The following is a 57,045-nucleotide window of genomic DNA, read 5'->3' as shown; positions in this document are numbered from 1 at the left end:
TGCAGGCCGTGCATCAACAGCTGCTCCCCGCGATTGCAACCCTCTCCGGCGGGCTGGCGGAGCAGGCGGCCAAGCATATGAAGCTGGTGAAAACCGGGCGCACCCACATGATGGATGCCACGCCGATCACCTTTGGCCAGGAACTCTCGGCCTTTATCGCCCAACTCGATTACGCTGAACGCGCCGTACGCGCAGCCCTGCCCGCCGTGTGCGAGCTGGCCCAGGGCGGCACCGCCGTAGGTACCGGGCTCAACGCGCCCCACGGATTTGGCGAAGCGATTGCTGCCGAACTGGCGGCGCTGTCGGGCTTGCCGTTCGTCACCGCACCGAACAAATTCGCCGCCCTCTCCGGCCACGAGCCGCTGGTGACGCTGCACGGCGCGCTGAAAACCCTGGCCGTGGCCTTGATGAAAATCGCCAACGACCTGCGCCTGCTCGGCTCCGGTCCGCGCGCCGGCTTGGCGGAAGTAAAGTTACCAGCCAACGAACCGGGCAGTTCGATCATGCCGGGCAAGGTCAACCCCACCCAGTGCGAAGCCCTGTCGATGCTGGCCTGCCAGGTCCTGGGCAATGACGTGACCATCGGTATTGCCGCCAGCCAGGGGCACTTGCAGTTGAACGTGTACAAGCCGGTGATCATCCACAACCTGCTGGAATCGATCCGCCTGCTCGCCGACGGCTGCAACAACTTCCAGGAACACTGCGTGGCCGGCCTTGAACCCGACGCCCAGCAGATGGCCGCGCATCTGGAGCGGGGGTTGATGCTGGTGACGGCACTCAATCCGCACATCGGCTACGACAAGTCCGCAGAGATCGCCAAGAAGGCCTACGCGCAAGGGTTGACCCTGCGGGAGGCGGCGCTTGACCTGGGGTACCTCACCGAGGCGGAATTCGACCAGTGGGTACGCCCGGAAGACATGCTGGGCGCCTAGGGCGCCATGCGTAACCGCCGGGCCTTCAGCCCGGCGAGCAACGACGGCGCCAGCGCCACGGTCGCCGAGCCCAGCACCACCACCAACGCCCCGGCATACCCCAGGGCGTTGATCTCTTCGGCCTGCACATACGCCGGCCATAGCCACGCCGCCAAAGCCACCGCCACAAAAGTCACCAGAGGCGTGAGCGACAGCGTCGCACTGACCCGCGAGGCTTCCCAGTGGGCGAGCGCTTCGGCAAAGGCGCCGTAGGCCACCAGCGTATTCATGCAGCACGCCAGCAACAGCCAGCCTTGCAGCGGGCTCAGGTCCAGTGCTTCCAGGGGATGTGCCCAGGGCGTAAGCAGCGCGGCGCACGACAGGTAGATCACCATCATCACTTGCAGCGAATTCCACACCGTCAGCAATTGCTTCTGGCCTAGCGCGTAGAACACCCAAATAGTGGTGGCGAGCAGGATGGTCAGCACGCCTGCGGTGTAGGCGCCGAGCGAGGTGAGCATTTCGTCCAGGCGCTGGTTGAAGAACAGGCCAAACCCGATGATCAATACCACCAGGCCCAAGCCCTGGCCCAGGCTGAAGCGCTCCTTGAACACGAACACACTGGCGATCATCAAGAAGATCGGCCCCATCTGCACCACCAACTGCGCAGTGCCGGGGCTGAGCATTTTCAGGCCCACCAGGTACAACACGTAATTGCCCACCAGGCCGCACACCGCCATCCCCACCAGCCACCCACCCTTGGGGCCCAGCACTTTGCGGCTGGGCAAGCGCCTGGTGAGCGCCAAGTAGATGAACAGGCAACCGCCGGCCACCGTCAGGCGAAACCAGGTGACGGTGATCGGGTCCATCACCTGCAGCACCTGCTTGAGTTTGATCGGCAGAATACCCCAGAGAAACGCGGTCAGCAGGGTCAGGAGAAAGCCGTAGACCCAGCGGCCGGAAGAGATGTGCATGAGTGCCCCAGAAGCCAGAGGAAGTGGAACCGGCATTCTAGGGGCAAGCGAATGGATTGGGCTATGACGCGGTTCAAATGTGGGAGCGGGCTTGCTCGCGAATGCGGCGTGTCAGTATCGGATGTGCTGACTGATACACCGTATTCGCGAGCAAGCCCGCTCCCACACTTTCTGATCCGGTTTCTTCAGTGAGATTTACCGCACAGCTTCGAAAAGCCCCGTGGCGCCCATGCCGCCGCCCACGCACATGGTGACGATGCCATAGCGCAGATTGCGCCGCTGCAACTCACGCACCAGGTGCCCCACCTGCCTCGAACCGGTCATGCCAAAGGGATGCCCAATGGAGATCGAACCGCCGTTGACGTTGTATTTGGCATTGTCGATTTCCAAGCGATTGCGCGCATACAGGCACTGGGAGGCGAACGCCTCGTTGAGCTCCCACAGGTCAATGTCTGCCACCTGCAAGCCCTTGGCCTTGAGCAGCTTGGGCACCGAAAATACCGGGCCAATGCCCATCTCGTCGGGCTCGCAGCCGGCCACGGTAAACCCGCGGAAAAACGCCTTGGGCTTGAGGCCCAGTGCCAGGGCTTTTTCCAGGCTCATCACCAGGGTCATCGAGGCACCGTCGGAGAGCTGTGAGGAGTTACCTGCCGTCACCGAACCGTGTTCGGCGAACACGGGTTTCAAGCCTTGCAGACTGGCCAGGGTGGTGTCCGGGCGATTGCAGTCATCACGGTCGACCACGCCTTCGAGCACCTGCACCTCACCCGTGTGCTTGTCCTCGACCTTGTACGTGACGCTCATCGGCACGATTTCATCGTTGAACAAACCGTCGGCCTGGGCCTGGGCGGTGCGCTGCTGGCTTTGCAGGGCATACAGGTCCTGCTCTTGGCGGCTGACGTTGTAGCGACGCGCAACGATCTCGGCGGTCTGGCCCATGGGGAAGTAGATGCCCGGCACCTGCTCTCTGAGCAACGGGTTGATCAGGTTGTCGGTGTTGACGCTTTTGAGGGTCAGGCTGATGGATTCGACGCCGCCGGCGACGATGATGTCGCTGCACCCCGAGGCAATCTGGTTGGCGGCGATGGCAATCGCCTGCAAGCCCGAAGAGCAGAAACGGTTGAGGGTCATACCCGCGGTGCCAGTGCCCAATTGGGAGAGCACCGCCACGTTGCGGCCGATGTTGTAGCCCTGGGCACCTTCGTTGGAGCCGGCGCCGACGATGCAATCTTCCACCGTGGCCGGGTCAATGCCATTGCGGGTGAGCAGCGCATTGACGCAATGAGCGGCCATGTCATCCGGACGGGTCTGGTTGAACTTGCCGCGAAAGGATTTGGCCAGGCCGGTTCGCACGCTGTCGACGATCACTACTTCACGCATGGGCTACCTCGATCTTGTGGTTGTTGGATCGAGCATAGATCCAGCCCTGCGCAACCGCGACGATCATTCACCCGGCGTATACAAAAGCATGGCCAGCGTGCTCTGCCTGCGGTGAGCAGGCTTGCTCACCAGAACAAGCCAGGCGCTATTTCTTTTTCTTTTTGTCGTGCTTGTCGGACTTGGCGAACGCCTCTTCCAGCGCCAGGTTGATGGTGCGCAACACCTTGACCCGCGCCCAGCGCTTGTCGTTGGCTTCCACCAGGGTCCAGGGTGCGACTTCGGTGCTGGTGCGGTCGACCATATCGCCCACGGCAGCCCGGTAGTCGTCCCATTTTTCGCGGTTGCGCCAGTCGTCTTCGGTGATCTTGAAGCGCTTGAACGGAATCTCTTCGCGGGCCTGGAAGCGTTCCAACTGGGTCTGTTTGTCGATGGCCAGCCAGAACTTGACCACGATCACGCCCGCGTCGCGCAGTTGCTCTTCGAAGTCATTGATCTCGCCATAGGCACGCATCCAGTCCGCCGTGGTGCAGAAGCCCTCGATGCGCTCCACCAGCACGCGGCCATACCAGGAGCGATCAAACACGGTGAATTTGCCGCGCGCCGGGATTTTCTGCCAGAAGCGCCAGAGGTAAGGCTGCGCACGCTCGTCTTCGGTGGGCGCCGCGATCGGCACGATATGGTACTGACGCGGGTCAAGGGCCGCAGCCAACCGCCGGATAGCACCGCCTTTGCCCGCCGCATCGTTGCCTTCAAATACCGTCACCAGGGCGTGCTTGCGCATGCGTTTGTCGCGCATCAAGCCGGAAAACCGCGCCTGCTCGGTGATCAGTTGTTCTTCGTAATCGTCCTTGTCCAGGCGCAGCGTCATGTCGAGGCTGTTGAGCAGGCTCATCTGGTCGACCGCAGAGGGCAACGGCGCCGGGTTCATGCCACTGGCCTTGCCCTTGCGCAGTTCCAGGGCATTTTGCAGGCCTTCGAGCAGGATCTTGCCCACGGTGAGGCTGCGATAGTTGCTGTCGACGCCCTCGATCACATGCCACGGTGCGTAGTCACGGCTGGTGCGCCGCAGCACGCGTTCGCCAAAGTGCACGAACTTGTCGTAGGTCTGGGACTGCTGCCAGTCCAGCGGGCTGATGCGCCAGCTATGCAGCGGGTCATCGGCCAATGCCTTGAGCCGCGCTTTCATCTGCTTCTTGGACAGGTGGAACCAGAACTTGAAGATCAGTGCGCCTTCGTCGCAAAGCATTTTTTCCAGGCGTTCGGCGCCAGCGATGGCCTGGTCCAGACGGGCGTCCTTGATCTGCCCATGCACGCGGCCTTGCAGCATCTGGCTGTACCAGTTACCGAAAAAGATGCCCATGCGCCCTTTGGCCGGCAGTTGGCGCCAGTAGCGCCAGGCCGGTGGTCGCGCCAGTTCTTCGTCGGTCTGCTGGTCGAAGGTGCGCACTTCGATCAGGCGCGGGTCCATCCATTCATTCAGCAGCTTGACGGTCTCGCCCTTGCCGGCGCCTTCGATGCCGTTGATGAGGATGATCACCGGGAAGCGCTTTTGCTGTTGCAGTTCGTACTGCACTTCCAGCAGGGCTTCACGCAGGGCGGGCACTTCGGCTTCGAAGGTGTCTTTGTCGATGGCGTGACCGATTTCGGCGGATTCGAACATGGGCAGCTCCGTTTCAAGATGGATCAAGACTAGCGGATTGGGCAACGCCGTGCGGGAGGAAATTCCACCGCCGCTTGCCATGGGTCAATTCAAAGCCTGTTGATCGGCTAGAATGGCGGCCTTGTCTTTACCGAGCCGCCCATGAACCCCGTAATCCACGCCCAGCTCGACTGGGATGACCAAGGTCGCCCGCATTCGCGGGTGTTCGACGATGTGTACTTTTCCGACCAGTCGGGCCTTGAAGAAACCCGCTATGTGTTCCTGGAACAGAACCGTTTGCAGGAACGCTTTGCCGCCCTGCCGGTGGGCGGCAGGCTGGTGATTGGCGAGACCGGCTTCGGCACTGGCTTGAATTTTCTCTGCGCCTGGCAGCTCTTCGAGCAACACGCGGTGGCCGGTGCGCGGCTGCATTTTGTCAGTGTGGAAAAGTACCCGCTGAGCCATGCCGACCTGCAACGCGCCCTCGCCCTCTGGCCCGAACTGGCGCCCTTCGCCGAGCAACTGCTGGCGCAGTACATCGCCATCCACCAAGGCTTCCAACGCCTGGTGCTGGACAACGGCCGCGTGACGCTGACCCTGTTGATCGGCGACGCCCTCGACCAATTACCGCAACTGGACGCGCAGGTCGATGCGTGGTTTCTCGACGGCTTCGCCCCGGCGAAAAACCCCGACATGTGGACCGCCGAGCTGTTCGCCCAACTGGCACGCCTGGCGGCACCCGGCTCGACCATCAGTACCTTTACCAGCACCGGCTGGGTACGCCGGCTGATCAACGCCGCCGGGTTCAAGATGAAACGTACCCCGGGCATCGGCCACAAATGGGAGATCCTGCGTGGCGAGTTTCTCGGTTGGCCGGTCGAAACGCCGCCACCGGCCCAAGGCAAACCGTGGTTCGCCCGCCCAGCGCCCCTGCAGGGTGAGCGCAGCGCGCTGGTGATCGGCGGCGGCCTCGCCGGCTGCGCCACGGCGGCCAGCCTCGCGGCACGCGGCTGGAACGTCAAACTGCTGGAGCGCCATGGCGCCCTGGCCCAGGAAGCCTCGGGCAACCCGCAGGGCGTGCTGTACCTCAAGCTGTCCGCTCATGGCACGGCGCTTTCCCAGCTGATTCTCAGCGGCTTCGGCCACACTCGGCGCCTGCTGGAGCACCTGCACCGGGGCGTCGACTGGGACGGTTGCGGCGTGCTGCAACTGGCGTTCAATGCCAAGGAGGCCGAACGTCAGGCGCAGTTGGCCGAAGCGTTCGCGCCAGGCCTGCTGCACCCGTTGGATACCGCTCAGGCCCAGGCGCGCGCGGGCGTGGCATTGGCCCATGGCGGGCTGTTTTACCCCGAGGGCGGCTGGGTGCATCCGCCAGCCCTGTGCGAATGGCAGGCGCGGCACCCATTGATCGAGGTCCTGCCCCATCACGAAGCCCTTGAGTTGCGACGCGTTGACGGTCAATGGCAAGCCCTGGCCGGCGATCACCTGCTGGCCAGCGCCCGTGTAGTGGTGCTGGCCGGTGCCGCCGAGGTCAAGCGCTTTGCGTTCAGTGCCGACCTGCCGCTCAAGCGTATCCGCGGGCAAATCACCCGGTTGGCGCAAACCCCGGCCAGCCAGGCGCTGGCTACCGTGGTGTGTGCCGAGGGCTACGTTGCCCCGGCGCGCCTGGGAGAGCACACCCTGGGCGCCAGCTTCGACTTCAAGAACGATGACCTCACGCCTACCGCCACCGAACATGCCGGCAACCTGGACATGCTGCGGGAAATCTCCGCCGACCTAGCCCTGCGCCTGGGTGCCGACACATTGGCCCCCGGAGACCTCGAAGGCCGCGCGGCATTCCGCTGCACCAGCCCCGACTACCTGCCGATTGTCGGGCCGCTGGCCGAGCGTGATGCGTTCGACGAGGCCTATGCGATTCTGCGCAAGGACGCCCGCCACGTGCCAACGGCCCCCTGCCCCTGGCTCGATGGCGTCTACATCAACAGCGGCCATGGCTCACGGGGCCTGGTGACCGCGCCGCTGTGTGCCGAACTGCTGGCAGCCTGGCTGGAAGCCGAACCCTTGCCCTTGCCCAGCAGCGTGGCCGAGGCTTGCCACCCCAATCGCTTTGCCGTGCGCGCGCTGATTCGCAGCAACGCCGGCAAGCCCTAGACCAGGCTGTATCACGGGATCACACAGGGTGACAGATCTCCGAGCTTCAGCGCCTCCTTGGTCAGGCGCTCGGATTCGCCCTTATGCGCCGCTTGCTGCTCGCGCAGGATCTGGTTCATCTGGTCAAGGTAGTCGACGTCGTTCAGCGCGGTGCTTTTTTCAAAGACAGCCTGCAGGCGTTGGTCAAAGGGCTCGTTCAACGCCTCGAACGATCGGCTGAATGTGAGTTTCAAGTGACTGTCCCATAACGGCAGCTCCACCAGGTAGTTCAAGAGCTTGGGTGAGCGCTCCGCCGCCCGGAGTTGTTCTTCGGCACTGTTCAGCGCTTCCAGCGTGACGCCTCCCAGGCGCGCAAAACGCATATGCCGGGGCTGACCCGGCAAATGAAACTTGCTGGCCAGCCCTGTCCGGTACGCCAGGCTGACTTCCAGCGGATCGGCCTCCGGGTGCTGCTGACTGTGCGTGCGGGCGTAGCTGTCCAACTGGTCCAGACGAAACAGGCCCTTGGCCAACTTCAGCAGTGGCTTGGCGGTCAGCTTGCCACCTTCGACCCCTTTGGCAGCCTCTTGGATCTCCACCAGCACCTCAAGGTTGCTGAAATTCAGTGCCGCACTGTCATCGCAATTGAGGGGAGTGGCCGCCCGGTCAAAGATCTCATGGCGTAGCTGCGTGTCATGCCCGGCGGCCTCCAGCACCCGCCAGACACGCCGCTCCAGGTCCTCACGCACCAGTTGAGCATCGCCAGTGCCGCCCAGTTCGGCCAATAACCCGAACAGGCTCTCGGACTCTGGCTCATGCTTGAGCCCTGTCCAAACGGTCTCCTTTTGCGAGTACCGCGCAACCCCGCTATCGGCCAACCATAGTTCCCGGGCCTTCTGCTCGTTGAGGCGAGCGATGTCATCTTCCAGGAAGCCCATGCCTACGCCGGTCCGGCTCCGGTAGTCGGCCAGTGTCTTTCGGCTGGCTTCATCCAGCGGGTTGTGCCGCAGGTTGATGGCTTCAGCCACCGGACGTGGCGCGGTGGACAACCAGCCGGGCAAGGCCAGGATATCGTTGTCGCGCAGGTCGAGGTACTGCAGGTAGGGCAGGCGCGACACCCCACCGGGAAACGCGCGCAGACGACAATGACGCACCATCAGCTCACGCAACTCGAACAGGTGACCGATGGCAGGCGGGTCGGTCAACGGGTTGTTGCTCAGGCTCAATACCTGCAGGCCTCGCAGGTCAGCCAGCTTGGCGCGGGTGTGTTCGGTGAGTTGCAGGTGGTTGTCGTTGAGGTACAGGCGTTTGAGCGCGGGCATCTGTGACAGTACCTCCGGCAGGCGTGTCACCTCGTTACTGCGCAGTTCCAAAGCCTCAAGCTGCTTGAAGTGCTTGAGAAAATAGGCCACGTCATCGTCGAGCCCCATTCTGTTCAACGACAACTGCCGGACATGGGCAAAGTTGACCTGCGCCGGTAATGTGGGCAGTCGACCCACGACCAGGCCATCGAGTACCAGGCTTGGGACCTTTACCCCGTCGGCATCGGGCAACAGCAGCATCTGTTTCCAGCCCTCCTCGATGGCCTGCATCGCCTGGTGACGGCCCAAGCGGTAATCTGCCTGGGGCTGAGGGAGACCGCCGAAGGACGTCTTGTCACTGCGCCACACCTTGAGCGCCCGATGCAGGGCCTCGAACTGTCGCTCCAACGCCTCCACGGACTGGGCGCGCGTCAGGTGATCGGAGCCTTGCCGGTCCAGGAACGTCGCCACCTGGCGCTCGTCAAAACCGGGATACAGCCGGTGGACCTTGCGCACCAGCGCCGCCGGGTGCCGCGTCGAGCGCACCATGGCCTGGACGCACGGCACCGGCGCCGGCTCAGGGAGTGCACGTTCGGGCCACAGATAGCGTGACAGCACGTGGCGTTCTTCCTCGGCGCACGCCTGGATCGCGTCGCGTAACCGACTGGCGTGCTCTGCCCCCGATAGGTTCAGTGCTGCCAATTGCGCAGGCGACAAAGTGGCGAGCAGCGCCTGGTAAAACCCTTCTGGGCCTGACGCCTTTTCGCCCAGTGGCGCACCTTTATCGTCGAACGCCTGGACCCCATCGCCGGTCTCGACCAGTGTGCGCCGCCACCGTGCATGCTGGCTGCCAGAGGTGCCGATCAGGTTGCCGATCACACTGTCCCGGCGTACCTGCACTTGCATATCCCGCGGCCACCCGGCGACTTTCGCCAGCAGGTTGACGGCCAGCCGTCGCGAGGGGGCGGCCGCCAGCTCCGGCAGGTACAGGCCGATCAACGCCTGATCTTCTTCCTGCATGACCAACGCTTCGCGTACCCGTTGTGCGAGCGGCAGCGGCACGCGTCGGGTGCTGCGCAGTTGCCGGCGATGCACGGTTGACGTCTTGGACAGTAATTCCCAGGCGATGCGATTGGGCAAGTGCGGGAAATGCGCCTTGAGCAACCCGTGGTCTGAATGGGTAATGTCATCCGCTGCTTCGTACAGCTGCTGGAACACCTCTCGGTGGGTACGCTTGAGCGAGGCCAGCAACTGGCGCGCCAGCACCGCGCCCTGCTCATCGGGTGGTACCGAGCTCCCCAGCAGGGTGTAGGTCTCGTCCGGCGGCAGGACGTCGAGCAGGGTCGCCATGACTTCGCCGTCTTTGAGCGCCTGTTCAGTGATGTGGATGCTCAAGTGTCCAGGGTCGAACGGTACGGTGCCCGGGTAACGTTCGAGCAGCGCCCCTTGGCTGTCCAGTACCTCGAAAAACCGTCCCTGCGGCCATCCCGGCATCAGCGGCAACGCCAGCAACTGGACGCGCGCTGTGCTTGCATCCGGCCGTGGCTGATGTTCCAGCTGCCACGTCAGATCGCGGACTTGCTGGTTCAGGGCGAAACGCGCCACGCAGTCGTTGAAGCGCTCCGGCAGCGGCCTGTTTTGCAGGGCCAGGGCATGCAGCCGGGAGGGGCGCATGTCGACAATGCTCGACACGTGTTTCAATTGCTCGGGGGCCAGCGCGGCCAGGCGCGGGTTGAGCCGAGTGAGGATGTAGGACGGGCTGCCCCACTCCTGGGTGTGTTCGAACGCAAACCGCCAGCCGCCCTGGCGGTTGTGCAGCAGGCGTGGACAATAGGCCGTGGAACGCGTCGGATGAAGGACGTGCCAGTAACCCGACCGCTCATCGTAGGCCACCGAATACACCACCCCCTTGATCCTGACATATGAATGACCGCCGGCCTGGTAGATCCCACGGCTATTGGCAACCGTCAGGGCGTCGACATCCAGCGTCCGGCCGTATGGCTTCAGCCGCCGACGCCACAAGCGAGGCGCCGCATCAGGCATCTGCACGGCTTCGACCGCCTCGAAGAACTCCGCGGGATTGGACTTGTAGGCCCTGAACACCTTGCCCGCCACCTTCACACCGTCCGCGAACAGGGCCATGGCCGCCAGGTTTTCGGCCACATTGACCAAATGTTCGAGGCCCTCGGCCTGGTCGCTATGGGTCCATTCATCCACCCCCTCGAAGACCTCGGCGAGCATCTCGCCGACGGCGACGCCGATCATCAATTGCCCAAGCACCGGCACCACCAGGCCGGCGATGTTCAACATATTCAGGCCCGCCTCCAGATAGCCTTGTAGGCGTTTCTGGCGCACCTCGTCATCCACTTGCGCCGTCGGTACGGCCAATGCAACGGCGTCCAGTTGGATCTTGCGGGTCAGGGCGCCGAAGAAGAACTGCTCCAGGCTGGCGTCCACCACCACGGGCTCGACGCGTTCCAGTGTCCTGTGTTTGTCAAAACGTTGGAAAAAACCGAACCGCTCGGCCTCATCCAGGTAGCGAGTGAAAAAGGTGCGATAGGCCGGCACCTGAAGCTTGAGCGTCAGTTAGGCGGTCAGATCGCCTAGCGTGGGGTATTCATACCACGGGCGCCCGGGCTCGCCTGGCATGTACACCAGCAAGGGCCCATCAGCAAAGCCGTGCGTGGAGACATGGCCGAACACCAGCACGCTCCACAGGCATGCCCCGTGCACATTCATCCCTTGCCAGGCCAGCGGCTTTTCATGGAACACCACATGCTGCAGGTTTCGGGCGGGCAAGCGGGCATTGAGCAGGAGGGCTTGCAACGCGGTATGGCCGGACTCACTGATATCCCCCTTGCCATGGGCGATCTGCAAGTCGATGTGCATGTCCTTGATCTTGCACTGGCCGACCTCGCCGACCACCGGATTGTAGGCCCGTTCAGCGCCGCCCTCGTCGTCACTCGCCGTGAGGTTAAACACCTCACGCAGGTGCCGTTGATAAGCCTCGCCCAGGTCCAGTTCGCGGCAGTACCGCGCAAAGGCTCCAGCGCTCAGCGTTGACACGTCCTGGCCTGCCTCACCCGTTCGAATCACCGCGCCTGCGGGCAGCCCCCCCGCCTCGGCCTGGTCCAGGGTGAAATTCTGCATGGCCGCCTGCAGCAGGTTGTGCTTGTCCAAGGACATCGTCCGCAGCCGTAAGCCGCTGCCGACGGTCAACCCGGCGAACTGCCGCTTGGGCAACTCCAGCCAGTCACGTTCGACGTCCAGGTCAGCATGCCCCTTCGCCGCCAGGAGTGCGTTGAGTCGCCCGGCACAAAATGACCTGAGGGGTGTTACACGGCGCAACAGGCTCGCGGCCCGCTCGCGGGGTTGAAGGCTGCTGGCATGCGCCGCTTCGAGCGCCTGACGCGTTTGAGCAGTGGCACTGACCAGCCATGGGGGCAGCGTGTGCTGCAGCACCTTGGCCTTGTCCAGGTCGCCGGTGATTTCCAGCAGTGCAGCGGTTATTTGCGCCTGAGTGACAGGCGCAGCGGCCTGGCTTACAGCCGGGTTTAGGGTCATCGGCAACAGTCCTTATTGCGTTGGATAATGACCCGGACAATAACGCCCACGCCGGCGATGAAGGGTTCAAATAGGCGGTCGATAACACGGCGCATCCCCCCACTTTTTGCATCCTTTATTGACCTATCTACCGACCGTAGACGGGCGCCCCCGTCGCACGCGACGTGGCTTGCGGCCACTCAAGGCCCTTTGCCTTATAACGTATTGTTCTAAAACTCCCACAATCAGCCCGGGTCAGTCTCTGGGTACCCGCCATTTTGGCGAGGTCCCTTTTTTGTCCCTCCCCAACGGAAAAACCGGTAAGGAATCTATGTGCGGATTAGCTGGCGAGTTACGTTTCGATCATCAACCTGCCGACCTGGCAGCGGTGGAACGAATCACCCATCATTTGGCACCACGCGGTCCTGACGCGTGGGGCTTCCATGCCCAAGGGCCGATTGCCCTGGGCCATCGACGCTTGAAAATCATGGACCTGTCCGACGGTTCGGCCCAACCGATGGTCGACGCCCAACTGGGGCTGTCCCTGGCGTTCAACGGCGCGATCTACAATTTCCCGGAGTTGCGTGAAGAGCTGGAAGCCCTGGGCTACGCCTTCTATTCCGGTGGCGACACCGAAGTGCTGCTCAAGGGTTATCACGCCTGGGGCGAAGCGCTGCTGCCCAAGCTCAACGGCATGTTTGCCTTTGCCATCTGGGAGCGCGATGCCCAGCTCGTGTTCATCGCCCGTGACCGTCTCGGCGTGAAGCCGCTGTACCTGTCGCGCACCGGCAAGCGCCTGCGCTTTGCTTCGGCGTTACCAGCGTTGCTCAAGGGCGGCGACATCAACCCGATCCTCGACCCGGTGGCGCTCAATCATTACCTGAACTTCCATGCGGTGGTGCCTGCGCCACGCACACTGTTGGCGGGTATCGAGAAACTGCCACCGGCCACCTGGATGCGCATCGACGCTGAGGGCAATACCGAGCAGAAAACCTGGTGGACCCTGCCCTACGGCCCCCATGACGATGAAAAGAACCTGACCCTGGAAGACTGGACCGACCGCGTGCTCGACAGCACCCGCGAAGCCGTGGCGATCCGTCAACGCGCGGCCGTGGATGTAGGCGTGTTGCTGTCGGGCGGTGTGGATTCGAGCATGCTCGTCGGCCTGCTGCGCGAAGTCGGCGTGCAGGATCTGTCGACCTTCTCCATCGGCTTTGAAGACGCCGGTGGCGAGGCCGGCAACGAGTTCCAGTACTCGGACCTGATCGCCAAGCACTACGGCACGCGTCACCACCAATTGCGCATCGCCGAAAGCGAGATCATCGAGCAACTGCCGGCCGCCTTCCGCGCCATGAGCGAGCCGATGGTCAGCCACGACTGCATCGCGTTCTACCTGCTGTCGCGGGAAGTGGCCAAGCACTGCAAGGTGGTGCAGAGCGGCCAGGGCGCCGATGAACTGTTCGCCGGTTACCACTGGTACCCACAAGTCGACGGCGCCAGCGACCCGTATGCCGCCTACCGCGAGGCTTTTTTCGACCGCAGCTATGACGACTACGCCGCCACCGTTGCACCGAAATGGCTGACCGCCAACGATGCCGCCGGTGACTTCGTGCGCGAGCATTTCGCCATGCCCGGTGCCGACGCAGCGGTGGATAAAGCGCTGCGCCTGGACAGCACGGTGATGCTGGTGGATGACCCGGTCAAACGCGTCGATAACATGACCATGGCCTGGGGCCTTGAAGCGCGTACGCCGTTCCTCGACTACCGCCTGGTAGAACTGTCGGCCCGCGTACCGGGCCAGTTCAAATTGCCCGACGGCGGCAAGCAGGTGTTGAAGGAAGCCGCGCGCCGCGTGATCCCGAGCGAAGTCATTGACCGCAAGAAAGGTTACTTCCCCGTGCCGGGCCTCAAGCATTTGCAGGGCGACACATTGAACTGGGTGCGCGAACTGTTGCTGGACCCCAGCCAGGACCGCGGCCTGTTCAACCCCGCCATGCTCGACCGCTTGCTCACCGACCCGCAAGGCCAACTGACCCCGCTGCGCGGCTCCAAGCTGTGGCAACTGGCGGCGCTGAACCTGTGGCTCAGCGAACAAGGAATCTGATTGATGAAACCCCATGCAGCGGCCTACAGCCAACGCTTGCTCAAAGGCCAGGCGCCGACCTATGAGCGCCTGCAAGCCCGCCTGGCGGAAGACGGCAGCCCCTTGGCCGCCGAGCCGATTGCCGTGCATTGCGGTTGGGGCCGGTTGCTGATCGGGCATACCTTCCCCGACCCGGCGACCCTGGCCCAGGAACTGCTGAATGAACAACCCGGCGAGCGCGATATCGCGCTCTACGTCGCGGCGCCGCAACAGATCCTGGGCATCGATCCCCAGCAGCTGTTCCTTGATCCATCCGACACCCTGCGCCTGTGGTTCAGCGACTATCGCCCTGCCACCCGGGTGTTCCGCGGTTTTCGCATTCGTCGGGTGCAGTCCGAAGCCGATTGGCAGGCGGTCAACCACCTGTATCAAGGGCGCGGCATGTTGCCGGTCGACGCCGAACGCCTCACGCCTCGTCATGAAGGCGGTCCGGTGTATTGGCTGGCGGAAGATGAAGACAGCGGCGCGGTGATCGGCAGCGTGATGGGCCTCAACCACCAGAAGGCGTTTCACGACCCGGAAAATGGTTGCAGCCTGTGGTGCCTGGCGGTCGACCCGCAATGCACACGCCCCGGTGTGGGCGAGGTGCTGGTGCGCCATCTGGTTGAACACTTCATGAGCCGTGGCCTGAGTTACCTTGACCTGTCGGTGCTGCACGATAACCGCCAGGCCAAGAACCTTTACGCCAAGCTCGGTTTTCGCGCCTTGACCACGTTTGCGATCAAGCGCAAGAACGGTATCAACCAACCACTGTTCCTCGGCCCCGGCCCGCAGGCGGGGTTCAATCCGTATGCACGGATCATCGTCGAAGAGGCCCATCGACGCGGCATCGATGTGCAGGTGGATGACGCCGATGCAGGCCTGTTCACCCTCAGTCATGGCGGGCGCCGTGTGCGTTGCCGTGAGTCGTTGAGCGACCTGACCAGCGCCATCAGCATGACCTTGTGCCAGGACAAGAGCCTGACCCACAAGGTGCTCAAGGCAGCCGGTTTGAAACTGCCGGCGCAGCAACTGGCGGGCAGCGCCGATGACAACCTGGAGTTCCTCGACGAGCACCAGCGCATCGTGGTCAAGCCGCTGGATGGCGAGCAAGGCCAGGGCGTGGCGGTGGATCTGCAGAGCATTGAAGACGTGCAGCGGGCGATCGAGTCAGCGCGCCAGTTCGACAGCCGTGTACTGCTGGAGAGCTTTCACGAAGGCCTCGACCTGCGCATCCTGGTGATCGGCTTCGAGGTCGTGGCTGCCGCGATCCGCCGCCCGGCGGAGGTGACCGGTGACGGCCAGCATTCCATCGGCGCGCTGATCGAAGCCCAGAGCCGCCGTCGCCAGGCCGCTACCGACGGAGAAAGCAAAATCCCGCTGGATGGCGAGACCGAACGTACCTTGAAGGCCGCCGGCTACGACTACAGCAGCATCCTGCCCCGTGGCCAGACCCTGGCCGTGCGCCGCACCGCCAACCTGCACACCGGCGGTTGCCTGGAAGACGTTACCGCCATCCTGCACCCCACGCTGGTGGACGCCGCCGTGCGCGCCGCCCGCGCCTTGGACATCCCCATGGTAGGCCTGGACCTGATGGTGCCGGCCGCCGATCAACCCGAGTATGTGTTTATCGAAGCCAACGAACGGGCCGGCCTGGCCAATCATGAACCGCAGCCTACGGCTGAGCGGTTTGTGGATTTGTTGTTTCCTCACAGTTAACCGACCGCTCGAGCGATGGGCTGGCTGTTCCGGCCTCATCGCGGGCACGCCCGCTCCCACATTGGAATGCGCTGAACCTGGGAGCGGACGTACCCGCGATGAATCCCCGATGGCACCCCATCTTCACGCGTAATCAGGAGTCTTTATGAGCCGAACCATCCCCGAACCGGACCTGAACTACCTGCAAAAAGTGCTGCTGGAAATGCTCGCCATTCCCAGCCCCACCGGATTTACCGACACCATCGTGCGTTATGTCGCCGAGCGCCTGGAAGAACTGGGCATTCCTTTTGAAATGACCCGGCGCGGGACCATCCGCGCCACCCTCAAGGGCCAGAAAAACAGCCCCGACCGTGCGGTGTCCGCGCACCTGGACACCATCGGCGCAGCGGTTCGCGCGATCAAGGACAACGGTCGCTTGAGCCTCGCACCAGTGGGCTGCTGGTCGAGCCGCTTCGCCGAAGGCAGCCGCGTCAGCCTGTTTACCGACAACGGCGTGATCCGTGGCAGTGTGCTGCCATTGATGGCTTCCGGGCATGCGTTCAATACCGCCGTGGATGAAATGCCCGTGAGTTGGGACCATGTGGAATTGCGCCTGGATGCCTACTGCGCCACCCGTGCCGATTGTGATTCGCTGGGGATTGGTATCGGTGACTATGTGGCCTTCGACCCGCTGCCGGAATTCACCGAGAGCGGGCACATCAGCGCCCGTCATCTGGACGACAAGGCCGGCGTCGCCGCCCTGCTCGCGGCGCTCAAGGCGATTGTCGACAGCGGCGAGCCCTTGCTGATCGACTGCCACCCGCTGTTCACCATCACCGAGGAAACCGGCAGTGGCGCCGCCGCCGCCCTGCCCTGGGATGTCAGCGAGTTTGTCGGCATCGACATTGCCCCCGTCGCCCCCGGCCAGCACTCCAGTGAACACGCGGTGAGCGTGGCGATGCAGGATTCCGGCGGGCCGTATGACTATCACCTGTCGCGGCATTTGCTGCGCCTGGCGTCTGACCATGACTTGCCGGTGCGCCGCGACCTGTTCCGCTATTACTTCAGCGACGCGCACTCGGCGGTGACCGCCGGCCACGACATCCGCACCGCCTTGCTGGCGTTTGGCTGTGATGCGACCCACGGGTACGAGCGTACGCACATCGACAGCCTGGCGGCACTGAGCCGCCTGTTGGGCGCCTACATTCTCAGCCCACCGGTGTTCGCCAGTGATGCGCAGCCGGCGCAGGGTTCCCTGGATCGGTTCAGTCACCAGATCGAGCATGAGACGCAGATGGAGAGCGACACACGGGTGCCGTCGGTGGACAGCCTGGTAGGCAACAAGTCCTGAAACTGGCAACTCCGGTCCCGGCGCAGTAGGATCGCCGGGATCCATCACCCGAGGCTTGTATGCTGATTCCCCACGATGCACTTGAAGTCGACACCCTGACCCGTCTGATCGAAGACTTCGTCACCCGTGACGGCACCGACAATGGCGACGACACGCCGCTGGAAACCCGCGTACTGCGCGTGCGCCAGGCGCTGACCAAGGGCCAGGCGCTGATTGTGTTCGACCCGGAAAGCGAGCAATGCCAGTTGATGCTCAAGCACGACGTGCCCAAGCACCTGTTCGACTGACATCAGAGATTGGGCACCGTCACCGGGTGAGTGGCTGCGCCCTGGCGATCGAGGATCTTCTGGTAGACCTCGGCACGGTGTACATGCACCCCGCTTGGCGCCTCCACGCCCAACTTCACTTGGTTACCGTTCAACTCAAGAATGTGCACGGCGATGTCATCGCCGATGGAGATGACTTCGCCTACGGCACGGCTTAAGACCAGCATGGCGGTTATCCTTTTAGCAATGAAAGGACCTCGACCATGCGCGCTCGGTGGGGGTGCATCAATGGCTTGCGAAGAATTCAGGCAAGCCCTACATGCGCCGGTAAGTTGTCTGACAGACCGCTACTGGATCAGCCCTTGGCCGCCTGCGCCTTGGCACGCATCTTATCGGCCATGCTGGTCATTTCGTCATAGAGCAACTGCGGGTTCTTCTGCTTCAATGCCCAGGCCATGCGCCCCTGTTCGTGGGGCAGGATCATGAACTCGCCCTCGGCGACACGCTGGTAGATGTAGTCGGCGATATCCGCTGCCGAGATCGGTGAGCTTTCCAGCAATTTACCGACCTGTGCCTTCATGGCCGGGGTCGGCCCGCGGAACGAGTCGAGCAGGTTGGTCTGGAAGAACGATGGGCACACCACGTGCACGCCGACTTCCTGTTGCTTGAGTTCCACCAGCAAACTTTCCGACAGCGCCACCACACCGGCCTTGGCCACGTTGTAGTTGCTCATGGCGGGCCCCTGCATCAGCGCAGCCATGGACGCGATGTTGATGATGCGCCCCTTGCTCTTTTCCAGCAGCGGCAGGAACGCCTTGCAGCCCTTGACCACGCCCATCAGGTTGATCGCGATCTGCCAGTCCCAGTCTTCCAGGGACAGCTCGGCAAAGAACCCTCCCGAGGCCACGCCCGCATTGTTGACGATCACATCGACCCCGCCGAGTTTCACCTCGCAGGCCTGGGCAAACGCGGTGAGCTGGCTGTAGTCGCGCACGTCGCAACGCTGCACAAACCCATCGCCACCGGCCTCGCGCACCAGCTTGAGGGTTTCCTGCAGGCCCGGCTCGCTGACGTCCGACAAGGCCAACTGCCAACCCTCGCGAGCCCAGCGCAGCGCGATTTCGCGACCCAGGCCGGACCCGGCGCCAGTGATCATCATGCGATTTTGCATAGAAGTAGCCTTGTGGTTCACGGAAGAAGTGACCGGCAGTGTAGCGAAGGTTTTTCCTGCACCCATCCACCATTAGATTGATGAATGCCCGTGGCAAACCAGCGACCAGGTCGGAGGTCGGCCTATAGCCTAAGTTCAATATTTTTCAACTAATAAGTCATATTTGCGAACGCACTAAAAGAAATAAGCACGTTTGCTAAATGCTTTAAAAAAATACTGAATTTTCCGTGAAGGACGGCAGTCGGAGTTGTTAAGGCGTCCGTGATTAAACTGTCGGGCCTGTCGTTAAACAACCGGTCTTTGCAGGCCAATAAGGAAAACAACCATGAGCCTCATTCTGATCATTATCTTGATCCTCCTGCTGGTCGGTGGTCTGCCAGTATTCCCTCACTCGCGTAACTGGGGCTATGGCCCGTCGGGTATCCTGGGTGTAGTACTGGTCGTCCTGGTGGTGCTGCTGTTGCTCGGTCGCATATAACCGCCGCTCCTGCAGTAACACGCAAAAAAAAGAGGCCTTAGAAGGCCTCTTTTTTTATTGCCGGATACTTAATCCGGCTTGCCGTCAATCACACCGGCCGTGTTGTCCAGCAGGCTCTTGGTCGCGGTCTGCAGGAACGACTCGAGTTTTTGCTTCAACGCCGCCTCGTCCGGCGACTCAGGGATAACTTTACCGGTCGGGTTGGCGCCCAGTTCGTACTCCCACAGCTTCGGTGGCATTTCCTTGGGCAATACCAGCACACGGTCGCCCGTCAGCAATGCGACGGTCTGGTCACTGCCCGATGGCTTGATCACGCCAAAGCCCTTGTCGCCTTCTGGCAGGTTCAGCAGGTCACGGCCCCAGCACTGGTGCAAGGTGTCACCGCCGAGACGCCCCATGATGGTCGGCACGATGTCGATCTGGGTGCCCACGGTATGGTCACGCTCGCCAAATTTCTCCTGGATACCCGGCGCGATCATCAGCATCGGTACGTTGAAACGGCCCAGGTCCATCTCGGTGATCTGCTGCTCGTTGCCGAAACCGTGGTCCCCCACGACCACGAACAGGGTTTCCTTGAAGTACGGCTCCTTGCGGGCCTTTTCAAAGAACTGGCCCAGTGCCCAGTCGGAGTAGCGCATCGCCGTCAAATGCTCGTCGAGGCTGCCACGGCCCGTGACTTTATCCACCGGTAACGGGTTCGGCAGCGCGTACGGCGTGTGGTTGGACAGGGTTTGCAGCAACGCGTAGAACGGCTTGCCGCCTTCACGGGCTTTCAACTCTTCCAGGCCACGGTTGAACATGTCCTGGTCGGACACCCCCCAAGTGGGGTCAGAGAACACCGGGTTGACGAAATCATTGCGACCAATGAAGTTGGTCATGCCCTGGTTGCTGAAGAAGCCCGACTGGTTGTCCCAGGCGAAATCGCCGTTGTAGACATACACGTCGTTGAAATCACGCGCGCTGAGCAACTGCGGCAAGCCCGACAGCTTGTGGCTGCCTTCCGGGGTCTGCATCAGGTATTCGAAGCCCGGCAAGTTCGGGAAGCACGCCATGGTGGCGAACATACCCTGGTGGGTATGGGTGCCGTTGGAGAAGAAGCGGTCGAACAGCAGGCCTTCCTTGGACAACTTGTCGAAGTACGGCGTGATATTGCCAGGACGACCCAAGGCACCTACCGAGTGACCGGCAAAGCTTTCCATCAGGATCACGACCACGTTCTTGATCGGCAGGGTCTTCTCCGCCGGTGGTGTGTAGTCGCGACGCACGGCGGCGTTGTCGGTATCCACCAGCTTCTCTTGTGGCAACACCAGCATGTCACGCACCGTCTGGGTCGCCAGTGGCTGCTCCAGGGTGGCTTTCCAGATGTTGGAGCGGTCTTCGGAGAAGCGCGACTTGGCGGCAGCGATCAACGACAGAGTGCCATTGAGGCCCAACTGGTTGGCGAAGTTCGAGTCGGTGGTGTACACGTCACCCCAACGCAGCGGCGGGCCCTGGCGCAGGGTGCCACGGGCGGCAACCACGGCGATCAGCAAGCAGACCACGAACACCGCGATGCGCGAGTACCACGGCGCAACCTGCCGGGTGCCGATGCTGCCTCCGCTGAATGGTCCGCGAGGGCGCGTCGCACGGTCGGCACCTTTGAAAGCGATGCTCAGGATCAGCGTGCCCACGGCCCAGGCCAGCAGGTAGCGCACGACCGGGAAACCATACCAGAGCATGCTCATCACGGTTTTCGGGTCTTCCTTCACATACTGGAAGACCAGGCCGTTGAGGCGCTGGTGGAACTCGCGGTAGAAGTCCATTTCCATCAGGCCCAGGAACAGGGCGATGCTGGACGCGACGGTCAGCCAGAAACGGAAGAACCCGCGCGCGGCCATGGCCCGCACGCTGAACAGTGCCAGCAGCAACGGGATGAGCAGGTACACCACCAGGCGAAGGTCCAGGCGCAGGCCGTTGGCGAATGCTTCCAGGAAGGTCGAGGCCGGCGTGTCGAGGATCATCTCGCGGTTGTAGACCAGCAGCGCCAGGCGCAGCAGGGAGAACATCACCATCATGACCAGTGCGCAGAGCAGCGTGTATGCCAGATGGGATTTGACGGTCGGTTGCAGCAGGCGATTAGAAGCTCGCTGCTGACTCAGGGCGTCCGGGTTTGCCATGTCGTTTCAGGACCCATTGGAAGTTTAAGTGACGAAGTATTGCAGTGGCGCGAATGGTGCCCGATCAACGGCATCAAGGCTATTAATTACTGAACGCACACCACGGCCCCGCCGTTAGTGGCACCTGAAGTAGAGCCTTGGCGGGGAAGTAAAGCCGGCGAATTGTCTTGGATGGAATGTGAAAATTCTGTGCAGCGAATATTTCGATACACAAATCTCAGGGGTGGGCTGAAACCAATGTGGGAGCGGGCTTGCTCGCGAATGCCGTGCTTCAGTCACCGATGTTTCGACTGACACGCCGCATTCGCGAGCAAGCCCGCTCCCACATGGACGGTGCTCACGCTAGATCTGTTGGATAATCAAATCCGCACATTACCCCGCGGCCCGGCAATCGCCCAGATGATCAGGCCCAGTACCGGCAGCAGCAGGATCAACAGGATCCACAGCACCTTGGCGCCTGTACTCGCGCCGCTTTTGAAGACGTTGATGATCGCCCAGATATCCAGCGCCAGGATGATCAGGCCAATCAAGCCATTAAAAGTGGAACCCATGGTGTCGCTCCTAAAATGAGGTATGCACCTTTAGGATAGTCAGCCCCAGCCGGGGTTCCGTTTTATTTCAGACGTGAACGGCGACCTTCAAGGCTTCCAGGGAGGGCTCACCCTTGATGCCGACTTCGGCACACAGCGCCAGCACACGCGGCAGGTCGTTGCCGTAGACCAGCACGGCCTGGATTTCGTCGTCCAGCGGTTGGCTGAAGTCGAGCAGCACATAGCCGCCGTCTTCCGGGCTGAGGGCGCTCATCTGGATCTGGATGCGGTTCAGCGCAGTAAGGGCTTCGGTCTTGGCCAGTTGCTTGGCCTTGAGGTTGAACGCCACGCCCGGGCCGAACGATGCGACGATCTGCGCGAACAGGTCGCCATAGGTGTCGGCCTGGAACAGCACAGTGTCCGGCAGGCTGCCAACCACAACCCACTCACCCAACGGAATGGGGAATGTGTCGTCGTAGTTGATATCTGGGTTGGCCGCCAGGAACGCCGCCGGGTCCGCGTAGGCCTGGGCCGCTTCATCGGCGATACGTGCCACCTCGTCCTCGCCCATGACGCCGGCGCTGATTTTGCTGATAAGTTCGACGAGGGCGGTTTTCATGGGGTGATCCTGTGGCGGGCTGGTTTTTGAGGGCGCAAAGCCTACACCAGTTTTTGCAATTGCGCCGCCGTATCCACCGCGCCCATGGTCTGCGCCGCCGCCAGTGCGGTCGCGCCCTGGGCGTCGATGGCCTTGGGATTGGCACCCTGGCTGAGCAGGTAGTCGACCATGTCGACGCGATTGAACATCGCCGCCATCATCAACGCGGTGCGGCCATCGGACGAGGCCGCGTCTATCGGCGTACCGCCTTCGATCAACGCCTTGACCACCGGCAAGTTGCCCTTGAATGCCGCGCCGGCAATCGGCAACTGGTTCTTGTCGTTGGCGATCAAGGGGTCGGCCTTGAACTCCAGCAACACCTTTACTGCCTCGGCGTGCCCGTGATAGGCCGCGAGCATCAGCAAGGTGTCACCATTGTGGTTACGGAAGTTGGCTGGCAGGCCCTTGCTCAGCAACGCGGCGAGCATGGCGGCATCGCCTTTGCGGGCGACGTCGAAGACCTGCTCGGCAAATTCGGCAGCTTCGTCATCGGTCATTTGTTTGGCTTGGTCTGACATGGGGGACTCCTTTCTGGTGCTTATATGGCGCCCAGTGTCGCGATGGAGTTCCCTACTGTCATGGCTTTTTTGTCAAAAGCCCCCATAGGCAGATTCAATAGCGGAACTGCCCGCCCTGGATCTGCGCCAGCAACTGTCCGGTCACGGGCACGTAGCTGTCCGACCCGGGCAACCAGGCATACACCGGGTCATTGCCTGCCTTTTTCGGGTCGAACGCTTCCTCCTTGAGTCGTACCTTCTGGTATTTGAAAGTGCCCGTGGTTTCCATCTTCACCTTGATCCGCAGGAACAGCGGCACCGCGTAGTGGGGCAGTTGGCCGTGGGCGAATTGCAGCAATTCGCGCATGTCCAGGGCCGCGAGGGACTCGCTCGGGGTGATAGCGACCATGCCGGCGCGGCCGTTGGTGTTTTCGATTTCCACCCCATAGGCCACCACCTCGGCAATCTGCGGGTGCTGCAGCAGGACATTTTCCACTTCAGTGGTGGAAACGTTTTCGCCCTTCCAGCGATAGGTATCCCCCAGGCGGTCGACAAATTGCGCATGGCCAAAACCAATGCTGCGCACCAGGTCGCCCGTGTTGAAGTAGCGGTCACCCTTCTCGAATACATCCGTAAGGATCACCTTGCGGTTCTTTTCCGGGTCGGTGTAGCCATCATAAGGGGATTTTTCATCGATCCTGGCCAGCAGTAAGCCCTGCCCGCCTGTCTTGACTTTGTGCATGAAACCATCGCTGCCACGTAGAGGCTCACCCGAGTCATGGGCGTAGTCCACCAACGCCCAGTGCTGAAGGCAAAAGCCGACAGTGTTGTCAAAATTCAAGACGTTGGTGAAGCCGATATTACCGTCGCTGGCGGCGTACAACTCACAGACATGCTCCACGCCATAACGCGCCTTGAACTGCGCCCACACACCCGGCCGCAGCCCATTGCCAACCATTTTGGTCACGCGGTTGTCGCGGTCGTTTTCGCTGGCAGGCTGATCGAGCAGGTAACGGCACAATTCCCCGACGTAACCAAGGGTGGTCGCCTTGAATTTACGGGCGTCATCCCAGAACTGACTGGCACTGAACTTACGCCGGATCGCGAACCCCGACGCCCCGACAATCGCCGAGCCCCAGCACACACAAAGGCCGGTGGCGTGGTACAGCGGCAGGGTGCAATAAAGGACATCGTCCGGCCCCATGTCCAGCGCGATGCTGCCAAAGCTGATGGCGGTCTTGGTCCAGCGGCCGTGTTTCATGATTCCGGCCTTGGGCAGGCCGGTGGTGCCAGAGGTGTAGATATAGAAGCAGGGGTCGTTGAAGAAGATCTGTGCGGTGCTGGGCGGGTTGTCCACCGGGCAATCGGCGCTGGCAGCCATCAGGTCGACATAACCGTCGGGCATCGCGCCGGCCTGCTGGTCCGGGACAAACCAGGTACGTCCAGGGGGGATTTGCACGTCAGCCCGTACGTCCTCATAGGCAGCCACCAACTCCGCACCGACCACAATCGCCACCGGGCTCACAAGGTTCAGGCTATGCACCAACGCGGCCTGGGTCTGAGCGGTGTTGAGCATCGCGCAGATGCCGCCCAGCTTGGCCACGGCCAGCACGTTCAGCAGCAACTCGGGGCGGTTTTCGACAAACATCGCCACCACGTCGCCCTTGCTGATCCCTTGGGCTTGCAGATGATGGGCAATGCGGTTGGCGCGCTGATTGGCCTCGGTGTAACTGAGCACACGGTCGCCGTACAACAATGCGGTGCCATCCGGGTTGCGCAAGACTGCTTGTTCGAAGTGCCAGCCCAGGCCGCAAGGCTGTGCGGGGTCGGTGACGTTGGCCGCGCGCATGCCGCGTACCACGCGTGGCAAGGCGCGAACGATGGCGGGGACCTTACGCAGCATCATGCCCCAGGTGATCATGTCGTTTTGCGAATGGCTCATTGAAACGTCCTTTTTCTTATTCTTCGTATGGTCCAGAAACACGGGCATGTTCCAAGGCACGCTTCGTGGGCAGAAGGCCGCATGCCTTGCAGGAAAATACGTCAGCCGTTCTTTGGCTGTACACGCAGGATTTGAAAAGTTTTGTATCCCGAGAGGCAACCGCGGAAAAAGGGAATTTCGCCACGCTAGGGGAGTCATTAGGAGTAACGGCGCACCTGCTGAACCGTGTCGAGCAACGCAAAATGCAGGATGCATGATGGCCATTCATGCAAATTGCACGAATCCGAAATTTTTTATTTTTTATAAGCTTATGATTTATAACGATTTTTTAAAAAATCACTAGCTGGCACAATCACTGCACCTATCACTCCATGCTTGCCCACTTGAGCCAACGGAGCTGATAGACATGAGCCTGATCCAAGATAAATTCGCTTCAGTATTCTCCAACTACGACGTCACCACCCAGCCACGTCCAGACGGCGGCATCCTGTTGACCCTGCGTAACAGCGAAGGCAAGCAGGTCAAGCGTTCGATCTCTTACCAACAGCTGCACACCGCTGACCAACTGACCTGGGTGATCAGCGCCATCCGTCGCGACCTTGCCGAACAAGCCAGCGAACTGCCGCAGATTTCGATGTTGCAAAGCCAGAACCGCTTTGCCCTGCCGACCTACCACTCGGCGTAATTCCCAGAAGCAGCAAAGGGCCGCCACACCGTTGAGTGTCGCGGCCCCTTTTTATTGCCTTCAGCATAGGCCCTGGCGTGCGGCTTCATTCATCGCCTGCACCCGGTTGGTGACGTCCAGTTTGCAGTAGATATTGCGCAGGTGGAATTTCACCGCCGCCTCGGACGTGGCGCGTATCTGGCTGATCTCCCAGACCGTCTTGCCCTCTGAAGCCCACCGCAAAATTTCCAGCTCGGCCGGAGTCAGTGGCTTGCCCGACAAGCTCAGGCGTCGTCTGACAGCATTGGGCACCGAGTACGGCGGTAACAACGATTCCGGTGGGCCTCTCATTGAAGTACTCTCCTCTTTTCTTGGCTGACGCCTCACCACCCTTCGGATTTATCCTATTGACAGGTGATGTAAACGCTAATGCCGGGGAGAGTTACATAACGAATGGTATTAAGGCGCAGACCCTGCCATAAACAGCAGGGCCTTACAGAAGTTTAAGTTTCTTCCCACAGAAACTTCCAACGCGCAGGGCTTGAAGTTTCTGATTGCTCGCTATTAATCGTCAAATGCGCAAAAACGCTGGGCAATATCGTCACCCGTGAATTCAGGCACCCACCCTTTCGCACTATTAAACAGGCGCAATGCCACGAAGTGCGGGTTCTCGCCCATATCGAACCAGTGCGCCGTACCGGCCGGGATCACCAGCAGATCGTTCTTCTCACAACGAACGGCATACACATAGTCGCCAATGTGCAAGGCGAACACGCCCTGGCCTGCGATGAAAAAACGAACGTCATCTTCACTGTAGCGGCGCTCATCCAGAAACTGCGCGCGCCATTCGGCTTTCTGCGCGTGGTCGCCAGTCACGCTGAGCACCTGCGCAGAGCCGTAGCCAAGGGCATCGATCTGCGCCTGGTAGGCTGCGATCAGTTCAGCATCACTGGCGCCCTTTTCAAGCGGGACCGGCTGCCAGCGTTCAAAGCGCACCCCTTGCTCGGCCAGGGTTGCGGCGATGTCATCGAAATGCGTCAGGACCTTGTTTGGAGTGTCCGGTGAAGCGGCGGAGTAGACAGCGACGTAACTCATGGGTGGGTTCCTTGGTTCTGCTCTTGCAATCGAAGACCGATGATAATGGCGGCGGCCAGGGCCGCGACACTTGCGATGCTGAAGGTCAGGGTCGGCCCCAACAGGTTCCAACTGTAGCCTGAATACAGCGCACCCAATGCTCCGCCGGTGCCCGCCAGGGCGGCATACAACGCCTGGCCCTGGCCTTGTTGCCGGTCGCCGAAACTGCGTTGCACAAAGGCAATCGCGGCGGCATGAAAGCTGCCGAACGTCGCGGCGTGCATCACCTGCGCCAGCAGCAACACCCAGAAAAACTCGGCAAACGAACCCAGCAGCAGCCAGCGCAGCGCCGCCAGCAGGAAGCTGGCGAGCAATACCCGGCGCACCGAGAAACGCGAGAGGATGCGGCTCATGGCCAGGAACATCAGGACTTCGGCCACCACGCCCAGGGCCCACAGCAGGCCGATCACACCACGGCTGTAGCCGAGGTGTTCGAGGTGCAGGGTCAGGAACGTGTAGTAAGGGCCGTGGCTCATCTGCATCAATGCCACGCAGGCGTAGAACGCCAAGACCCCAGGGCTGCGCAATTGCTTGAGGAAGCCATCGCCCGGCAGACGATGGCCGTGGTGGGCTGGCTGCGCATTCGGCACCCAGAGGCTGGCGCCAATAATGCCCGCCATGATCACCACGACCACCACCGGGTAGATGTCCAGGCTCAGCCAGTCGAACAGGCGGCCCATGATCACCACGGTCAGAATAAACCCGATGGAGCCCCACAGGCGGACTTGGCTGTAGCGCGAGGTCTGCTTCTGCAGGTGCGCGAGGGTGATCACTTCAAACTGCGGCAGCACCGCGTGCCAGAAGAACGCGTGCAGCGCCATTACCATTGCCAGCCATGCGTAGGTGTGGCTGACGAAGATCAGTGAAAAACTCGCCAGCGTGCACACCGCGCCAAAGCGCACGATGGCCAGCCGCCGACCGCTGTAGTCGCCCAGCCAGCCCCACAGGTTGGGCGCCACACAGCGCATCAGCATGGGGATGGCAACCAGCTCGCCGATCCGCGCGCTGGAGAACCCCAAATGGTCGAAGTACAGCGCCAGGAACGGCGCCGTTGCGCCCAGGAGGGCGAAGTAGAACAGGTAGAAGCTGGAGAGGCGCCAGTATGGGAGGGATGGGGTCATGTCGATACGGGGGGCTGCTTCGCAGCCCGGCGCGAGCAAGCTCGCTCACCCCGAAAGGCCTGCTCATCCCAGCAGGCTGTCACAGCTGGCCCAGCACCGGCGTATTCACGCGTACATCGGCATTTTGCCCGCGGTTGCGCAGCAGGTGGTCCATCAACACGATAGCCATCATCGCTTCGGCAATCGGCGTGGCGCGGATGCCGACGCAGGGGTCGTGGCGGCCCTTGGTGATCACGTCCACCGGGTTGCCGTGCACATCGATCGAGCGCCCCGGCGTGGTGATGCTCGACGTGGCCTTGAGCGCCAGGTGCGCAACAATGGGCTGGCCGGAGGAAATACCGCCGAGGATGCCGCCCGCGTTGTTGCTGAGGAAACCTTCCGGGGTCAGCTCATCGCGGTGCTCGGTGCCACGCTGGGACACGCAGGCAAAGCCAGCGCCGATTTCAACGCCTTTTACCGCGTTGATGCTCATCAGTGCGTGGGCCAGTTCCGCATCGAGGCGGTCGAAGATCGGCTCGCCCAGGCCAGGCTTGACGCCTTCGGCCACCACGGTGATCTTGGCACCGACGGAATCCTGGTCGCGGCGCAGCTGGTCCATGTAGGCCTCCAGCTCCGGCACTTTGTCCGGGTCGGGGCTGAAGAAAGCGTTGTCTTCCACACTGTCCCAGGTCTTGAACGGAATTTCGATCGGACCCAGTTGGCTCATGTAGCCGCGAATAATGATGCCCTGGGTGGCCAGGTACTTCTTGGCAATGGCACCGGCGGCCACACGCATGGCAGTTTCGCGGGCCGAGCTACGGCCGCCGCCACGGTAGTCGCGTTCGCCGTATTTGTGGTGGTAGGTGTAGTCGGCATGGGCCGGGCGGAACAGTTCCTTGATCGCCGAGTAGTCCTTGGACTTCTGGTCGGTATTGCGGATCAGCAAGCCAATGGCGCAACCGGTGGTGCGGCCCTCGAACACGCCGGAGAGGATCTCGACTTCGTCGGGTTCCTGGCGCTGGGTGGTGTGGCGGCTGGTGCCGGGCTTGCGGCGGTCGAGCTCACGCTGCAGGTCTTCCAGGGACAGCTCGAGGCCTGGCGGGCAGCCGTCGACAATGGCGACCAACGCCGGGCCATGGCTTTCGCCCGCGGTGGTGACAGTGAACAGTTTGCCGAAGGTATTGCCGGACATGCAGGGCGCTCCGTGAAATCAGTTGAATCAAGTCAACCGTAATAACTTAAGGCGGCCAGTATACGCAGGCTAACCGAGTAGTTCATCCTCGAAACCTTACCGGTAGACCTTGGTCCAACCGGCACCTTCCTCATGATGGCGCGATGATGCTGCGAGTTCTCCTGTTCACCTTGACTCTGTTTACCGCCGTGGCCCAGGCCGCCTCCCCTGTTGTGCTGCAACGCCCCATCAGCCTGGACACCGGCAGCGGCGAGCTGTTCGGCTCGTTGCTGCTGCCCCAGTCTGACAAACCCGTGCCGGTGGTGCTGATCATCGCCGGTTCCGGCCCCACCGACCGCAATGGCAACAGTGCCGACGGCGCCCGCAACGACAGCCTCAAGCGCCTGGCCTGGGTGCTCGCGCGGCATAACATTGCCAGCGTTCGCTACGACAAGCGCGGCGTGGCCGCCAGCCTGGCCGCTACACCGGATGAACGTAACCTGACCCTCGATGCCTATGTGGCCGACGCCGTGGCCTGGGGCAAACTGCTCAAGGCCGATAAGCGCATGGGCCCGCTGATCGTGCTGGGCCATAGCGAAGGCGCCCTGGTCGCAGCCCTCGCCGCGCCTCAACTGGACCCGGCCGGGGTGATCTCCCTGTCCGGCAGCGCGCGCCCGGTAGACCAGGTGATCCGCCAGCAGCTGGCCGACCACCTGCCGCCTGCCCTACTGCTGCGTAGCAACGAGATCCTCGACCACCTCAAGGCCGGCCAGGTAGATGCCGATGTCCCTGGCCCTTTGGAGGGTATTTTCCGACCCAGCGTGCAGCCTTATCTGATCAGCCTGTTCCGCGCCGATCCCTCGGCCGCCTTCGCCAAGCTGCGGATGCCGGCATTGATCATCCAGGGTACCAACGACATCCAGGTGGGTGTGGGCGACGCCCAGCAACTGAAAAAGGCCAAGCCTGACGCGCAATTGGCGGTGATCGAAGGCATGAACCACGTGATGCGCATCGTGCCCAACGACGTGCAGCAACAATTGGCCTCCTACAACGACCCGCAACTGCCTCTCGCCGCCGAGCTGGGCAGCCGCCTGGTACGCTTTATCGACGGACTTCAACCCCGTTAAGCGACAATTTGCCTCCAGTCCTGAGAGAAACGGCCGATAAGCCCAGAGTCGACAGTAAAAAGACTGTCGGCTTGCTGGGCTTGGACAGGATCGCGCCGCATGACAACCACTGAAGCAACACCGGAATCCACCGCCGAAACCCCGGCTGAAAAAACCGAGGCCGTCGACGCGGCGCCCCTGCCGTGGGCGGATGTCCAGGCCGAGCATTTCAAGATGCTGCGCCTGGCGCCACTGGCCACCGACCGCGCCACCGGCGTGCGGCCGTTGCGCTTCGTGCAGTTCGGCTATGCCGAGCGCAATGACAAACATCACAGCCTGTTGCGCATGGTCATCCAACTGCCAGGACAGCGGGTTCGCCGCGAACAGAATCATCTGGATATCTGGGTCGACCACGACAAGCACCGCGTGCACTTCGGCCCCGGCAACAGCCTGGAAATCGAACCGGCCAACCGCGGTATCGGGCGCTTCCTGGTAGCCCAAGGCGCCGCGTGGGCGAAGAAGAAGTGGTCACACTACCGGGTCGACGGCGTCGACCTGGCCAACAAAGATGCGTTGAACGAGGCCACCCGCCTGCGCCGCGATCATTTCCTGCGTATCCAGGGTTTTGATGTGGCCTATGCCGACGTGCAGCACCTGAAGGGCAACGTGCAGCCGGGCAAGGTCAGCGATGTGCTGGACAGCTGGAACACCGAGAAAGTGCAGTTCGTGGAGATTCTCGAAGCGGCGCAGATGCTGCAACAAGCCGAACAGAACCTGGCGGAGCAGGAAGTGAAGCTGCGCAAGGAAGAGGAAAAGGTCACCAAGTTCAAGCGTGAAGACAGCGGGTTGCGTTTTACCATCACGTGCCTGGTGGCGTTCACGGTGTTTCAGGCGGGGTTGCTGATCTGGATTGCCACCCACCGGTAACTCAACTGTAGGCGCCCGGCTCGCCGGCGACGGCGGCCTCAAGAGTGCCATCGCCGGCAAGCCGGGCGCCTACAGATTATGCGTCACACTCGGGCGGCGAAGACGGCCTGATGCTGGCGGCACTGCTCGGCCGTCAGCATGAACACACCGTGGCCCCCGCGCTGGAAGTCCAGCCAGGCAAAGTCCACTTCCGGGTACAGCGCCTCGACGTGTACCTGGCTGTTGCCCACTTCAACAATCAGCAAACCCTTCTCGGTCAGGTGGTCCGCCGCCTCGGCCAACATCCTGCGAACCAGGTTCAAGCCATCATCACCGCAGGCCAGGCCCAATTCCGGTTCGTGTTGGTATTCGTCGGGCATGTCGGCGAAGTCTTCGGCATCCACATACGGCGGGTTCGACACGATCAGGTCGAAGCGCTGGCCCGGCAGGCCGTCAAAGCCGTCGCCCTGCACGGTGTAGACGCGCTGGTCGACGCCGTGGCGCTCGATATTCTGGTTGGCGACCTCCAGGGCTTCGAACGACAAGTCCCCGAGCACCACCTCGGCGTCCTGGAACTCGTAGGCGCAAGCAATGCCGATGCAACCGGAGCCCGTGCACAAGTCGAGGATGCGTGCCGGCGGTTGCGCCAGCCAGGGTTCAAAGCGGTTTTCGATCAGTTCGCCGATCGGTGAACGTGGGATCAACACCCGCTCGTCGACGATAAACGACAGGCCACAGAACCAGGCCTCTTTCAGCAGGTAAGCGGTGGGCACGCGCTCATGGATGCGGCGGTGCAGTAAACGCTGCACATGGGAGATTTCCTCTTCTTCCAGGTTGCAATCCAAGTAGCTGTCGGCAATTTCCCACGGCAGGTGCAAGGCGCCGAGCACCAATTGCCGGGCTTCGTCCCAGGCATTGTCGGTGCCATGCCCGAAAAACAGGTCTTCCCCATGGAAACGGCTGACAGCCCAACGGATGTGGTCGCGCAAGGTGCGCAGGCGGGATGTGATCACGGGGCAAGCTCCTGGAAAAAACGACTGGCAATTCTAGCAGTCTTCATCTGTACCGACGATGTACGAAAACCTTTCGCCATCGGTCGGATTTCATTCAAATTGCCATCATTGTGTTAAACAGGCCCACCTCTTGACATGGCTACACGCCAACAACGGCGTACCTTACGATGGTAGCGATTCACAGAACCGCTCAGCCAGTGGACAATGTCGCAAAAGCCCCCCTCACAGGAGCCCCAGAATGTCCGTTCCAAAGACGATGTTTCAACTCAGCGGTCGTGGTTACGCAGCAGCGAACCTCAGCCATGCGACCCTCGTGATCATCGACGCCCAGAAGGAATACCTCAGCGGTCCGCTCGCCCTCTCGGGCATGGACGCAGCGGTTGGCAATATCAAGCAACTGGTCGCGGCGGCCCGCAACGCCGGGCGCCCGATCGTGCATGTGCGCCACCTGGGCACCGTGGGCGGCCTGTTTGACCCTCAGGGCGAACGCGGTGAATTCATCCCGGGCCTTGAGCCTGAGGGCGACGAAACCATCATCGGCAAGCTGCTGCCCAGCGCTTTCCATGGCACCGGCCTGGAAAAACACCTGCAGGACCTCGGCTCCCTGGACCTGATCGTCTGCGGTTTCATGAGCCATTCCAGTGTCAGCACCACCGTGCGTGCCGCAAAGAACCTGGGCTTTCGCTGCACGCTGGTGGAAGACGCCTGCGCTACCCGTGACCTGCCTTACAAAGGCGGCATCCTCAGCGCCGAACATGTGCAGCAGACCGAAATGGCCATCATGGCCGACAACTTCGCCACCCTGGCGTTGACCAAAGATCTGATCTGATCGACCTTCTGATGAGCGGCGCAGCCTGTTTATGGCCCCGCTCATCCGCAAATGCCTTTCATTTGCTGCAATTGCCTCTGGTACAGGAACAACCTGTGTATTGTCCGGTCGAACGGCCGATACCCTGGAGGAAAGGTCGGAATGAAGATATCCGATGGTTTTGATGCTCGTCGCTTGCGCCCCAAGGGCCCAAGCAACTGGCGTCTGCGCCTGGTAGCCGGCATTGCCGCGCTGCTGGCGATTGTAGGTGTGCTGTTGGCCGGTGCTGGTGGCGCCGGTTTGTTCGGTCATTCGCCAGCCCTTGGCGAACTGAATGCCAGCCCTGGTGGCTCGGCAATTCTGTTGGTGGTCGGCCTGCTGGTACTGTGGCTGGGCGTCTGGTTGTGGCGGCGCAGCCGTCGGAAAATGCGCCAGCCGTTGTCGCTGAACATCGCTTCGCACCTGATGAAAAAGCACGACTGATGGCGCTTGGATAGCGTTTCCTGCGCCCCGGCCGCCGCGATTAGGTAAACTGCCCGCCCTTCGCGGAGGCTGACATGCAAGACGACGATTTTTCCCTGTTCAAAAACGAGCTGCGCGGCGTCAAGCCGATCAAGCACGACCGCGCCGATACCGGCAAACCCAAGGCCGACCGGGCGCAGATCGCCAAGCTGCGCCAGGCCGCGACCGTGCGCACCGATGCCACGACCGTGGACGGCCTGTCGGACCAGTTCGTGATTGACGTCGGCCCCGAAGACGAGTTGATGTGGGCCCGCGACGGTGTGCAGGAAAGCCAGATGCGCAAGCTCAAGGTCGGCCAGATCCCCTTCGAAGGCAGCCTCGACCTGCATGGCATGAACGTGGAAAAAGCCCGGGAAACCCTCTGGGCCTTCCTGGCCGAAGCGACCAAGTTCGAAATCCGCTGCGTGCGCGTCACCCACGGCAAGGCGGTGCGCCTGGACGGCAAGCGGCCAATGATCAAAAGCCACGTCAACACCTGGCTGCGCCAACACGCCCAAGTACTCGGCTTCACCTCATGCCAGGCCCGCCACGGCGGCGCGGGTGCGGTGTATGTGATGCTCAAGCGCACCATGATGGAAGGCCGCGACGAATAACAAGTGCCATCGTCAGGCTTGCAGCGATGTGTCCGCCACCGTAACCTTGCGCTTTGCGAAAATCCCACAGGTAGTTTCATGTCCCTGGAACAGAATTACACCGCGATCCTCGGCCAACTCGGCGAGGACGTTTCCCGCGAGGGCCTGCTCGACACGCCAAAGCGTGCCGCCAAGGCGATGCAGTACCTTTGCCGTGGCTATGAGCAGACTCTGGAAGAAGTCACCAACGGTGCCTTGTTCAGCTCCGACAACAGTGAAATGGTGCTGGTCAAGGACATCGAGTTGTACTCGCTGTGCGAACACCACCTGCTGCCGTTTATCGGCAAGGCTCACGTAGCGTATATCCCGAGCGGCAAAGTGCTGGGCCTGTCGAAGGTCGCGCGGATTGTCGACATGTATGCGCGCCGCCTGCAGATCCAGGAGAACCTCAGCCGCCAGATCGCCGATGCCGTGATGCAAGTGACGGGCGCATTGGGGGTGGCCGTGGTGATCGAAGCCAAGCACATGTGCATGATGATGCGCGGTGTGGAAAAACAGAATTCGTCGATGATCACCTCGGTGATGCTGGGTGAGTTCCGCGAAAACGCGGCCACCCGCAGCGAATTTCTCAGCCTGATCAAGTAACAGGCTGCGTACGAAAAGGCCGGCGTTCATCGCCGGTTTTTTTTCGCCCGTAAAATTCAGGTAAGCTGCCGCCCCTCAGTTATGGGCAAGAGGTTTCAGCCATGTTCGTCAAAGCACTTCGAGTGGGCCTCGGCCACGTCATCATCGCGGGCGACTTCCTGACCCGCCCACGCAAAAAGCAGCGGCCTGCCGAACAACAGGCGCAGGTGAATGCAGCGGCCAAGGAACTGACCCTTTATCAATTCCATGCCTGCCCGTTCTGCGTGAAAACCCGTCGCACCCTGCACCGCCTGAATGTGCCCGTTGCATTGAAGGACGCGAAGAACAACGAGCAGGACCGTCAGACCCTGCTGGAGCAAGGCGGCAAGATCAAGGTGCCGTGCCTGCGTATTGAAGAGGATGGCCAGACCACCTGGATGTACGACTCCAAGGTGATCATCGATTACCTCGACAAGCGCTTTGCCGCTATCTGACAGACACCGCTGAGTCCTGTGGGCGCTGGCGTGCCAGCGCCCACATTGGTTTCTGGGTGCTGTTAAAGGTCAAGGTCCAGCAATGCCGAGCCCAAGCACTTGCCATGGGCATCCAGCGCCAGCGAACGGGTGACCCCGCCACGCAGGATCCCCGGCAGCACGAAGTTCAGCGCCTGCACATTGGCCAACACATAACGCTGCACCGGTGCAGCACCAGGCTCGAGCAGGTCCGCAAAGAACGCGGTCACACGCTCGGCCGTCAGGTGCTCGCACAGCAACGGGTAATCCTCGGCACGGTACGCAATGATCGAGATATTCGACGTATCGCCCTTATCCCCGGTGCGGGAATGGGCCAGTGTGTGCAACTTCATGCTTCGATCCTCGGGTTGACCGCGCCACGCGGTAGCAATAACGACGCCACCGCCACGACCTGGCGTACGCTTTTACTCGCGCCACCGCCACCGGACGGGCCGTTGGTGTACAGGGTTTCGACTTCATTGCCGACGCGCACCGCGTCACTTCGCGCCGCACAGCGAGCTGCCACGCGCAGGCGCACTTCCCAGGGTTCGACCGTGCTGCGCGGCCCGTGGAGCGCGTCGATGCCGATCAGTTCGGCGCGCACGTCCTGCATCTTCACGCCGATCAGCTCAAGGCGCTTAAGGACGACATCTCGCGCCAGCTGCGCCCGTGCGACAGCACCGGGGCCACCGTAGGACATCTGCCCTTCGCCAATCCAACCCTCCAAATAACCGACACTGACCTTTAACTGCTCGGGTCGCGCACGCCCCCCCGCCCCTTGGGCGCGGACACGATCACTACCTTCTTCGACAAACCCCACCTGGGAAAAATCAGCCGTCACATCCGGCGTCAGGTACGCCGCGGGATCATGCACTTCATAGATGAGTTGCTCGATGCAGGTGGCGCGGCTGACCCGCCCACCGGAACCGCTGACCTTGGTGATCAAGGCTTCGCCATCGGCACTGATCTCGGCCAAAGGGAAGCCCAGGCGAGCCAGGTCGCCCACATCCTTGAAACCTGGGTCGGCAAAATAGCCACCGCTGACTTGGCCGGCGCATTCGAGCAAATGCCCTACCAGCGTGCCGCGTCCCAGGCGCTGCCAATCGTCCGCCGCCCAGCCGAACTCAAACATCTGCGGCGCCAGGAACAGTGAGGGATCGGCCACACGCCCGGTGATCACCACATCCGCATCAGCACCCAACGCCTCCAGAATGCCGTCGACGCCCAAGTAGGCATTCGCGGAAATCAGGCGCTCGCCCAGTGAACCGACAGTCTGGCCGTTATCCAACAACCATTCGGGCTGCAAGGCGCTCAACACGTCGTCGCCGACCACCGCAACCACGTTGAGGTCAACGCCCAACTCGCTGGCAATTCGCCGCACTTCAACCGCCGCCGACAGCGGGTTGGCCGCGCCCATATTGGTGATCACCCGCAAGCGACGACGCCCGGCGTTCACGCCAACAAACGGCAACACCCGACGCATGCGCTCACTGAGCAACGGGTCATAACCGCCCTCCGGGTCGTTGATCCGCGCCTGTTGCGCCAAGGCAATCGTGCGCTCAGCCAGGCACTCGAACACCAGGTAATCCAGGTCACCCTGTTCGGCCAGTTCCACCGCAGGTTCGATACGGTCGCCGGAATAACCGGCACCGGAACCGATGCGCAAGGTTTTCATCTCAAATCACTCCCAGGAGCAATGCAGTCAGGGTCATCAACACCGACGCAGCAAACAGAAAAGGGATGGTGAAGCGCTGGTGATCGGCCAATTCGATCTTGCACAGGCCCACCAACAGGAAGGTCGCGGGGGTCAGCGGGCTCACCGGGAAACCGGTGGTGTGCACGCCCAGCAACGACGCCTGGGCCACTTGCAGCGGGTCGACGCCGAGCGCCTTGCCAACTTCGGCGATCACCGGCATGACGCCGAAATAGTAGGAATCGGGGTCGAACAGCATGCTCAAGGGCATGGAAATAAAGCCCACGACGGCCGGGATCAACTTGCCGTGGCCAGCCGGAATCTGCGCCACCGCCACTTCGGCAATCGCCTTGAGCATACCCGTGCCCTGCATGATCCCGGTGAACACCCCGGCAGCCAGCAGGATACTGGCCATGGTCAGGGCGGTCTTTGCGTGGGCATCAATGCGGGCGCGCTGAGCGTCGACATTCGGGTAGTTGATGCACAGCGCCACCACGGTGCCGAGCATGAACATCACTACGGGGTCGACCCAGCCGGCGATCATCACCACCATCACCAGCACGGTCAGCATCAGGTTGACCCAGAACAGGCGTGGCCGACGCAGCTTGATGTCATCGTCACTGAGTACCCGTTGCGGCACCGCATCCACGCTGGAGCCGGCGCCGAGGCCCAGGCGTTTTTCTTCGCGACGGCCGAGCCACCAGGCGCAGGCGAAGACAAAGATCAGACCGACAATCTGCACGGGGATCAGTGGCTGGAACAGGTCCGCCACCGGCACATGCAATGCTGCTGACGAACGCAACACCGGCCCCGTCCACGGCAAAAAGTTGACCCCGGCCGCCATCGCGCAGACGCAGGCAAGGATGCGTTTGTCGATGCCCAACCGCGTATAGAGCGGCAGCATCGCGGGCACCGTCACCAGGAAGGTCACTGCGCCGGAACCGTCCAGGTGCACCAGCAGCGCCAGGGTCGCAGTGCCTACGACAATTCGTGTAGGACGCGTCCCTACCGTGCGCAGTATGCGATCAATGATGGGGTCGAGCATGCCGGCATCGGTCATGATGCCGAAAAACAAAATAGCAAACACGAACATACCCACCACGGGGGCGACGTTCTTGATACCGGTAATGATGAAGGCGCTGGTTTGCAGGCCGAACCCGCCGAGCAGTGCGGCGATGATCGGCAAGGCGATCAGGGCCACCAGCGGTGATAGGCGTTTGCTCATGACGGCAGCGAGCAGGCACAGGATGGTGATGACACCCAGGGTAGCGAGCATGGTTACTCCAGAGCGGCCTTGGTGGCCGGTTATTGTTTTCCCTGGAGTATTGGAAGCAGGTTAGTCTTTGTAAATTGGAATATTCAGCCACCATCATTCGTAAAAACAAAATTAAGCTGACCCCATGAAGAATTCAATCCAGCACATCCAGGCGTTTCTTGCCGTAGCCCGTACCGGCAGTTTCACCAAGGCCGCCAACGAACTGCACCTGTCGCCCTCGGCCCTCACCGTGCAAGTCCAACAATTGGAAGACTGGCTCGGCGTCGCCCTGCTCGACCGCAGCCCGCGCCACGTCAGCCTCACCGCCGCGGGCCGGGACGCCCGCGGGCCCATGCAAAAACTGCTGCTGGACCTGGACAACATCGTCACCGGCTCCCGTGACCTCGCCGCACTGCGCCGGGGGGTGGTTACCATCGCTGCCCTGCCCTCCGTATGCGCCGGCGCGCTGCCGCCGGTTCTACGCCTGTTTCGGGAACGTTTTGCCGGGATCGAAGTGCGCCTGCATGACCTTGTGGCCCACCGCATTCATGCGCAAGTGCGCTCCGGCGAGGTCGATTTCGGTATCGGCGTACGTGCGCGGCTCAGCCATGGCCTGGATTTCGCGCCGGTGCTCAATGATCGCTTGTGTGCGTTTGTGCCGGAGGATCACCCCCTCACCCGCCACCCGTCACTGACCCTGGCACAACTGGCAGACCAGCCGATCATCCTCACCGGGCGCGACAGCAGTGTGCGTGAGCAAGTGGATGCGCTGTTCGATGAGTCGCGGCTGACGATGAACGCAGGCATGGAAGCCAACTACATGTCGACGGTGTTGGCGCTGGTGCGCCAGGGGCTGGGCATCAGTGTGCTACCGGAGTCGGCCGCCGACAGCCTGGAGGGGTTGAAGCGCATCCCCATCGATCATCCCGGCGTGAACCGGGAGATCGGGTTGATCAGTCGCACCGGAATGGGCTTGAGCCCGGCGGCGCAACGGTGCTTCGAGCTGCTGAAGGAACAACTCAATGACTCACCCTCGAGCTGAATGCAGGCGCTGGCTTGCCTGCGATCATAGCGCCTAAGTGCAACCGACAGACTGCGTCGGCTGCGTCGGCTGCGTCGCAGGCAAGCCAGCCCCCACCGTTTGACCGAGTGAATCAGCCCAGCATGGCGACATGCTTGGGATGACTGGCAACACGCTTCAACCACGCCTGCACACCAGGGTAGGCGTCCAGCTCAAAACCACCCTCGTTCGCCACGTGGGTATAGGCATACAAGGCCACGTCCGCGATGGAGAACTGATCACCCACCAGGTAAGGCGTCAACTGCAGTTGGCGTTCCATGACCTTGAGCGCCTTGTAGCCACCTTTGTGCAGCTTCTTGTATTCCTCCAGGCGGTCCTCCGGCAGCCCCAGGTAGAACTGGATAAACCGTGCCACCGCAATGTACGGCTCGTGGCTGTACTGCTCGAAGAACTGCCATTGCAAGACTTGAGTGCGCAGGCGCGGCTCGCTCGGCAGGAACTCGCTGCCATCGGCGAGGAAGTTCAGGATCGCATTGGATTCCCACAAGCAGGTGCCATCTTCCAGTTCCAGCACAGGGATCTTGCCGTTGGGGTTTTTCGCCAGGAATTCGGCGGTCTGGGTGTCACCCTTGAGGATGTCCACATCCACCCATTGATAGGGAATGCCCAGCAGGCTGAGCATCAACTTGACCTTGTAGCAGTTACCCGACTTGTAATCGCCATAAACCTTGTACATGGGGCTCCCCTTATGCCGCTTGCGCGTGCTGTGCTTGACGGACCACCGCGGCCAGGCGCTTGAGACCTTCGTCCAGGCGGGCCGGGTCGATATGGCTGAAATTGAGCCGCAACGAGCCAAGGTGTTGGTCTGGCTCGGAAAAGAACGGTTCACCGGGCATGAACGCGACGTCCTGATCTAATGCTTGCGCCAACAAGGTGCGGGTGTCGAGCGGCTGTTTCAAGGTCAGCCAGAAGAATAATCCACCCTGTGGCACTTGCCAGTCGGCCAGTTCAGCGAAATGCTGTTGCAATGCCGCCTGGAACGCATCGCGGCGTTCGCGGTAGAAGCTGCGCAGTTGCGCCAGGTGCTGCTGGTACTTCGGCGTGCCGATCCACTGCATCGCCTGCCATTGGCCGACGCGATTGGTGTGCAGGTCTGCCGACTGCTTGAGCTTGAGCAGGTGCGGGAACAGGTCTGGGCTGGCGATCAGGTACCCGACCCGCAAGCCCGGCAGCAGGGTCTTGGACACGGTGCCGGTGTAGATCCAGCTGGCCTTTCTCAGGCGACCGGCGATGGGTTTGGCGCTGCCGCCGTCAAAGGTGAGCTCGCGGTAGGGCTCGTCTTCGATCAAGGTCACGCCGAACTCATCGAGCAACGCCGCCACGGCCTCGCGCTTGGCTTCGCTGTAGCGCACGGCCGAGGGATTCTGGAACGTGGGGATCAGGTAGATGAACGCCGGGCGGTGGCGTTCGAGGTGGGTGCGCAACGTGTCGAGGTTGGGGCCGTCGGCCTCCAGTTGCACGGTGAGGCAGTCCGCCCCGAACAGCTGAAAGATCTGCAACGCGGCCAGGTAGGTCGGGCCTTCGAGCAGGATCTGCGTGCCTTTGTCGATGTACAACTTGGCCGCCAGGTCCAGGGTTTGCTGGGACCCACTGACGATCAATACCTGGCTGGCCTGGCACGGCATGCCCAATGCCCGCGCTTGGGCGGCGAGCAGTTCGCGCAGTTGCGGTTCGCCTTCGCTCATGCCGTACTGGCCGATATTCAGCGGCATATCATCCCAGTTCAAGGCTGGCAGCATGGCTTCAGCGGGTAGGCCACCGGCGAACGACATCACTTGCGGGCGCTGGGCTGCCGCGAGGATTTCACGGATCAAGGAGCTTTTAAGGCGCGTAACACGTTCAGAGAAGGCCATAAGGTCACCGGTAGCGAAGCCTGGGAGAAATACGTCAAACTGGTTGACCGAAATTACGACGACTTGCACGGATACGTCAATATGCTTGACCTTAAAAACCCAGCTGCCCAGCAACAAGCCATGGAAGCGTTCTTCTTCGGCTATCAGGCGTTTACCGCCAAGGCCGACGAAATGCTCGAGCGCCGAGGCTTGAGTCGGGTGCACCAGCGCATCGTGTTTTTTATCGCACGCTACCCGGCATTGAGCGTGAAGGAACTGCTGGAACTGCTGGGCGTAAGCAAGCAGGCGTTGAACATGCCGTTGCGACAGCTGCAGGAAATGCACTTGGTGGACAGCGTCGCGTCCGAGACCGACAAGCGCAAACGCCTGTTGGCGTTGAGTGAAGAAGGTCAGCGTTTCGAACAGTCACTGCGTCGCGAACAGGTGAAATTGTTGCAGCGCGCATTCGGTGAAGCGGGCGAAGAAGCGGTGGCCGGATGGCTGGCGGTGAACCAGGCACTCGCAAACCAGCCTTGACCGCTGTGGCGAACGGATGGCCTTTCATCTCTTTCGCAGCTCGAACCGAAAACATTATTTGCTTTCTTTGTATACAAAAGCATAATTCGTTTCGTGCGAGTTCCTGACCTATTGGTCAACAAAACCCGCCAGTACCTCAAAGCGCTGTTGCCCACATTTGTGACCGGCGCTGGAAATAACAATAAAACTCTTGAGGAGTACTCGCTGTGGATAGCCGCAAATCCGAAGCCCCGACGCTGGACATTGCCCCCTCACCGAACGGCTGGCTGGAACGCCTGTTCAAACTGCGCCTGCATGGCACCACAGTGAAGACCGAGCTGATCGCCGGCCTCACCACCTTCATCACCATGGCCTACATCATTTTCGTCAACCCGAACATCATGGCCGACGCCGGTATCGACCATGGCGCAGCCTTTGTCGCCACCTGCATCGCTGCCGCGCTGGGGTGCCTGCTGATGGGGCTGTACGCTAACTGGCCAGTGGGCCTGGCGCCGGGCATGGGCTTGAACGCGTTCTTCACCTACACGGTGGTCGGCACCATGGGCTACACCTGGGAAACCGCGCTGGGCGCGGTGTTCATTTCCGGCGTGCTGTTCATGGGCCTGACGCTCTCGCGGGTGCGTGAATGGCTGCTCAACAGCATCCCGGTCAGCCTGCGCCACGCCATGGGCGCCGGCGTCGGTCTGTTTCTTGGGGTGATCGGGTTGAAGACCGCCGGCATCATCGTCGAAAGCCCTGCCACCTTGATCAAGCTCGGCTCCCTGCATGAACCCGCGCCGCTGCTGGCAGCCGTGTGCTTCCTGCTGATCGCCATCCTCAGTTACCACCGCGTGTTCGGCGCGATCCTGATCAGCATCATCGCGGTGACGCTGGCCGGATGGGGCCTGGGCCTGGTGCACTACAACGGCATTCTCTCCACGCCGCCCAGTCTGGCGCCCACCTGGATGGCGATGGATGTAAAAGGTGTGTTCAATGTCAGCATGATCAGCGTTGTATTTGCGTTTCTTTTTGTACACATGTTCGACACCGCAGGTACACTGATGGGCGTTGCGCAACGGGCCGGCCTGGTGAACGCTGATGGCAAGATCGATAACCTGTCTCGCGCATTGAAGGCAGACAGCGCTTCCAGCGTGTTCGGCGCCATGGTCGGTGTACCGCCGGTGACCAGCTATGTGGAAAGTGCTGCGGGCGTGGCTGCAGGTGGTCGCACCGGGCTGACGGCGGTCACCGTGGGTATCCTGTTTGTGGCGGCGATGTTTTTTGCTCCGTTGGCGGGGATGATCCCGGCGTATGCCACTGCGGGTGCGCTGATTTATGTCGCGATGCTGATGATGGCGAGCATGGCGCACATCAATTGGGATGAAGCCACCGACAGCATCCCGGCGATTGTCACCGCGATCATGATGCCGCTGACGTTCTCGGTCGCCGACGGGATTGCCCTGGGCTTTATCACCTACGTGGCGCTGAAGGCGGGTACTGGCAAATACCGCGAGATTTCTGTCAGCCTGTGGGTGCTGTGCGTGATTTTCATCGCCAAGTTCATATTTCTATAAAAAGGAGTAACGCATGACCCTGGAAACCTGGCTGCTGTTCAGCGGCGCTGCATTGATCGTGATCCTGATCCCTGGCCCACTGTCCTTGCTGATGATCAGCAACAGCCTCAACTATGGTCTGCGTCGCTCGTACCCGGCGTTCCTGGGAGGCGTGTTTGCCTCGGTCTGCCTGTTGAGCGCTTCTGCGCTGGGGCTGGGGGCGCTACTGCTGGCCAGCGAGCAGCTGTTCAGTGCCCTGAAGATCCTCGGCGCGATGTACCTGTTCTACCTCGCCTGGCAAAGCTGGCAGCAATCGCGCCAGCCCACCCAGGGCGCCGTGGTGCCCCAGGCCATCGCGACGCCGCGGTTTCGCGCGCTGTTCAGTCGCGCGTTCGTGCTGGGCGCCAGCAACCCCAAGGACATCCTGTTCTTTGCCGCCTTCCTGCCGCAGTTTCTCAACAGCGAACAACCCTTCCTGTCACAGCTGCTGGTCATGATCGCCACCTGGGCCGTGCTCGACCTGCTGTGCAAATTGACCTATGGGCTCGGTGCACAGGGCGCCGCACGCTACCTGCGCAGCGGCAAGGGCCAGGTCGGGTTCAACCGCGTCAGCGCCGTCTTATTCGGCGGGGCCGGGGCAGCCTCCCTGTTAAGCCGCTGATGCTTCAGACACGCACAAAATAGACGCTGGGTGGGTCGGCCTGAAAGACCGGCCATTGAATGCCGGCCACAATCCTCACCAGCCGGTTTTCCTGCAGGGCGCGCTGGACGGCAATGAGTGTAAGCGAGTCCGGATGAGCATTGATGGCGCTGATCAACCACCCATCCGTCAGCCTCTGCTTAATCTGAACACTCGCTCGCTCCACCCACTTGGGCACGATGTAGTACACCTTGCCTGAATTGGAAAAACGGTGGGTCGCGACCATTTCATGGACGACATGAAAGGCGCGTCTCACCTCGACTTCATAGACGTTGAAACCGTGCTGTTCGAGAACAGTGCGGATCGCCGCGGGCTGCGCAATGTTTCGCCGGGCTGTTATTCCTGGCCCATTGAACCGCAACGCCGGATCCACCCCCTGCGCCCTGAAGTCGACGCGAGTAAAGCCCGGAGCCAGGCTCTCGTTACCGATGCTGATAGATCCGCCCTCCCTTTCGGTGATCCGCAGCATCCTCAGCCAGTCATCCGTCTGTACGGGCCTCACGGTGCTTTGGGTCAACCAGTCGTCCAGCGTTGCGCGGATATTGAGCAGGTGAGTGGTCGAGACCGAGTAGGACGTATCCGCCAACTCAACCAATCGCCTGGCAGCCATTCTCTGGCTATGAGGGGTCATCGTCGGGAAAGCAGCGCCTACATAGTGCTCCAAAGGCCGGTCAAACAGGCGCGTATGCAGTTGCCAGTCCCCCAAGGCGTTGCGCGACACCGGTATAGGCTGCTCCCCACGTGCCGTCGTGGTCCAACGTTCGATATCAACGTAGGCACGAGAGACCATCGGCTCATCCGGGCCGATAAACGCGATGCCGCTCCTGGGCGCATTGCTCCCCTCATTAAGCAACCTGTAATACCCGACTCCTGAGGCCGTTGCCGTGTCATACCACGCACCGATGTAGATGGCGTCGTAGGGAAATACCTGAGCGTGCGGCCTCACATGAAATGTCCCGAACTCCGTAAACGCAGACATCTGTTCCGCAGGCACCTGGACCTTCCAATCGAACCAGTCGGTGGCCGGTGCAGATGACTGATATATGCGCCTTTGCGTCGCCGCGCGCACGCTCGGTGGGCGCCAGTCTGGCGGCGTGGGTACTCGCGCCTGCCAAGGATTGAGCCTGCCCGAGCTCGGCCCCGCTATCGGCGCATCTGCGCTCAGTAACCACTCCCTGGGCTGGTGGATATGCAAGATCAATTCGTCTTGCCCCGGCGCCTGTGGGTTTTTCAGGCGAAACACCTGTTCGTTCCCGCGCCGGTACACCGGGTAATGATGGGTGCCATCCACTACGAATGCCTCGCCATTTTTCACATAGACCCCTTGCTCACCTGGCCCCTTCAAGGCGACGGCCCCGTCCGGTACGCCCTTGACGTTGAAACGCTCCAGGGCCTTGAGTCGAGCGACGGGTGCCAGGGGCGAGTCCCCAGGGCGCGAAGTCATGCGCAAGCGACGAATCCGCCCCAGCACGGCGCTCGGCCTCGGTTGTGCAACACGGGCCACTGCGCTGCCCGGCTTTTTGGGCCCGGGTACAAAGTTCGATAACAGTTCGAAAGCCAAAAAGGCGGTCATGAAGCCCACATCGACCGCATCATGGGCGTCGCCAAAACGGTGATACCGCCGCGCGACAAGCAGCAACTCATAAAAATCATTGAATATCCCGTACAACGGCGAGAAAAAGGCCACCAAGCGTCGCTGGGCGGCATCGCTCTGCTCACCCAGGCGACGGTTTCGATACGCCTGCAATGCCTTGCCGGAATGACTGGCACCCTGGGTCCGGCGTTGCAGTTCAAGCACGTTGGCGTGGTACAGCAATGCTTGGGCATTGCTGTGAGCGGTGGGGACAAGGGCCAGCCAGTGCTGGGGTTCACGGGTCATTTGCTCAAGGGTGTGTCGTTCGATCTCGTCCGCTAGCGGCGTCGGCTCCAGATGCTTGACGTTGAATGAACGAACAAACCCAGCTCCCCGCCAAATTCCCTTGAACAGGAAAAAACTCGGCGACAGGTCAAATACGTTGAATATCTGACCAGGTCTGCCGAGGGTGTCTGGATCATGGGGCATTGCCTCGAATGCCCAACCGGGTGCGACTTGCCGCGCCAGGGCCTTGGCGTGCTCAGGCATTGCACCGATGCGATTCAGTTCAGCGTGAGCCTGTTGCAGGCTGGCGTATTCGGTGAGAACCAGGGCGTGCGGAGCGTCGGGCCAATAGACCACGCAAAGTCCGGAAGGCGTGTCATGCACCAGCACGATACCGGCGATGTAGCGATCATGCAGCATCGTGTGGCCCACCAGATGAACCACGTGCAACTGCAATGCGTAGGGGGCCTTCAACAGGTCTTGCGGTGTTCGCGCCGCCATCGCCGTGGTGAACAGGCTTTGTGCCGCCGCCGACAGCCCCCGTTGAATCGCCGCGAAAAGATGATGCTTAACGCCGGTAAGCAAAGCGCGATTCAATAACGCGGGAATACGCCCTTCGCTGAGCAGGGTGTGGGCATCGAGCCGCGGATAAAAAACGGTGTGGATCAACGCGTCGTATTGACCGCCGATATCCAGCGACGACGCCAGGCCGATCAAGTAATCGGCATTCAGCCGCTGCTTCCAGCCAGACTGCAGATAGCGGGCACGATGGAGTCGCCACTTTGTCCAGGGCGCCAGTGGGTCCAGGTTGTGCAACACCAGCTGCAACAGACTGAAGGCGGTCCGCGTGACGCTCGGGGTCAATCTTATGGATCGATCGCCCACCGTGCAGACCGGTGAATTCGCACAGAAGCTGCCATGGACATCATCGGGCAGGTCAATAAAGGGCTGGTCGATGTCCCATTGCGAGGAAATACCGTCCTCACTCAGGCGAGCCATCAAGGCGCGGCGGGCGAACGTCTCCAGGTCGGGCAGCACATCTTCCAGCCGGCGCTCGAATGCGTAGGCGTTGCTCAAGTGAACGCGCTGCACATGCAAGAAGTCTCGACGTTGGGCACGGGTTGCATGCGCCAACCAGGCAGGCAGTTTCTTCGCTTCAGACGCGGCCTGGCGCAGCAACTCGACATTCGCCAAAGCCTGGCCCAGGGCATTATTGACGGGTATTTTCAGCTGCCTCTCCAACTCGCCCCTCAACAGCGCGCGACTCAACCCGGCGTCCTTCACCTCGGTGAAAATACGCGTGATGCCCTCGGTGCTTGTGTGCAATCGGTGGTAACTGTCCAGCATTTGCTTGAGCGCGGCCAGCGCCGGCTTGCCCTTGACTGCCCGGTAGCGCACAGCCAGCGTTTTACGCGCGGCATGGGCACGCAGGTCGGAGCGCTTATCGCGCTCGATAGCGCCCCACAACACGGAGCCGTCAGGGCTGGCCAGGCTGGCCTTGAGACTGCGGGTCAAGGCGTCAAGACCGGCAAACGCCTTGATCCCTCCCTCTGTCCCGAACGCGTACAACACCACCGGACGCTGGCGGGCCGGGACCCGCAACGCAGCCGCCGTGGTGATCACCCAGATGTTAAGGAGGGGGTAGAAAGCGTCCGGCTCGCAGCCCACCGCGATTGACAGCACCTGGGTTTCACTGCGAGTGCGTCGAGCTGACAGGGGCTGCTCCACCACTTCGATCACCTGGTCATGATGGGCCGTACCGATCAACTTGAGCCGGTGCAGTAGCTGGACCTCGCAACGCAGGGCCTCGGTCTGGGCCTGCATAAACAGGGAAACACGCCTGGCAGTACCCGCCCCATCCGGGCGCTCCACCCAGAAGGCCAACTCGAGCAGTCGATGCTGCGCGTTGTGCAGCAACGTATTCATCACAGACGTATGCACACTGAGTTTGCCCAGCAGCGACGTGATCGCCCGATAGGCGGGAGTCTGCGCGCCGGGGTCATCCGCAGCGAGTAACGCGACCAGACCTTTTTCGTAGCGCTTGACCTGCTGCTCCGCGGTGCGCAGGGCCAAATCGGGGGCGCTGCTGGCGAAGACTATTTCTTCGCCCCGTCGTTGCCCGTCCCATTTAAGCAGTTGAGTGCGAATGAGGCCGAGCCGAGCGCCGCCAACCAGCTGTTTTCTGGCGTGCTGCACATGCGCGAGTAACAGGGCTGCATTCAGCGGTGGAGGCGCAGGCCGTTGGTCAGAAAACACCTGCGCAGCATAATCCTTCACGGCACACCCCAGCTCATTGCTCCATTGCCCGGCCAGCATCGCCAGGGCGCCCTGCTCCAGCGCATCGTCCATTACCTCCAAGCCGCGAACGAAGGTCGCCGACGATAAGTCCGCCGGCCGGTACGCCCCCTCACGGCGCCTTAACGGCAAGCAGTGCCAGAGGTCGTGGAACAGCGAGCGGTTCACGTCCAGCAGGGCACACTGAAGGGCGAAGAACGACGGGGCCTCGTAAAACGGGCGCACCGCACCCGGCAGGTAAATCACCTGCGGCGCGTCGCTGGGCTCGCCCTCGCGGTAAAGGTGCAACGCACCGGGAATCACGACCGCTGGCGTACCCGGCCACATCAATTGGCCGACTTTCACGCTCGCCCACGCCCCACCTGCCCGGTCGCGCGCTTCTGCGGTCGGGGCATCAATCAAGGCTTGGACCATCGCCATTGCGCAGCTTGAGAGTTCCTCCAGCTGCTGCGCCATGAAGGCGCGGTCAGCGAAGAGTGTTTTTTGCAACTCGACCCAACGCTCTCGGCGAGTGAGCCAGGACCCCAACACCAAGCCGTTCCAGTAGGCAGAGGCCACGTGATCCAGGCGCTCCAAGAGCCTCATCGCAATCACCCGTTGCAATACTTCCAGCGGCGTGTACGGGAATCGGTAATCCGGCCTCCCCTTGACGCTCAGGGCAGTGAACCGGTTGACGTTGATCACCACCGAGGGCAATACCAGCAACGACAATGCCCGCTCAGTCAACGTCTCGACTTTGCGGGGCGGGTCGGGCGGCTTGGGTTCGGTGAACACCAGGCTGTCAGGGTCGATCTCGAATTCCTTGCGCAGCTCGGCGCGCATCACCGCCAGAACTTTCGGCGAGCGCCCTATCAGGCGGGCCAGTGCCTGCGTCGCCTCATTACACCGCCAGTCCGCAAGGGCGATCTGATTGATCAGGCGACTGGGATGGGGAGCGGTGTTGATCCGCCGCGTCAGCAGATCGCGAATCGACTGAGACGCATCGGCATCGTCTGTATCAACAGCCGGCGCAACGCTCGGATGGTCGGGGGCCAGGGTCATGGGGTTTTGTTCTCTGCGACGAAAACCCCAGCCTAGGCACTACCGACAGGTACAAGGTGCTAGATAGTTGAACGCAACCCGCGCAAAAAAAAGCCCGCAGTGTGGGCGGGCGAAAAACCAACGAAGAGCTTTGGGGGTGTGAAGCGAGGTGACGCTCAGCTACCGCGGTAGGTGGAGTAGCTGTAAGGCGAAATCAGTAGGGGAACATGGTAGTGGTCCTGCTCGGCGCTGATACCGAAACGCAGCACCACCACATCCAGGAAGGCCGGCTCCGGCAACTGCACACCACGTGCGCGGTAGTAGTCGCCAGCGCTGAACTGCAGCTGGTACACGCCGCTGCGGTAATCGTCGCCCTGCAACAGCGGTGCATCGCAGCGGCCGTCGTTGTTGGTCAGGGCGGTGGCGACCAGCGCCAGCTGTGCGCCTTCGACGCGGTACAGCTCGACCTTGATCGCGCTGCCGGGGCAGCCGTGCGCGGCGTCCAATACGTGTGTGGTCAAACGTCCCATGGCGTCTATGCGCCTCCCGTGGTCAGTGGAAAGTGATCCGCACTTTTTCAGGGCATCAAAAAGCCGGCGATGACTGATTAAGACACTTTTTAAAAAAATTGTACACAATAAAAATCACAAACCCCTGGATCCGCCCGCTGACATTGCCCCAAGGGGCGATCAACGAGTAATCCTTGCTTTTGAACGACCTTTTGTCCATTTGCTGACCAGTCAGGCAAGTTTCTTGCTACACCATCAGTACAGCGCCATCCAGAAAAAATGCGGAAATGCAGGCTTACAAAGTTGGCGACAAGTTGTATACAATCACTCATCGCTGTGACGCCACCCAGTCTTTTCACTGCCCGGCCGCCACACACACTTGCTACCACGAACAAGAAGGAAGACTGCAGTGAGCGCTGACTACCCACGCGACCTGATCGGTTACGGCAGTAACCCTCCTCACCCCCACTGGCCGGGCAACGCTCGCATTGCGCTGTCTTTCGTACTCAACTACGAAGAAGGCGGCGAGCGCAATATCCTGCACGGCGACAAAGAATCCGAAGCCTTCCTGTCGGAAATGGTCTCGGCCCAGCCACTGCAGGGCGAGCGCAACATGAGCATGGAGTCGCTGTACGAGTACGGCAGCCGTGCCGGCGTGTGGCGCATCCTCAAGCTGTTCAAGGAATTCGACATTCCGTTGACCATCTTCGCCGTGGCCATGGCCGCCCAGCGCCACCCGGACGTGATCCGCGCGATGGTTGCCGCCGGCCACGAGATCTGCAGCCACGGCTACCGCTGGATCGACTACCAATACATGGATGAGGCCCAAGAGCGCGAGCACATGCTCGAAGCCATCCGTATCCTCACCGAACTCACCGGCGAACGCCCACTGGGCTGGTACACCGGGCGCACCGGCCCCAACACCCGGCGGCTGGTGATGGAGGAAGGCGGCTTCCTCTACGACTGCGACACCTACGACGACGACCTGCCCTACTGGGAACCCAACAACCCGACCGGCAAGCCGCACCTGGTGATCCCCTACACCCTGGACACCAACGACATGCGCTTCACGCAGGTGCAGGGCTTCAACAAGGGCGACGACTTCTTCGAATACTTGAAAGACGCGTTCGACGTGCTCTACGCCGAAGGGTCCGAAGCGCCGAAAATGCTTTCCATCGGCCTGCATTGCCGCCTGATCGGCCGCCCTGCGCGCCTGGCTTCGTTGAAGCGTTTTATCGAATACGCCAAAGGTCATGAGCAGGTGTGGTTCACACGCCGTGTCGATATTGCCCGGCATTGGCAGGAAACCCACCCGTACACGGGAGCGGCAAAATGACTGCGTTTCACACCTTGAAACCCTCGACCCTGAGCCGCGATGAGTTTGTCGCTGCCTTCGCCGATATCTACGAACATTCGCCATGGGTGGCCGAAAAGGCCTTCGACCTGGGCCAGGATGCCTCGATCGATCAGATCGAAACCCTGCACCAGCGCATGAGCGACATCCTGTTGAGCGCCGATCACACCAGGCAACTGGCGCTGATCAACGCTCACCCGGACCTGGCCGGCAAAGCCGCCGTCCAGGGGCAACTCACCGAAGCCAGCACCCATGAACAGGCTGGCGCCGGTATTCACCAATGCACGGCCGAAGAGTTTTCTCGCTTCACCGAGCTGAACGACGCCTACAAGGCCAAGTTCAAGTTTCCCTTCATCATGGCGGTAAAAGGCAGCAACCGGCACCAGATCCTCGCCGCGTTTGAAACGCGCATTCACAACTCGGTCGACGCCGAGTTCAAGTGTGCCCTGGCCGAGATCAACAAGATCGCGTTGTTCCGATTACTGACTCTTTAAGCAGACCTGGCCCGAGCGGTTCATGAACGCCCAGGGCCTGGCGAGCATCCCAAGCCACTCTATTTAAGGCAGACAAGAAGAATGAAAGCTTACGCCGTACCTTTCGAGAAGTTCGTCAACCTGGCCGACGCCCGCCTGGGCACCAAAATCATCTCCGTTACCGATGACTGGTTCGCCGACGCCAACCGCCTGTTCCAGCCGACCCCGGCCGTGTGGAAGGAGGGCGTTTTCGATGACAACGGCAAGTGGATGGACGGCTGGGAGTCGCGCCGCAAGCGCTTCGAAGGCTACGACAGCGCAGTGATCCGCCTGGGCGTGCCGGGCTCGATCAAGGGCGTGGACATCGACACTTCATTCTTCACCGGCAACTTCCCACCGTCGGCGTCCCTGGAAGCCTGCTTCCTGGCTTCGGGCGAGCCGGATGACAACACCCAGTGGGTGGAAGTGCTGTCGGCCGTCGAGCTGCAAGGCAACAGCCACCACTACCACGAGATCAACAACGACCAGGCCTTCAGCCACCTGCGCTTCAACATCTACCCGGATGGCGGCGTAGCCCGCCTGCGTGTGTACGGCGTGCCGTTCCGCGACTGGTCCTCGGTAGGCGACAACGAACAGGTCGACCTGGCCGCCGCCTTGAACGGCGGGCGTGCCCTGGCGTGCTCCGATGAACACTTTGGCCGCATGAGCAACATCCTCAACCCAGGCCGTGGCATCAACATGGGCGACGGCTGGGAAACCGCGCGTCGTCGTACGCCGGGCAATGACTGGGTGATCGTCGCCCTGGGCCATCCCGGCGAGATCGAGAAGATCATCGTCGACACCCTGCACTTCAAGGGCAACTACCCGGACACCTGCTCGATCCAGGGCGCGTTTGTGAAGGGCGGCACCGACAGCCAGATCGAAACCCAATCGCTGTTCTGGCGCGAACTGCTGCCGGCGCAAAAGCTGGAAATGCACGCCGAACACACCTTCGCCGAGCAGATCAAGGCGCTGGGGCCGATTACCCACATCCGCCTGAACGTGTTCCCGGACGGCGGTGTGAGCCGCCTGCGTGTGCTCGGTAAGGTCGCGAAATAAGGGTGGGCCCAATCGCGGGCACGCCCGGCTCCCACAGGGGTATGCGGTCAAATGTGGAAGCCGGGCGTGCCCGCGACAGCGGTAGACCAGACAACATCACATTCGAAAATTTAAGAAGACAGCCATGCGCACACTGATGATCGAACCCCTGACCAAAGAAGCCTTCGCCCCTTTCGGAGACGTTATCGAAACCGATGGCAGCGATCACTTCATGATCAACAACGGGTCGACCATGCGCTTCCACAAACTGGCGACGGTGGAAACCGCCCAGCCAGAGGACAACGCGATCATCAGCATCTTCCGCGCCGACGCGCTGGATATGCCGCTGACCGTTTGCATGCTGGAGAGACACCCGCTGGGCAGCCAGGCCTTCATTCCGCTGCTCGGCAACCCCTTTCTGATCGTGGTCGCGCCACTTGGCGATGCACCTGTATCGGGCTTGGTCCGCGCCTTCGTCACCAACGGCAGGCAGGGCATTAATTACCATCGCGGCGTCTGGCACCACCCGGTGCTGACGATCGAAAAGCGGGATGACTTCCTGGTGGTTGATCGCAGTGGCACAGGCAATAACTGCGATGAGCATTTTTTCAAAGAGGATGAGCGGTTGATCCTCGCCCCCCACCAATAAGAGAAGGTCTGATCACCCGACAACAAGGGTGACAGGCGAGAGGTAAAGACTGTGGAAGCACATTTGATGGAATGGCTGAACCTGAGCGTGCGCTGGGTTCACATGATCACCGGCGTCGCGTGGATCGGCGCTTCTTTCTACTTCGTCTGGCTGGAAAACAACCTCAATCGCGTCAACCCCAGGAGCGGCCTGGCCGGTGACTTGTGGGCGATCCACGGTGGCGGTATCTACCACCTGGAAAAATACAAACTGGCTCCACCGACCATGCCGGACAACCTGCACTGGTTCAAATGGGAGGCCTATTTCACCTGGATGTCGGGCATTGCGCTGCTGTGCGTGGTGTTCTACTGGAACCCCACGCTGTACCTACTGGCCCCAGGCAGCAGCCTCAGTGGCCCGGAAGGCGTGCTGCTGGGCATTGGCTCATTGTTCGCCGGCTGGTTCATCTACTCCTTCCTCTGCGACTCGGCCCTTGGCAAGCGCCCTGCCCTGCTCGGCTTGATCCTGTTCGTGCTGTTGATTGCCGCCGCGTACGGCTTCAGCAAAGTGTTCAGTGGCCGTGGCGCCTACCTGCACGTGGGTGCGGTGATTGGCACCATCATGGTGGGCAACGTGTTCCGCATCATCATGCCGGCGCAACGCGCGCTGGTCGCGGCGATCGCGGAGAACCGCACGCCGGACCCGGCGCTGCCGGCCAAAGGGCTGCTGCGTTCGCGTCACAACAACTACTTCACCTTGCCAGTGCTGTTCATCATGATCAGCAACCACTTCCCGAGCACCTACGGCAGCCAATACAACTGGCTGATCCTGGCCGGTATCGCGGTGGCGGCGGTGTTGGTGCGGCATTACTTCAACACGCGGCATAACAGCCAGAAGTATGCGTGGACCTTGCCGGTAGGCGCCTTGGCGATGATTTGCCTGGCGTATGTGACCGGGCCAAAACCGATGTCGGCCGCACCGGAAGTGGCCAAGGCACCGGCGATCGAGTACCAGCCATTGCCGGAAACGGCCTTGGGGGGTGGTTTGAAACCTGCCGCGCCTGCTGCCCCTGCCGAACCGGCTGCAGCACCCGCTGCGCCTGCCCAGGCGACGATTGATTTCGACAAAGTGCACGGGGTCATCCAGGAACGCTGCGCCGTGTGCCACTCGGCCAAGCCCACCAGCCCACTGTTCAGCACCGCGCCGGCGGGGGTGATGTTCGATACCCCGGCGCAGATCCAGCAGCAGGCCGCGCGCATTCAGGCGCAGGCCGTGGCGAGCCAGATCATGCCGCTGGGCAACATCACCCAGATGACCCAGCAGGAGCGTGATCTGATCGGCACCTGGATCAATCAGGGGGCCCGCACCAACTGACCGACTCACAGAGACCCAGAGTGGGCGCTGGCTTGCCTGCGATAGCGGTGTATCAGTCACCCAGAAGGTTGGGTGGCTCACCGTCATCGCAGGCAAGCCAGCGCTCACAACCAGGACTTTTAGCGTTTTGAAGATTGAGTTCCACCCGGCAATTGAATGCCAAACAACACAAAAATAAAAAAGATCCGAGGTGTTGCATGACCGAGTTAGTCGAACCGCAGATTCCTGCCGCGCCCGCCATGGTGCGGCTGCCCCTCTTGCAACTGATTCTGGTAGGCCTGCAACACGTCTTGCTGATGTACGGCGGCGCCGTCGCCGTGCCCCTGATTATTGGCCAGGCCGCAGGGCTGAGCCGGGAAGAAATCGCCTTCCTGATCAACGCCGACCTGCTGGTGGCCGGCATCGCCACCATGGTGCAGTCGTTCGGCATCGGCCCGGTGGGCATCCGTATGCCGGTGATGATGGGCGCCAGTTTTGCCGCCGTCGGCAGCATGGTCGCCATGGCCGGCATGCCGGGCATCGGTTTGCAGGGGATCTTCGGCGCGACCATCGCTGCTGGGTTCTTCGGCATGCTGATCGCGCCATTCATGTCCAAGGTCGTGCGCTTTTTCCCGCCGCTGGTGACCGGCACGGTGATCACCGCGATCGGCCTGTCGCTGTTTCCGGTGGCCGTGAACTGGGCCGGGGGTGGCAGCGCCGCCGCGACCTTCGGCTCACCCATCTACCTGGCGATTGCCGCACTGGTACTGGCCACCATCCTGTTGATCAACCGCTTCATGCGCGGCTTCTGGGTGAACATCTCGGTGTTGATCGGCATGGGCCTGGGCTACGCCTTGTGCGGGGCGATCGGCATGGTCGACCTCGGCGGCCTGGCCCAGGCGCCATGGGTGCAAGTGGTCACGCCGCTGCACTTCGGCATGCCCACCTTCGAGTTGGCGCCGATCCTGTCGATGTGCCTGGTGGTGGTGATCATCTTTGTTGAGTCCACTGGGATGTTCCTTGCGCTGGGCAAGATCACCGGCCAGGACGTCACGCCGAGGATGCTGCGCCGTGGCCTGTTGTGTGATGCCGGCGCGTCGTTCGTGGCGGGTTTCTTCAACACGTTTACCCACTCCTCGTTCGCCCAGAACATCGGCCTGGTGCAGATGACCGGCGTGCGTTGCCGCTCGGTGACGATCATGGCCGGGGCCTTCCTTATCGTCCTCAGCCTGCTGCCCAAGGCCGCCTACCTGGTGGCGTCGATACCGCCGGCGGTACTCGGGGGCGCGGCCATTGCGATGTTCGGCATGGTGGCAGCCACTGGGATCAAGATCCTCCAGGAAGCCGACATCGCCGACCGTCGCAACCAGTTGCTGGTGGCGGTGAGCATCGGCATGGGCCTGATCCCGGTGGTGCGTCCGGAGTTCTTCGCCCAGTTACCGCTGTGGATGAGCCCGATCACCCACAGCGGCATCGCCATGGCCACCCTCAGCGCGTTGTCGCTGAATATCCTGTTCAACATTCTCGGTGGCGCTGAACGGCCTGCCGTTGCTCATACGCATTGATTCCTTTGTTAGTAAAACAATAACAACAAACAGGGAACACCCACATGCACGCCATTCACCTGGGGCCGGCCACGAGCCGTGCCCCATTCTCGCCCCACGCGCTCTTTTACGGCGCACTTGAGCCCAGGCTTTGGAGCCAGTATTCTCCGCGCCCGCTCGAATCGACTCAAAAAAAACAGCGAATGTAAAAGCTGACTGCAAGGCCAACTTATCCCGGCCTTATGTCTGCGGCCAAAGTGCGCAAACGTCCTCTGAATTCGACTGCATCCGATGCAGCCGACGGGGATTTTTTGGCTTTTTAAACACCTTGGCGCAGCTCTTGCTAAAAGCACTAAAGCTGACCGAACAGACGATTTTTGCAGCGAACCAAAAGGCGCCACACCAGAGCGCCTGCGTAGAAGAAAAACCATAAAACTTTAACTCGGGAGCAACCGAATGAAACCTATGTTCAAAGGCCTGATGCTGGCGGGATCCCTGCTGGCCGGTGGCCAAGCCGTGGCCGGTGACCTGTTGCAGTGGCAGAACAACAGCCTGACTTACTTGTGGGGCAAGAACTTCACCGTCAACCCGCAGATCCAGCAAACCGTCACGTTCGAACATGCCGATGCCTGGAAGTACGGCGACAACTTTTTCTTTCTCGACCGTATCTTCTATAACGGCAAGGAAGACGGCAACGTGGGTCCGAACACCTACTACGGCGAGTTCAGCCCACGTTTGTCGTTCGGCAAGATCCTGGACAAGGACCTGTCATTCGGCCCGATCAAGGATGTGTTGCTGGCACTCACTTACGAGTTCGGCGAAGGCGATAACGAGTCGTACCTGGTCGGCCCTGGTTTCGACTTGAACATCCCCGGTTTCGATTACTTCCAGCTGAACTTCTACCAGCGCCAGACCGAAGGCAATCGCCCGGGTGACGGTGTGTGGCAGATCACCCCGGTATGGTCGTACACGATCCCGGTGGGCAACTCGAATATCCTGATCGACGGCTTCATGGACTGGGTGGTCGACAACGACAAGAACGCCCGTGGTACTTACCACGCCAACCTGCACTTCAACCCGCAGGTCAAATATGACTTGGGCAAGGCGCTGCACTGGGGCGACAAGCAGTTGTATGTGGGTTTTGAATACGACTACTGGAAGAACAAGTACGGCATCGAAGACTCCGGCGCGTTCAAGACCAACCAGGACACGGCGAGTTTCCTGGTCAAGTATCACTTCTGAGTAAATACCGCGTAAGCCATGTGGGAGCGGGCGTGCTCGCTTCCACAGTCAGTTCGGCGTCAATCCAAGGAACCTCGATAATTCCTCACGCTTGGCCAGCGCATCTTTGCGCCCCAGCTCGATCAATTCGCTGCAATACCCCGCCTCGAACAACAAGTAACTCAGCACCCCCGCCCCGCTCGT

The 57,045-nt window shown here is 61.4% G+C and carries 50 protein-coding genes and 1 pseudogene (1 of these 51 only partly in view); 26 read left to right on the top strand and 25 right to left on the bottom strand.

The features are described 5' to 3' along the window. A protein-coding gene (locus CQ002_RS25980) for a class II fumarate hydratase (RefSeq protein ID WP_034107761.1) crosses the window boundary here: on the top strand, positions 1-932 show its 3' portion. 451 nt of this gene lie to the left of the window's left edge; the window shows 932 of its 1,383 coding nt (coding positions 452-1,383); the start codon falls outside the window, past its left edge; it ends in the stop codon at positions 930-932. On the opposite strand, the gene CQ002_RS25975 is transcribed toward CQ002_RS25980, so the two are convergent. The 3 genes from CQ002_RS25975 to pap form a co-directional block, all read right to left on the bottom strand. Beyond that, positions 929-1,885: a DMT family transporter gene (locus CQ002_RS25975; protein ID WP_034107764.1), complete on the bottom strand. Its 957-nt coding sequence runs from the start codon at positions 1,883-1,885 to the stop codon at positions 929-931. The genes CQ002_RS25980 and CQ002_RS25975 overlap by 4 nt on opposite strands. Before the next feature lie 195 nt (positions 1,886-2,080). Continuing rightward, positions 2,081-3,265, bottom strand: coding sequence for a thiolase family protein (locus CQ002_RS25970; protein WP_105162619.1), 1,185 nt, complete (start codon positions 3,263-3,265; stop codon positions 2,081-2,083). A 145-nt stretch (positions 3,266-3,410) separates the two neighbouring features. Continuing rightward, entirely contained in the window at positions 3,411-4,925 is a 1,515-nt protein-coding gene (gene pap / locus CQ002_RS25965) for a polyphosphate:AMP phosphotransferase (RefSeq protein WP_098467141.1), read from the bottom strand. A 141-nt stretch (positions 4,926-5,066) separates the two neighbouring features. Between pap and mnmC the strand changes: the two genes are divergently transcribed. Next, positions 5,067-7,055 carry a bifunctional tRNA (5-methylaminomethyl-2-thiouridine)(34)-methyltransferase MnmD/FAD-dependent 5-carboxymethylaminomethyl-2-thiouridine(34) oxidoreductase MnmC gene (gene mnmC, locus CQ002_RS25960; protein ID WP_105162620.1) on the top strand — a complete coding sequence of 663 codons (1,989 nt, stop codon included), beginning with the start codon at positions 5,067-5,069 and terminating at the stop codon, positions 7,053-7,055. Between the two features lie 11 nt (positions 7,056-7,066). On the opposite strand, the gene CQ002_RS25955 is transcribed toward mnmC, so the two are convergent. After that, complete coding sequence (locus CQ002_RS25955) at positions 7,067-10,903, bottom strand: NEL-type E3 ubiquitin ligase domain-containing protein (RefSeq protein WP_234010343.1); 3,837 nt, start codon at positions 10,901-10,903, stop codon at positions 7,067-7,069. Positions 10,904-10,921: 18 nt separating this feature from the next. Then, entirely contained in the window at positions 10,922-11,899 is a 978-nt protein-coding gene (locus tag CQ002_RS28675; RefSeq protein WP_234010344.1) for a dermonecrotic toxin domain-containing protein, read from the bottom strand. Positions 11,900-12,209: 310 nt separating this feature from the next. On the opposite strand from CQ002_RS28675, the gene CQ002_RS25950 reads away from it, so the two are divergent. The 4 genes from CQ002_RS25950 to CQ002_RS25935 all read left to right on the top strand — a co-directional run bounded on the left by CQ002_RS25950 (position 12,210) and on the right by CQ002_RS25935 (position 17,336). After that, positions 12,210-13,982 (top strand): N-acetylglutaminylglutamine amidotransferase, encoded by a 1,773-nt coding sequence (locus CQ002_RS25950; RefSeq protein WP_105162621.1) that lies wholly within the window; start codon positions 12,210-12,212, stop codon positions 13,980-13,982. A gap of 3 nt (positions 13,983-13,985) precedes the next feature. Continuing rightward, positions 13,986-15,719, top strand: coding sequence for an N-acetylglutaminylglutamine synthetase (ngg, locus tag CQ002_RS25945; protein ID WP_105162622.1), 1,734 nt, complete (start codon positions 13,986-13,988; stop codon positions 15,717-15,719). Between the two features lie 145 nt (positions 15,720-15,864). Then, positions 15,865-17,049 carry an osmoprotectant NAGGN system M42 family peptidase gene (locus CQ002_RS25940; RefSeq protein WP_034107779.1) on the top strand — a complete coding sequence of 395 codons (1,185 nt, stop codon included), beginning with the start codon at positions 15,865-15,867 and terminating at the stop codon, positions 17,047-17,049. A gap of 59 nt (positions 17,050-17,108) precedes the next feature. Next, positions 17,109-17,336, top strand: coding sequence for a YheU family protein (locus tag CQ002_RS25935; RefSeq protein WP_003172962.1), 228 nt, complete (start codon positions 17,109-17,111; stop codon positions 17,334-17,336). Between the two features lie 2 nt (positions 17,337-17,338). Here CQ002_RS25935 and csrA read toward each other — a convergent pair whose 3' ends face one another. Both csrA and CQ002_RS25925 read right to left on the bottom strand, forming a co-directional pair. Continuing rightward, positions 17,339-17,542, bottom strand: a complete 204-nt coding sequence (csrA, locus tag CQ002_RS25930) for a carbon storage regulator CsrA (RefSeq protein WP_034107781.1) — start codon at positions 17,540-17,542, stop codon at positions 17,339-17,341. A 128-nt stretch (positions 17,543-17,670) separates the two neighbouring features. Continuing rightward, complete coding sequence (locus CQ002_RS25925) at positions 17,671-18,486, bottom strand: SDR family oxidoreductase (RefSeq protein ID WP_034107783.1); 816 nt, start codon at positions 18,484-18,486, stop codon at positions 17,671-17,673. 325 nt (positions 18,487-18,811) lie between these two features. Between CQ002_RS25925 and CQ002_RS25920 the strand changes: the two genes are divergently transcribed. Next, positions 18,812-18,964: a DUF3309 family protein gene (locus tag CQ002_RS25920; RefSeq protein ID WP_003236711.1), complete on the top strand. Its 153-nt coding sequence runs from the start codon at positions 18,812-18,814 to the stop codon at positions 18,962-18,964. A gap of 68 nt (positions 18,965-19,032) precedes the next feature. Here CQ002_RS25920 and CQ002_RS25915 read toward each other — a convergent pair whose 3' ends face one another. From CQ002_RS25915 to CQ002_RS25895, 5 genes are all read right to left on the bottom strand, one after another. Continuing rightward, positions 19,033-21,120 (bottom strand): LTA synthase family protein, encoded by a 2,088-nt coding sequence (locus CQ002_RS25915; protein WP_034107789.1) that lies wholly within the window; start codon positions 21,118-21,120, stop codon positions 19,033-19,035. A 359-nt stretch (positions 21,121-21,479) separates the two neighbouring features. Next, complete coding sequence (locus tag CQ002_RS25910; protein ID WP_003172956.1) at positions 21,480-21,671, bottom strand: PLDc N-terminal domain-containing protein; 192 nt, start codon at positions 21,669-21,671, stop codon at positions 21,480-21,482. A gap of 67 nt (positions 21,672-21,738) precedes the next feature. Then, entirely contained in the window at positions 21,739-22,269 is a 531-nt protein-coding gene (locus tag CQ002_RS25905; protein ID WP_034107791.1) for a hypothetical protein, read from the bottom strand. Positions 22,270-22,310: 41 nt separating this feature from the next. Continuing rightward, entirely contained in the window at positions 22,311-22,826 is a 516-nt protein-coding gene (locus CQ002_RS25900; RefSeq protein WP_034107793.1) for an ankyrin repeat domain-containing protein, read from the bottom strand. A gap of 94 nt (positions 22,827-22,920) precedes the next feature. After that, positions 22,921-24,747, bottom strand: a complete 1,827-nt coding sequence (locus tag CQ002_RS25895) for a long-chain-acyl-CoA synthetase (protein ID WP_105162623.1) — start codon at positions 24,745-24,747, stop codon at positions 22,921-22,923. Between the two features lie 406 nt (positions 24,748-25,153). Here CQ002_RS25895 and CQ002_RS25890 point away from each other — a divergent pair, with 406 nt between their 5' ends. Continuing rightward, on the top strand, positions 25,154-25,432 hold the full coding sequence (locus CQ002_RS25890; protein WP_003172952.1) for a DUF3509 domain-containing protein: 279 nt from the start codon (positions 25,154-25,156) through the stop codon (positions 25,430-25,432). A gap of 60 nt (positions 25,433-25,492) precedes the next feature. Here the strand turns inward: CQ002_RS25890 and CQ002_RS25885 are convergent, their stop codons facing one another. The 4 genes from CQ002_RS25885 to aroC form a co-directional block, all read right to left on the bottom strand. Beyond that, positions 25,493-25,762 (bottom strand): response regulator transcription factor, encoded by a 270-nt coding sequence (locus CQ002_RS25885; protein ID WP_034107797.1) that lies wholly within the window; start codon positions 25,760-25,762, stop codon positions 25,493-25,495. Positions 25,763-25,975: 213 nt separating this feature from the next. Continuing rightward, positions 25,976-26,506 carry an acireductone dioxygenase gene (locus CQ002_RS25880; protein ID WP_034107799.1) on the bottom strand — a complete coding sequence of 177 codons (531 nt, stop codon included), beginning with the start codon at positions 26,504-26,506 and terminating at the stop codon, positions 25,976-25,978. Further along, complete coding sequence (locus tag CQ002_RS25875; RefSeq protein ID WP_034108503.1) at positions 26,503-27,666, bottom strand: MFS transporter; 1,164 nt, start codon at positions 27,664-27,666, stop codon at positions 26,503-26,505. The genes CQ002_RS25880 and CQ002_RS25875 overlap by 4 nt, the downstream gene beginning before the upstream one ends. A gap of 79 nt (positions 27,667-27,745) precedes the next feature. After that, positions 27,746-28,837 (bottom strand): chorismate synthase, encoded by a 1,092-nt coding sequence (aroC, locus tag CQ002_RS25870; protein WP_034107801.1) that lies wholly within the window; start codon positions 28,835-28,837, stop codon positions 27,746-27,748. 143 nt (positions 28,838-28,980) lie between these two features. Between aroC and CQ002_RS25865 the strand changes: the two genes are divergently transcribed. Then, entirely contained in the window at positions 28,981-29,943 is a 963-nt protein-coding gene (locus CQ002_RS25865) for an alpha/beta hydrolase (RefSeq protein WP_034107803.1), read from the top strand. A 99-nt stretch (positions 29,944-30,042) separates the two neighbouring features. Then, positions 30,043-30,849 (top strand): hypothetical protein, encoded by an 807-nt coding sequence (locus tag CQ002_RS25860; RefSeq protein ID WP_069077903.1) that lies wholly within the window; start codon positions 30,043-30,045, stop codon positions 30,847-30,849. Positions 30,850-30,932: 83 nt separating this feature from the next. Here the strand turns inward: CQ002_RS25860 and prmB are convergent, their stop codons facing one another. Further along, positions 30,933-31,841, bottom strand: coding sequence for a 50S ribosomal protein L3 N(5)-glutamine methyltransferase (prmB, locus tag CQ002_RS25855; protein WP_105162624.1), 909 nt, complete (start codon positions 31,839-31,841; stop codon positions 30,933-30,935). A 238-nt stretch (positions 31,842-32,079) separates the two neighbouring features. Between prmB and CQ002_RS25850 the strand changes: the two genes are divergently transcribed. The 5 genes from CQ002_RS25850 to CQ002_RS25830 all read left to right on the top strand — a co-directional run bounded on the left by CQ002_RS25850 (position 32,080) and on the right by CQ002_RS25830 (position 34,861). Continuing rightward, entirely contained in the window at positions 32,080-32,670 is a 591-nt protein-coding gene (locus CQ002_RS25850; RefSeq protein WP_025855010.1) for a cysteine hydrolase family protein, read from the top strand. A gap of 141 nt (positions 32,671-32,811) precedes the next feature. After that, positions 32,812-33,132, top strand: a complete 321-nt coding sequence (locus CQ002_RS25845; protein WP_069077905.1) for a hypothetical protein — start codon at positions 32,812-32,814, stop codon at positions 33,130-33,132. Positions 33,133-33,206: 74 nt separating this feature from the next. Continuing rightward, positions 33,207-33,764 carry a Smr/MutS family protein gene (locus CQ002_RS25840; protein ID WP_105162625.1) on the top strand — a complete coding sequence of 186 codons (558 nt, stop codon included), beginning with the start codon at positions 33,207-33,209 and terminating at the stop codon, positions 33,762-33,764. A gap of 78 nt (positions 33,765-33,842) precedes the next feature. Further along, entirely contained in the window at positions 33,843-34,388 is a 546-nt protein-coding gene (folE, locus tag CQ002_RS25835; RefSeq protein ID WP_003442011.1) for a GTP cyclohydrolase I FolE, read from the top strand. Positions 34,389-34,489: 101 nt separating this feature from the next. After that, positions 34,490-34,861, top strand: coding sequence for a glutathione S-transferase N-terminal domain-containing protein (locus tag CQ002_RS25830; protein WP_105162626.1), 372 nt, complete (start codon positions 34,490-34,492; stop codon positions 34,859-34,861). Positions 34,862-34,923: 62 nt separating this feature from the next. Here CQ002_RS25830 and CQ002_RS25825 read toward each other — a convergent pair whose 3' ends face one another. Genes CQ002_RS25825 through CQ002_RS25815 form a run of 3 tightly spaced genes read right to left on the bottom strand, consistent with a single transcriptional unit; the run spans position 34,924 to position 37,848 of the window. Further along, positions 34,924-35,232 (bottom strand): hypothetical protein, encoded by a 309-nt coding sequence (locus CQ002_RS25825; protein WP_069077906.1) that lies wholly within the window; start codon positions 35,230-35,232, stop codon positions 34,924-34,926. Then, entirely contained in the window at positions 35,229-36,554 is a 1,326-nt protein-coding gene (locus tag CQ002_RS25820; RefSeq protein ID WP_105162627.1) for an acyclic terpene utilization AtuA family protein, read from the bottom strand. The genes CQ002_RS25825 and CQ002_RS25820 overlap by 4 nt, the downstream gene beginning before the upstream one ends. A gap of 1 nt (position 36,555) precedes the next feature. Further along, a complete protein-coding gene (locus CQ002_RS25815) occupies positions 36,556-37,848 on the bottom strand; it encodes a CitMHS family transporter (protein WP_034107820.1) in 1,293 nt (430 codons plus the stop codon). A gap of 124 nt (positions 37,849-37,972) precedes the next feature. Between CQ002_RS25815 and CQ002_RS25810 the strand changes: the two genes are divergently transcribed. Continuing rightward, positions 37,973-38,869: a LysR family transcriptional regulator gene (locus CQ002_RS25810; RefSeq protein ID WP_034107822.1), complete on the top strand. Its 897-nt coding sequence runs from the start codon at positions 37,973-37,975 to the stop codon at positions 38,867-38,869. 112 nt (positions 38,870-38,981) lie between these two features. Here CQ002_RS25810 and CQ002_RS25805 read toward each other — a convergent pair whose 3' ends face one another. Both CQ002_RS25805 and CQ002_RS25800 read right to left on the bottom strand, forming a co-directional pair. Next, positions 38,982-39,584 carry a glutathione S-transferase family protein gene (locus CQ002_RS25805; protein WP_034107824.1) on the bottom strand — a complete coding sequence of 201 codons (603 nt, stop codon included), beginning with the start codon at positions 39,582-39,584 and terminating at the stop codon, positions 38,982-38,984. Positions 39,585-39,594: 10 nt separating this feature from the next. Beyond that, positions 39,595-40,761, bottom strand: a complete 1,167-nt coding sequence (locus CQ002_RS25800) for a PLP-dependent aminotransferase family protein (RefSeq protein ID WP_105163153.1) — start codon at positions 40,759-40,761, stop codon at positions 39,595-39,597. A gap of 81 nt (positions 40,762-40,842) precedes the next feature. Here CQ002_RS25800 and CQ002_RS25795 point away from each other — a divergent pair, with 81 nt between their 5' ends. The 3 genes from CQ002_RS25795 (at position 40,843) to CQ002_RS25785 (ending at position 43,470) form a co-directional block, all read left to right on the top strand. After that, entirely contained in the window at positions 40,843-41,277 is a 435-nt protein-coding gene (locus CQ002_RS25795; protein WP_105162628.1) for a MarR family winged helix-turn-helix transcriptional regulator, read from the top strand. Positions 41,278-41,483: 206 nt separating this feature from the next. Then, on the top strand, positions 41,484-42,830 hold the full coding sequence (locus CQ002_RS25790; protein WP_034107828.1) for an NCS2 family permease: 1,347 nt from the start codon (positions 41,484-41,486) through the stop codon (positions 42,828-42,830). Positions 42,831-42,843: 13 nt separating this feature from the next. Next, the gene (locus CQ002_RS25785; RefSeq protein ID WP_105162629.1) at positions 42,844-43,470 is read left to right on the top strand and encodes a LysE family translocator; all 627 of its coding nucleotides are present in this window, start codon (positions 42,844-42,846) and stop codon (positions 43,468-43,470) included. A gap of 4 nt (positions 43,471-43,474) precedes the next feature. Here CQ002_RS25785 and CQ002_RS25780 read toward each other — a convergent pair whose 3' ends face one another. Then, positions 43,475-48,703, bottom strand: a complete 5,229-nt coding sequence (locus CQ002_RS25780; RefSeq protein WP_105162630.1) for a dermonecrotic toxin domain-containing protein — start codon at positions 48,701-48,703, stop codon at positions 43,475-43,477. Positions 48,704-48,858: 155 nt separating this feature from the next. Further along, the gene (gene uraH / locus CQ002_RS25775; protein WP_034107834.1) at positions 48,859-49,212 is read right to left on the bottom strand and encodes a hydroxyisourate hydrolase; all 354 of its coding nucleotides are present in this window, start codon (positions 49,210-49,212) and stop codon (positions 48,859-48,861) included. A 388-nt stretch (positions 49,213-49,600) separates the two neighbouring features. Between uraH and puuE the strand changes: the two genes are divergently transcribed. The 7 genes from puuE to CQ002_RS25740 all read left to right on the top strand — a co-directional run bounded on the left by puuE (position 49,601) and on the right by CQ002_RS25740 (position 56,862). After that, entirely contained in the window at positions 49,601-50,527 is a 927-nt protein-coding gene (puuE, locus tag CQ002_RS25770; RefSeq protein ID WP_034107836.1) for an allantoinase PuuE, read from the top strand. Beyond that, positions 50,524-51,039, top strand: coding sequence for a 2-oxo-4-hydroxy-4-carboxy-5-ureidoimidazoline decarboxylase (uraD, locus tag CQ002_RS25765; RefSeq protein ID WP_069077911.1), 516 nt, complete (start codon positions 50,524-50,526; stop codon positions 51,037-51,039). Before puuE ends, uraD begins: the two co-directional genes overlap by 4 nt. A gap of 81 nt (positions 51,040-51,120) precedes the next feature. Next, a complete protein-coding gene (gene alc, locus CQ002_RS25760; protein WP_010208835.1) occupies positions 51,121-52,116 on the top strand; it encodes an allantoicase in 996 nt (331 codons plus the stop codon). A 124-nt stretch (positions 52,117-52,240) separates the two neighbouring features. Beyond that, positions 52,241-52,744, top strand: coding sequence for an ureidoglycolate lyase (locus CQ002_RS25755; protein WP_027603915.1), 504 nt, complete (start codon positions 52,241-52,243; stop codon positions 52,742-52,744). A 51-nt stretch (positions 52,745-52,795) separates the two neighbouring features. Further along, positions 52,796-54,097, top strand: coding sequence for a urate hydroxylase PuuD (locus tag CQ002_RS25750; protein WP_105162631.1), 1,302 nt, complete (start codon positions 52,796-52,798; stop codon positions 54,095-54,097). A 197-nt stretch (positions 54,098-54,294) separates the two neighbouring features. Next, positions 54,295-55,641, top strand: a complete 1,347-nt coding sequence (locus CQ002_RS25745; protein ID WP_034107846.1) for a nucleobase:cation symporter-2 family protein — start codon at positions 54,295-54,297, stop codon at positions 55,639-55,641. Between the two features lie 435 nt (positions 55,642-56,076). Then, positions 56,077-56,862: an outer membrane protein OmpK gene (locus tag CQ002_RS25740; RefSeq protein ID WP_034107847.1), complete on the top strand. Its 786-nt coding sequence runs from the start codon at positions 56,077-56,079 to the stop codon at positions 56,860-56,862. 48 nt (positions 56,863-56,910) lie between these two features. Here the strand turns inward: CQ002_RS25740 and CQ002_RS25735 are convergent. Beyond that, positions 56,911-57,045, bottom strand: a pseudogene (locus tag CQ002_RS25735) (patatin-like phospholipase family protein); the annotation flags it as partial.

The sequence above is a fragment of the Pseudomonas sp. MYb13 genome (genome assembly GCF_002980075.1).
In the GTDB taxonomy this organism is placed as follows: domain Bacteria; phylum Pseudomonadota; class Gammaproteobacteria; order Pseudomonadales; family Pseudomonadaceae; genus Aquipseudomonas; species Aquipseudomonas lurida.
This window is presented reverse-complemented; position numbering and strand designations above follow the sequence as displayed.

Bases quoted from the DNA above. Each gene is read 5' to 3' on its own strand.
- CQ002_RS25865 (WP_034107803.1), top strand. From the start codon at position 28,981: ATGATGCTGCGAGTTCTCCTGTTCACCTTGACTCTGTTTACCGCCGTG.
- CQ002_RS25975 (WP_034107764.1), bottom strand. From the start codon at position 1,885: ATGCACATCTCTTCCGGCCGCTGGGTCTACGGCTTTCTCCTGACCCTG.
- CQ002_RS25850 (WP_025855010.1), top strand. From the start codon at position 32,080: ATGTCCGTTCCAAAGACGATGTTTCAACTCAGCGGTCGTGGTTACGCA.
- CQ002_RS25925 (WP_034107783.1), bottom strand. From the start codon at position 18,486: ATGCAAAATCGCATGATGATCACTGGCGCCGGGTCCGGCCTGGGTCGC.
- CQ002_RS25950 (WP_105162621.1), top strand. From the start codon at position 12,210: ATGTGCGGATTAGCTGGCGAGTTACGTTTCGATCATCAACCTGCCGAC.
- CQ002_RS25815 (WP_034107820.1), bottom strand. From the start codon at position 37,848: ATGCTCGCTACCCTGGGTGTCATCACCATCCTGTGCCTGCTCGCTGCC.
- CQ002_RS25780 (WP_105162630.1), bottom strand. From the start codon at position 48,703: ATGACCCTGGCCCCCGACCATCCGAGCGTTGCGCCGGCTGTTGATACA.
- CQ002_RS25920 (WP_003236711.1), top strand. From the start codon at position 18,812: ATGAGCCTCATTCTGATCATTATCTTGATCCTCCTGCTGGTCGGTGGT.
- CQ002_RS25805 (WP_034107824.1), bottom strand. From the start codon at position 39,584: ATGTACAAGGTTTATGGCGATTACAAGTCGGGTAACTGCTACAAGGTC.
- uraH (WP_034107834.1), bottom strand. From the start codon at position 49,212: ATGGGACGTTTGACCACACACGTATTGGACGCCGCGCACGGCTGCCCC.
- mnmC (WP_105162620.1), top strand. From the start codon at position 5,067: ATGAACCCCGTAATCCACGCCCAGCTCGACTGGGATGACCAAGGTCGC.
- aroC (WP_034107801.1), bottom strand. From the start codon at position 28,837: ATGTCCGGCAATACCTTCGGCAAACTGTTCACTGTCACCACCGCGGGC.
- CQ002_RS25830 (WP_105162626.1), top strand. From the start codon at position 34,490: ATGTTCGTCAAAGCACTTCGAGTGGGCCTCGGCCACGTCATCATCGCG.
- CQ002_RS25860 (WP_069077903.1), top strand. From the start codon at position 30,043: ATGACAACCACTGAAGCAACACCGGAATCCACCGCCGAAACCCCGGCT.
- CQ002_RS25845 (WP_069077905.1), top strand. From the start codon at position 32,812: ATGAAGATATCCGATGGTTTTGATGCTCGTCGCTTGCGCCCCAAGGGC.
- CQ002_RS25795 (WP_105162628.1), top strand. From the start codon at position 40,843: ATGCTTGACCTTAAAAACCCAGCTGCCCAGCAACAAGCCATGGAAGCG.
- uraD (WP_069077911.1), top strand. From the start codon at position 50,524: ATGACTGCGTTTCACACCTTGAAACCCTCGACCCTGAGCCGCGATGAG.
- alc (WP_010208835.1), top strand. From the start codon at position 51,121: ATGAAAGCTTACGCCGTACCTTTCGAGAAGTTCGTCAACCTGGCCGAC.
- CQ002_RS25875 (WP_034108503.1), bottom strand. From the start codon at position 27,666: ATGACCCCATCCCTCCCATACTGGCGCCTCTCCAGCTTCTACCTGTTC.
- CQ002_RS25915 (WP_034107789.1), bottom strand. From the start codon at position 21,120: ATGGCAAACCCGGACGCCCTGAGTCAGCAGCGAGCTTCTAATCGCCTG.
- ngg (WP_105162622.1), top strand. From the start codon at position 13,986: ATGAAACCCCATGCAGCGGCCTACAGCCAACGCTTGCTCAAAGGCCAG.
- CQ002_RS25740 (WP_034107847.1), top strand. From the start codon at position 56,077: ATGAAACCTATGTTCAAAGGCCTGATGCTGGCGGGATCCCTGCTGGCC.
- CQ002_RS25800 (WP_105163153.1), bottom strand. From the start codon at position 40,761: ATGGCCTTCTCTGAACGTGTTACGCGCCTTAAAAGCTCCTTGATCCGT.
- CQ002_RS25820 (WP_105162627.1), bottom strand. From the start codon at position 36,554: ATGAAAACCTTGCGCATCGGTTCCGGTGCCGGTTATTCCGGCGACCGT.
- CQ002_RS25970 (WP_105162619.1), bottom strand. From the start codon at position 3,265: ATGCGTGAAGTAGTGATCGTCGACAGCGTGCGAACCGGCCTGGCCAAA.
- CQ002_RS25890 (WP_003172952.1), top strand. From the start codon at position 25,154: ATGAGCCTGATCCAAGATAAATTCGCTTCAGTATTCTCCAACTACGAC.
- CQ002_RS25905 (WP_034107791.1), bottom strand. From the start codon at position 22,269: ATGAAAACCGCCCTCGTCGAACTTATCAGCAAAATCAGCGCCGGCGTC.
- CQ002_RS25885 (WP_034107797.1), bottom strand. From the start codon at position 25,762: ATGAGAGGCCCACCGGAATCGTTGTTACCGCCGTACTCGGTGCCCAAT.
- CQ002_RS25755 (WP_027603915.1), top strand. From the start codon at position 52,241: ATGCGCACACTGATGATCGAACCCCTGACCAAAGAAGCCTTCGCCCCT.
- CQ002_RS25880 (WP_034107799.1), bottom strand. From the start codon at position 26,506: ATGAGTTACGTCGCTGTCTACTCCGCCGCTTCACCGGACACTCCAAAC.
- folE (WP_003442011.1), top strand. From the start codon at position 33,843: ATGTCCCTGGAACAGAATTACACCGCGATCCTCGGCCAACTCGGCGAG.
- CQ002_RS25810 (WP_034107822.1), top strand. From the start codon at position 37,973: ATGAAGAATTCAATCCAGCACATCCAGGCGTTTCTTGCCGTAGCCCGT.
- pap (WP_098467141.1), bottom strand. From the start codon at position 4,925: ATGTTCGAATCCGCCGAAATCGGTCACGCCATCGACAAAGACACCTTC.
- CQ002_RS25785 (WP_105162629.1), top strand. From the start codon at position 42,844: ATGACCCTGGAAACCTGGCTGCTGTTCAGCGGCGCTGCATTGATCGTG.
- CQ002_RS28675 (WP_234010344.1), bottom strand. From the start codon at position 11,899: ATGACCCTAAACCCGGCTGTAAGCCAGGCCGCTGCGCCTGTCACTCAG.
- CQ002_RS25825 (WP_069077906.1), bottom strand. From the start codon at position 35,232: ATGAAGTTGCACACACTGGCCCATTCCCGCACCGGGGATAAGGGCGAT.
- csrA (WP_034107781.1), bottom strand. From the start codon at position 17,542: ATGCTGGTCTTAAGCCGTGCCGTAGGCGAAGTCATCTCCATCGGCGAT.
- CQ002_RS25745 (WP_034107846.1), top strand. From the start codon at position 54,295: ATGACCGAGTTAGTCGAACCGCAGATTCCTGCCGCGCCCGCCATGGTG.
- CQ002_RS25895 (WP_105162623.1), bottom strand. From the start codon at position 24,747: ATGAGCCATTCGCAAAACGACATGATCACCTGGGGCATGATGCTGCGT.
- CQ002_RS25900 (WP_034107793.1), bottom strand. From the start codon at position 22,826: ATGTCAGACCAAGCCAAACAAATGACCGATGACGAAGCTGCCGAATTT.
- CQ002_RS25840 (WP_105162625.1), top strand. From the start codon at position 33,207: ATGCAAGACGACGATTTTTCCCTGTTCAAAAACGAGCTGCGCGGCGTC.
- CQ002_RS25910 (WP_003172956.1), bottom strand. From the start codon at position 21,671: ATGGGTTCCACTTTTAATGGCTTGATTGGCCTGATCATCCTGGCGCTG.
- CQ002_RS25935 (WP_003172962.1), top strand. From the start codon at position 17,109: ATGCTGATTCCCCACGATGCACTTGAAGTCGACACCCTGACCCGTCTG.
- CQ002_RS25940 (WP_034107779.1), top strand. From the start codon at position 15,865: ATGAGCCGAACCATCCCCGAACCGGACCTGAACTACCTGCAAAAAGTG.